Origin of the sequence: Candidatus Competibacter denitrificans Run_A_D11, assembly GCF_001051235.1 — a bacterium.
GTDB classification, from domain to species: domain Bacteria; phylum Pseudomonadota; class Gammaproteobacteria; order Competibacterales; family Competibacteraceae; genus Competibacter_A; species Competibacter_A denitrificans.
On record NZ_CBTJ020000111.1, the window covers coordinates 56,951 to 112,499 of the forward strand.

A 55,549-nucleotide genomic window follows, 5' to 3' on the forward strand; every position below is an offset into this window, starting at 1 on the left:
GCGGCGGCATCATCCGCCACGGCGCGAAGATGCTGTATACCTACGCATCCGCTACGGTGCCGAAAATCACTATCATCTTGCGCAAGGCTTACGGCGGTTCGTATCTCGCCATGTGTGCGCAAGAAATGGGCGCGGATGCGGTTTACGCCTGGCCGACTGCGGAAATTGCGGTGATGGGCGCGGAAGGGGCGGTCGGTATTCTGTATCGCAGTGAACTGAAAGACATCAAGGACGCCAAGGAACGCAAGGCCAAGACCAAGGAATTGGTGGAGGAATACCGCACCAAGTTCGCCTCGCCCTACATGTCCGCCTCACGCGGCTACATCACCGACGTGATCGAACCCGCCGATACCCGCGCCACTATTGCCCTGGAATTGCGCAAGCTGCTGAACAAGCGCGAATTGCGCCCGGCCAAGAAGCATGGCTGTATCCCGCTGTAAGCGCTGCGCGACCTTCAACCCAACGGAACTGCACGTATGAAGACTTACACCACTTGGGACGCCATCGGCGACATGTTCATCATCTACGGCATCGTGATTGTGATCTCGATGCTGGTAGCCACCATCATTCGCGGCATCGTGATCGTGCTGTCGCGGCGAGCGGGCGAGGCCGAAGCCAAAGCCCCCGCCAAACCGGCCACTGTCGGGGCAAGACCGGCGGTCGTCGGCATCCCGCAAGAGCATATCGCTGCCATCAGCGCCGCTGTGGCCATGATGATGGGCGCACACCGCATCGTTCGCATCGAGATGGCCCATCACGGTTTTGGCTGGACCTCCGAAGCGCGGGCCGCCCATCACACCTCGCATCTGCCGCGCGGACCCCATTGAATATTGAATATTGACATCCCTATCCATTCCACCTTTTGACGAGAGAAACACACCATGGAGAAGAAATTCCGTATCACTGTCGAGGGCAAGCAGTACATCGTGGCGGTCGAGGATATTTCCACCGATGACTCCCAAAACCTGTATCCGACACCGGGCAGTATGAATGTAGCAGCCGCCATTGCCACCCCGGTAGCCCCCGCCACGCCCGCCGCCATTTCCGCCCCTGCCGCGCCTGCCGCCGCCGGTGCGGGTGATGAAGTCGCGCCGCTCGGTGGCGTGGTGCAGGAAATCCACGTCAGCGTTGGCCAGGTCGTCAACGAAGGTGACAAGCTGGTGTCTCTGGAAGCCATGAAGATGGTCACACCGGTCATGGCCAAACGCGGCGGCACCGTGAGTAGCATCGCGGTCAAAGCGGGTGATCCCGTGGATGCCGGACAGGTGTTGCTGACTATCGGCTAACGCGGGAGTATTCCCTATGCAATCCCTGAACTTTCTTGACCTGTTCCAGGGAATCAACACGCTTGTTCATGAGTTCTCTGCCGATCCCAAACTGGCTTTCGGTCGCGTGTTTTTGATTCTTCTGGGATTTTTGTTGTTTTATCTGGGCCGTAAGGGCGTATTGGAAGCCCTGTTGATGATCCCGATGGGCCTGGGCATGGCGACCGTGAATGCGGGCGTGATGTTCTTCTACAACATGGACCCGGCCAGCGGCATGACCTTCGAGGCGCTCAAGGCCGCCGGTCAGGCGATTCCCACGCAAGTGGCGGGCACCCTACACGTCGCGCCGCTGGCGCAGGACACTAATGCGCTAATGAACATCTTGCAGATCGACTGGCTCCAGCCGATCTACACCTTCATGTTCAGTAATGGCCTGATCGCCTGCTTTGTGTTCATGGGTATCGGCACGCTACTAGATGTGGGCTTTGTGATGGCGCGGCCTTATCAAAGCATGATCATAGCTTTGTTTGCCGAGCTGGGTACTGCGCTCACCTATCCGATTGCGGTGGCAATGGGATTGAATGCTGGAGAATCGGCATCGGTTGCCATCATCGGTGGCGCGGATGGCCCGATGGTGCTGTTTACTTCGCTGATGCTGGCCAAACCGCTGTTCGTACCGATCACGGTGGTGGCTTATCTCTATCTTGGCCTGGCTTACGGGGGTTATCCCTATCTCATCAAGCTGATGGTGCCTGAACATCTGCGGGCGCTGCCGATGCCAATGGAGAAAACCCGCGCCATCACCTCCAATGAAAAGCTGGTGTTTGCGGTGATTGCCTGTGTGTTGCTCAGCTTGCTGTTCCCGGTGGCTTCACCCTTGCTTCTCTCGCTGTTTCTGGGTGTGGTCGTCCGTGAAAGTGATTTACCCAATTTCTATGAGCTGTTCTCCAACACGGTGCTCTATGGTTCGACCTTCTTCCTGGGATTGTTGTTAGGCATCCTGTGCGAGGCAGGCACCATCCTGAATCCGGTGGTGTTGAAGCTGCTGATTCTGGGCATGTTGTCGCTGCTGATTTCCGGTATCGGCGGACTGCTGGGCGGCTATGTGCTGTATTACTGGTCGGGCAAGAAATACAACCCGGTCATCGGTATTGCTGGCGTCAGTTGCGTACCGACGACCGCCAAGGTCGCGCAGAAGTCGGTAGCGCCGGGCGTGATCGTCCTGCCCCACGCGCTGGGCGCCAACATCAGCGGCGTCATCACCACTGCGATTTTTGCGGCAGTATACGTGGCGCTGCTCCTGCCAAAAGGTTAGTTTTAACCCGGCGGGCTGCGGGATTGCGGCCTGCCGGTTTCTGACTCTTTCCCGCATGGAACTCTTCATCATCGGGGTCGTAGCGCTACTGGCATCGACCCTCACCTTGTTTTCCGGGTTCGGGTTGGGTACGGTGCTGACACCGGTGTTCGTGCTGTTTTTCCCGGTGCCGCTGGCCGTTGCCGCCACCGCTATCGTCCATTTTGCCAACAATCTGTTTAAATTCGCCCTGCTGGCGAAGCAGGCCGACTGGACCGTCGTCATCCGTTTTGGGATACCGGCGGCGGTTGCGGCGCTGGTCGGCGCGCTGCTGCTCGACCGCTTCGACCGGTTGCCGCCGCTACTGGTTTATCAGTGGGGCGCTAGCAGCCATGAAATCACCGTCCTCAAAATGCTCATGGGCCTGCTGATGATCGGTTTCGCCTTGCTGGAACTGTGGCCACGCTTTCAAGCTCTGGCATTTCCGGCGCGTTATCTGCCGCTCGGTGGGGTGTTATCGGGTTTCTTCGGCGGCTTGTCCGGCAATCAAGGCCCGTTTCGCGCGGCCTTTCTGATCAAGCTGGGTTTATCGAAAGAAGCCTTCGTGGCAACCGGCGTTGTGCTGGCGATCATCGTCGATATTACGCGGCTGCTGGTCTACGGCAGCGGCTTCCTGGCCGATCACTTCAGCCGGTCACAGGAGCTGGTTTTGCCGGTCGCGGTAGGTACGCTGTGCGCGTTTGCGGGGGTGATGATTGGAACGCGCCTGCTGAAAAAGATCACGCTGCGCACCGTGCAACGGGTGGTGGCGGGAATGATGCTGTTGATCGGCTTCGGCCTGATGACGGGTCTAGTCTGAACACAAGGCAGCGAGAAAGAGCATCTGCTCAAGCCGATTTTGCTTCGGCAGGCAACGATTGCAACAAGCGGTGATAAATTTGCCCCACACCCGCCAGATTGACGCCCAGCCAGGCGCCGGTCACCCCTAAAGCCAGCGCGGCGGGATAAGTAAAAATCGCCGGATCAACGGCGGCCGCCAGCAGCAACAGGAATGCGGCCAGATAAGCCCAGCCCTGCCGCCGAATCGCTGCGTCCGGCAACAGGTGTTTCATGTTGGGAATCCTGGCCCGCCCCAAAAGCTGTGCCTGCAAATGAAACCAGGCCAGAAACGGCACGATCTTGCACAACATGCCGTTGATGACGGCGACCGCAAAGCCAAAAATCAGCAGAATGCCCAACAAGAGATCAGTCTGCGGCGCTTGCGCCCAGGTCGGAATCAGCCGCGATGACAGCCATAACAGCGCCGTCACCGCTAAACTCGCCATGCTGACTCGCCAGTAACTCAAGGTGGGATCGCCGATTTTGCGGCGGCGCTGCCCCAATAAGCGCCCGGTCGTTGCGGCAAAGACCGCCAAGCCAACGGCTAGCACCGTACCAGTTACCCTCATCGCTGTCGACCATTGCTCCACCCTACAGACCGACCACAGCGCCAGCCCCCCGCCTACCAATGCGGCAAAACCCCGGACGAACTGCGGCGGATACGGCGGGGTGATCTGGAACATGGGCACCACCTGATAGGCCACGCCCGCCACCAGCAACACCACCCAACCGATCAAGCCCCAGACAGCGTGCAAATCGGTTGCGATCACCACCGATACACGCCAACCCCAACCAAAAAAACCCGCCAACAACAACCCCAAACTGACTGTCACCAGTAACGCCAGCAACGCCCAACGCATGGCGATGACGGTGCCGTTGGCGACCGGCGCCCGCCACAGCGCGACGTGGATAGCGAGCAACGCCACGCCGAACGCCACGCCTAACAAACCGAACGCGATTTGGAAGCCAAAGGGGCTGCTGGCTAAAAACGCGAGCGCCAGCGCCAACGTCCCCAAGGTCAGCAGAATGTGAATCAACGCCGCGATCAGTCGCGGGCGCGGCACCACCACGCCGACCACCACCGGCAGCATCTGCATCAAAGCGCCCAGCATCACCTGGGCCATAAAACCGAGGGTCAGCAGATGGGTCAGCGCCAAGGTGGCGGGCAGCCAGCGGCTGGCGAAAATGCCCGGTCCCTGCCACAGCATCAACAGCGCCGCCAACACCAAAAACCAGGGCGCGGTCAGGAAAAAGCGCAGCGGTACGCTAAACGGCGGCGCTTGTTCGAGGGAGAGTCCGGCAGAGGGAATCATGGCCCGGAAATCAGAATTTCAAAGTTGCCATCGGCCAGCGCCGTGGTTTCGTACTGGTAGCGGTAGCGGCGCAAAATATCGTAGAGCGGGTAAGGCTGGCGATGGATCAGGAAACGGATGCGCTGGCCCGGTTGCAAGCCATCCAGTGCCGCCAACACCAATTCCATCGGCTCCGGCGGTTCCAATCCCCGCCCGTCCACCACCAGATCCGGCGGTGCGCTCATGCGGGCGGATGGGCCGACACGGCTTGCATGGCCGCAATGACCGCTGCCGCATTGCTCGCTAAAAACCGATCACACATCGGGTAGAGAATCTGCTCCTCCTTGATGTTGTGCTGCTGCATCAGGATCAGCAGCGTCTCGGACTGACCCAGAAACTCATCCAGATCGCCCTGGCCGAGCGCGCCCTGCATCTCGGCCAGGGCTTCCCGCATTTGCTGGTGTTCCAGCCGCATCACCCGGGTCGGCCCCATCGTGTTGCCGGTGGTCTGCTCGAAGGTGGGGAAAAGTTCTTCTTCTTCCTTTTGGAAATGCCACTCCATCGCGGCCTGGAACTGTTGGAACTCCCGCTGGCAGCGGGCGGTATCACCCGCCTGGGCCGCTTCTTCGACAACAGCAAAATTTTCATCGCAACAACGGTGTTCGGCTGTGAGAAATTCAGCGATAGCCACGACGTTTTCCCCCATTCAATGCAAAAAATTCAAAAAATTAGCAACTATTTTGTAAGTTCCGAGACCCCGGTTCCTTGATCTTCATCAAGGAAGAACAGTTCCGTTTTCCAGAGAATGGCGACTGTTTCCGCCCGTTCGCGGTGAGCGCGGGCGGTTTGCATCATCGCCGGATCACGAGGTGCTCATGAGCCAATTTTTCACCAAATCGATGGCGCGCAATATCTTCTACGGCGGCACGCTGTTTTCGGTGCTACTGTTTCTCGCGCTCACTTTTCACACTACCTGGAAAGTCCCACAACGGTCCAACGCCGCCAACCTGACCGAACAGGTCGCGCGCGGTAAGCATTTGTGGGAAACCCGCAATTGCATCGGCTGCCATACCTTGCTGGGCGAGGGCGCTTACTTCGCGCCGGAATTGGGCAACGTCTACAAACGCCGGGGCGATGCCTTCATCAAAGTCTGGATCAAAGCCCAACCGACCAAGGTGCCAGGCCGTCGCCAGATGCCGCAATTCAACTTCACCGACGCCCAACTGGACGATCTGGTGGCGTTTCTGAAATGGACTTCAGAAATCAATACCGAAAACTGGCCGCCAAACGTCGAAGGTTGAACCTCGGCTCACCACAGAGGAAAAAATCATCATGCAATTATTGCAATACAAATCCCAGGCGGTGGCCAAGCCTTATTTCATCGCCGCGATTGGCTTGTTCGTGGGGCAGATTCTGTTCGGTCTGATCATGGGCCTGCAATACGTGATCGGCGATTTCATGTTTCCGGCCATTCCGTTCAACATCGCCCGCATGGTGCACACCAACCTGTTGATCGTTTGGTTGCTGTTCGGCTTCATGGGCGCGGCCTATTACCTGGTGCCGGAAGAATCGGAAACCGAGCTACACAGCCCTTTGTTGGCGCATCTGATGTTCTGGATTTTTCTGATCGCCGGGGCGCTGACCATCGTTGGTTATCTCTCCGTGCCGTATGCGTCGCTGGCCGAGATGACCGGCAATAACCTGCTGGCGACGATGGGCCGCGAGTTTCTGGAGCAACCCTTACCCACCAAGCTCGGCATTGTCGTGGTGGCGCTGGCGTTTCTGTACAACATCGGCATGACGATTCTTAAAGGCCGTAAGACCGCCATCACCATCATCCTGTTGACCGGTCTGATCGGTCTGGCGGGGTTCTTCCTGTTTGCGTTCTACAACCCGTCCAACCTGGTGAAAGACAAGTATTTCTGGTGGTGGGTGGTGCATCTGTGGGTTGAGGGCGTGTGGGAACTCATCATGGGCGCGATTCTCGGTTTCGTGCTGATCAAGATTACCGGCGTGGATCGGGAAGTGATCGAGAAATGGCTGTACGTCATCATCACCCTGGCGCTGGTGACCGGGCTGGTCGGCACCGGCCACCATTATTACTGGATCGGTGCGCCAGGCTATTGGCAATGGTGGGGCGGCTTCTTCTCGGCATTGGAACCGTTGCCGTTCTTTGCGATGGTGGTGTTCTGCTTCAACATGGTCAACCGTCGCCGCCGCCAGCATCCCAACAAGGCTGCGACGCTGTGGGCGCTGGGTACGGCGGTGATGGCTTTCCTCGGCGCCGGTGTGTGGGGCTTTCTACACACGCTGGCCCCGGTCAACTACTACACCCACGGTACCCAGATCACCGCCGCGCACGGTCACATGGCCTTTTATGGCGCGTATGTGATGGTAGTGCTGACCATCATTTCTTACGCCATGCCGATTCTGCGGGGCCGCGAGGTGAACCCGGAGCGGGCGCAGGTGCTGGAAATGTGGGCGTTCTGGCTGATGACGGTTTCGATGGTGTTTATCACGCTGTTTTTGACCGCCGCCGGTATCCTGCAATCCTGGCTGCAACGAATCATTCCAAATCCGCAATCGTTTATGCAGGTGCAGGATCAGTTGCATATCTTTTACTGGCTGCGCGAACTGGCCGGGCTGGTGTTCCTGATCGGGCTGGGCGTGTATCTGTATAGCTTCTTTGCCAAAGACAAACCGCAGACGGTCGAGGTCAGCGAACCGGCTCCGACGGCCACAGTGGCCAGCCAACCCGCCACCACTTGATTTGCGGCCACGCCCCAGCGTCGCGGTTCTCCTTCGCGGCGCTGGTTTTTTTGATGGTGCTGTTTGGTCGCTAAACCCATGCCAAGCTCTGCCAAATCCCCAGCCGCTGCTGCCGTCCCTTACTACCAACCATTCGGGGATGAGTGCGCGATTTTCGAAGCGGCCTGGCGTAACCGCTTGCCGCTGTTGATCAAGGGGCCGACCGGCTGCGGCAAGACCCGCTTCATCGCCCACATGGCCGCGCAGCTGGGTTTGCCGCTGCATACCGTGGCCTGTCACGATGATCTATCCGCTGCTGATCTGGTCGGGCGGCACTTATTGCAGGGTGGCGCAACGGTCTGGTGCGATGGGCCGCTGACCCGTGCGGTGCGCGAGGGCGGTATCTGCTATCTGGATGAGGTGGTGGAAGCGCGCAAGGATACCACCGTGGTGCTGCATCCCCTGGCTGACGACCGGCGGGTATTGCCCATCGAGCGCACTGGCGAACTGTTAGCGGCGCCACCCGCTTTCATGCTGGTGGTGTCTTACAACCCCGGCTATCAGAACCTACTAAAAAGTCTGAAACCTTCGACCCGGCAACGCTTTCTGGCGCTGCGTTTCGATTTCCCCAGCCCGGAACGGGAACGGGCCATCGTCATCGGCGAAACCGGCTGCGATCCGGCTATTGCCAGCCAACTGGTCAAACTCGCCCATTCCTTCCGCGCCTTGAAGGACCACGATCTGGACGAGGTACCCAGCACCCGCCTGCTGGTTTATGCCGCCCAACTGATTCACGGCGGCATGGATCAAATCACCGCCTGCCGCGTGGCGCTGGTGGAGGCGCTGACCGACGACGAACCGACCGCCGCCGCGCTGCTCGAAGTGGTCAACGCCAGCTTTGTTGGATAAGACACCTTCATGACCTCCTTTCAGCGCAAGCGGATTTTTTATCAGGGCGGATTCTTTATCTTGTTCATATTCGCCCCGATTTTCGATCTGCTGCGCTTTGATCTGATCGCGGGCCATTTAATCGTGTTCGGGCAGCCGTGGACGCTAGGCCTGGACGACTATCTAGCCGGAAAAATTGATAACGCCCAGATGAGTCTCAATATTCTGTTGCGGGTCATCGTGCCGGCCTTGTTGGTGGCCGCGACAGTGCTGGGTGTGGCTTGGCGCTGGGGGCGTTTGTATTGTGGCTGGCTGTGCCCGCATTTTTCGGTGGTGGAAACCATCAACCAATTGGTGCGCAAAGCCAGCGGCAAGCAAAGCATTTGGGATAAAAAACCGGGGCCAGCCTGGCATCCCGACGGTACCCCGGCTCCCACCGACCGCCGCTATTGGCTGTTAAGCCTACCGTTCGCTCTGGCCTTTGCCTTCCTGTGGGCGGTGGCGCTGCTGACGTATCTGCTTCCCCCAGCGGAGGTCTACGGCAACTTGTTCAATGGCACGTTGACCCGTAATCAAGGATTATTCATCGGTGTCGGTACGGCGGCACTTTTTGCCGAATTCACCTTGGCCCGGCACTTGTTCTGCCGCTATGCCTGTGCGGTGGGAATGTTTCAAAGCCTGGCGTGGATGAGCAATCGTCGGGCGATGGTGGTGGGCTATCAACGCGAACGCGCCCGCGATTGCGCCAGTTGTCCGTCGTTTTGCGATCATGTCTGCCCGATGCGCCTCAAGCCACGCACCATCAAGCGGCTGATGTTCGCCTGTACCCAATGCGGCCAGTGCATCGACGCCTGTCACAGCGTGCAGCGTAACAATCCAAACGGTAGCCTGCTCACCTGGATCGACGGTCAGAAAGCGTTACAGGCGGATGGCTCACAAGGTTTGCTGGCGAGTGAATCCGCCGCTCAGAAATCCAGGGCAATCCCCCTGTGAATCAGATTGCTTTGGATGTACGCCTCTGCTGGTTTGCTGAAATCCGATGAGGCCATTGCTCTCTTTACCATCCAGAAGGACTTACAACATGTTCAAGAAACTTTTATTCCCAGCCATGATTTTGTCGGTGTCCCTGGCGCAAGTCTCTTTCGCAGAAGATCAATGCAAAGAAGATAAGGATTGCAAAAATGGCGAGGTGTGCATATTGGCTTTGACCCCGCCGGTCTGCAAGCCGCCCCAGGCGGCGGGCGCGCCGTGCAAGCGCGATGTCGTGTGCGTTTCCAAGAAATGCGATATTCCCACTGGCAAGGAGGCCGGCATTTGCAAGTAACAGCGGGCTTTTGAGTTTTTAAGATCGAGCACGCTTTGCCTGCTCAACGGGACGCCGGGGTTTTCAGCCCCGGCGTCCGTGATCCATCATGCTGACTGCATTGCGGCCAGCCCTGCCAGGGGCCGATTCACTTGGAAGAGCACGTCGGCGCACTGTGGCACCGCTTCATCACCCGCGCCGCGCAACAGCAGTATGCCGATGCGGCGGTTGCCCTGGCCGACATCGAGAAAACCGCTGGCCTGCTGTTTCGCGCCTTTGGCGGCGATCCTGGCTTGCGAGTGGCGGCAACCACCGCCCGGCGGCATGGCGCACGGCGTGGCTGGCTGGCGCGGATCGCCGGATCAGGCGAAAAAGCCGATTTTGCCAGCCGTGACGCAGAAACCTTGCAGTTGCCCGCCAGAATCGCGCTTTTCCCGTCGCGTGAATTGAATCGTGATCTCTATTTCTGGCTGATCGCCCTGGCGGCCACTCACGACGAGCTTGATCCTGATGCGCCCTGGTGGCAACAGAACCAGCAGGGAACGCTGATCGTTTTAGCAGACTATCCCGGCCTGCAAGTCCGCTACCGGCGGTTAGTCGCTGCCGCGCTGGCGTTGCGGATGGTGCCTGAACGGCTGCCAGCGGACGAAGCCGCGCAGGAAAACCTGTTGCGCCAGGCCCTGCATAAACCGGGCAGCGTACTGGAAATGCCCACCGCCCGGCGTCCGCCGCCACCGGTGCCGCTCTGGCTCTATCCAGTTCCCACTGTGGCCCCCGGACAAACGCCGCGTCGGGACAGCGAGGCGCACGCCGGGGCTGGTGCGCCGGCCGAACGCGACCGCCAGCGTCGTCGCGCCGAACGCAGCACGCTACCGGAACGGCAAAACAGCTTTCTGTCGCCGTTTCGCTCGGAAAGCCTGTTGTCCTGGGCCGAATACGTGCGGGTCAATCGCCCGACCGATGACGACCCGGCAGCGGATGCAGCCCGAACGGCGGATGAAATGGACGTTTTAAGCATCACCCAGGACAGTTCCACCACCGCTTCACGGGTGCGCTTCGATCTCGATTTGCCCTCCGCCAGCCACGACGATTTACCGTTAGGGCCAGGCATTCAATGGCCGGAATGGGATTACCGTAAACAGACCTTGCTGGCGGATTACTGTTGCGTACAGGAAATGTTGGCTCGCCATGCCGCGCCGTGTGAGCTACCGCTGAGTTTGCACCGCGACGCGCGCCGGTTACGGCGGCAATTTGAAATTTTACGCCCCAGTCGCGGCTGGCGACGCGCGCAACCGGATGGTGAGGAATTGGACTTGGATGCCTGCGTCCGCCATGCCGCCGATTGCGCGGGTCATGGCCAGCAGCACGAACAGGGCTGCTATCGGCAACTGGCCCGCCAGGAACGCGACCTGGCTTGTCTGCTGCTGGCCGATTTGTCGATGTCTACCGATGCCTGGGTCAACAACAAGGGCCGGGTCATTGAGGTGATCCGCGACAGCTTGTTTCTGTTTGCCGAAGCGCTGGCCGTCACCGGCGACCGCTTTGCTTTATACGGTTTTTCTTCGCGTAAGCGCCAGCATGTGCGCTTGCATCGCATCAAGACCTTCGGGGAACGCTACACCTCTTCGATTCGCGGCCGCATCAACGCCATCAAGCCGGGCTATTACACCCGCATGGGTGCCGCTGTGCGCCATGCGACGGCCCTGCTGGGGCAACAAATCGCCAGCCGTCGCCTGTTGTTGCTACTCACCGACGGTAAACCGAACGACCTGGATCATTACGAGGGGCGTTATGGGATCGAGGATACGCGAATGGCATTGTTGGAAGCCCGCCGCAAGGGGCTGCATCCATTTTGCGTGACCATTGATCAGGAGGCCGACGATTATCTGCCGTATTTGTTTGGTAAAGATGGCTTCGTGTTGATCCGCCATCCCGAAGATTTACCGCGTCAGTTGGTGCGGCTGTATAACCGCCTGACCGTTTAAGCCAGGCTGGTAGATTTTGGCCAGCTTTTTTAGCCCCCATAAAGCGAAACCGGCCGTCCCAAGAGATTAAATTTTAAGGTCTCTTGGTACGGTCGGTCATTACCAAACCCATAATTTTCATACCCCGTTTCGCTATCGTAAATACATCCTTGTAGTGCCGTGATAGGCTCTTGGAGGGATATCGCTATCCGATTATTGCCATAAGCACACCGAGCCTATTGAAAGGAACAGGTGAGGCTATCCGTTTCCATTCTCCCTTTACCTCACCCCGTCGTCTGATGCCTATCCCGGCACTATAGACTGAGCGAAAATCATGCCAATGGAGTGGATAAGTCTAAGTTTTATAAAACCTTATTAAAATCATGCTATAAATTTTTATGGGGGTATTTTTTCTGGTAAAAACCGTGTAACTAAAGCAGTAATTGTTTCAGAATGAAACGAAGCGAGCTTTAATGCTATTCATTTTGAAACATTTTAATAACTTTGCGTTTTAGTAGGTCAATATTTTCTATTGTTACATCCGTTCGTCATGCAGAACGCCACCATCAAGTGTCACTGTTTCAGGTCGTACTTGATCAAAACGTAACATTTGACCACCGTACTGCTTGATGAATTCCCTGGCATCTTCTTCTCTGGCAAATGATCCCAACGTTGGCCCCATCGAACCGGCGCGTCGGCTTCCCGTCACATAGAACGCGGTTTTAGCATCGATCCAATAGCCTTGCGGCCTGGTCCAGTCGGCCTTACCCATATCCTGCGTGTAGAGCGCTACTACCCGTTTTTTTTGTTCCGGCTCCAGGTAGATCGCAAACATTTCCATGGTGTCGCAGAAAAAATCCGGCTCACCCTGATCGTAATGAATCTGCGCCTTTGGCCCCGGATAATCCTGCAACAGCATTCCATCCAGTGAGCAAAAAGTCCCTGCGGTGATTTCCTGTGCGTTGGGTTTGATGTCCTCACCGCAACCCGCCAGCCCCAGGATACCGCTGATCAGCACCACAGACAGCGACCGGTGAGTCAGGCAAGTCAGGCGCCACGCGAGGCTTTCACGCTTCATTTGAACCTCCACACCGCTACGCCGAGTGGCGCGACAATCCACAACACCATCGCGCTGCCCAGCATCCAGGGACTCGCCAGCGCCGCCGGCAGCACGGTCGCCAATCCATATAAATCCCGCACTTCCTTGAAACCGAACACATTGAGAATGCGGAAAATATCGGCTGGATTCAGGTAGAGCAGAACGGGAAAGAAGCTCAGGCTAAAGCGCTTTTCAGCCAGAACGAGGAGACCGAGCAGCAGCAGGTCATAGACCAGCACCAGGAAAAACCACAGGCCGATAGCGACCCCGCTGGCGCGCATCCGGTCGCTGGCCATGACCGACACCAGAATGGCGATGCTCAGAAACGCCATCCCCAGCAACAGGGCGCTCAGCATGAAGCCGGCGTAGTGATAGAGCGCGGTCGCGCCGAGTTGATAGGACAGCAGCACACCGGCCAGGCCAAAGCCCGCCAGGGTGGAAAAGGACAACGCGCCCGCCAGCCCCAGAAATTTGCCGATCAGCAGTTCAAAGCGGGTGATCGGCAAGGACAGCAGCAGTTCCAGTGAGCCGCGCTCCCGCTCGCCGACGATGGCGTCATAGCCCAGAATCAGGGCAATCAGCGGCACCAGATAAATCACCAGGCTGACCAGACTGGCGATGGTGACATCCATGCCGCGAAAGCCGACTGCGCCCTGTTGGGCCGCGCCAAAATAGGCAATCACCAGCGCGAACACGGTAAAAATCACCGCCACCGCCAACACCCAGCGATTGCGGATGCGATCCCAGAATTCCTTGCCCGCGATCACGCTGATTGGTTTGAATTCGATAGCAATTTTTTTCATCAGGCGGCGTCGCTGTAGCCGAGAAAGACATCTTCCAGCGAGGGTTCCCGGATCTGCAAATCCACAACGGAATCCTCCAGATTTGTCAGCAGGTGCAAGAGCGCCATTTTGTGTTCACGCGGACAGCGGACGTGCGCCGTATCCTTATCAAGCTGCACGCTGGCTGCCGGTTGCCCGGCCAGCGCCCGCTGCAATGACTCACCCGCGCCGGGCGCTAGCGTCAGTTGGAAATCCAGCGGCAGATTGAGCGCTTCGCGCAATTCCGCCACCGTGCCCAACGCCTGCATCTTGCCGGTTTTCATCAAGGCCAGCCGGTCTACCCGCAATTGAATTTCGGCCAGAATGTGCGAAGACAGCAGCGCGGTCACGCCCTGTTCCCGTAACTCACGCAGCAGTTGGTAGAACTCACGGATGCCTTGCGGGTCGAGGCCGTTGGTCGGTTCGTCGAGAAACAGCAGACGCGGCGAGCCAAGCAGGGCTTGAGCGAAACCGAGCCGCTGGCGCATTCCTTTGGAATAGCCGCGCACCCGTCGCCGCGCCGCATCGGCCAATCCGACCTTCTCCAGCAAGGGCAGGCAGGACGCGAGGTCGGCGTTTTTCAGCCGGGCGAAAAACTGCATGATTTCCAGCCCGGACAGGTTGTCGTACAACGCCAGGCTTTCCGGCAGATAACCGATGCGGCGGCGCACCTCGCGGAAAGCGTCGCCGCGCACCGGCTGGCCGTCGATGCGAATGTCGCCCCGGGTCGGCGGTAACAAGCCCAGCATCATTTTGAATAGGGTGGTTTTACCTGCGCCGTTATGGCCGATGAGGCCGAACAGTTCACCGGTGCGCACCGTCAAATCCACCCCGTCCACCGCACGAGTCGGGCCGAAGTGTTTGACCGCGCCCTGGATTTCAATCGCGTTGTATGCCAAGCCAATCGCTCCAGTTGGGCCGAAAAGGGTGGATTCGCGGGTGCTTGTCCACCACGCTGGGTCCGCGCAACAGCGGGAATTGGCGGGCAATCAGTCGCAAGCTCTGCACCGCCGGGCTGTTCAGCAGCAGCTTGACCAGCGGGTATTTCCAGTTCAGCCGATCCACCACATCGTTGGCTTCATACCGGGTATCGCCCACGCCGTCGCCGTTGGCGTCCCAGCCGACGTAATTGCTCCAGTAATTGCCGCGCTCCTTGCCCCATTCCTCGCTGCGGGTGGCGACATAGCGAATCTGGTCACGGTTGTGGATGAAATCATTGCTGTCCACGTCGTTATGAATGGAACCAGCCCATAAATGGACACCAATGCGATTGCCCATCACCAGATTATTTTTTAGGGTGTTGTATTCGGCGTCGTAGATAAAAAAACCTTTGCTGTTGCCGACTACGATGTTGTTTTCCACCACTGAATCCTGAATGGTGCGCAACATGATACCGTGGTCGGAATTGTCCCAGGCGCGGTTATTGCGGACGATTTGCCGCCGCACTTCCATTAGCGCCAATCCACCACGATTTTTATAGGTGTCGTTGTCCTCCCAGATATTATCGTGGGAGTTCATGTAGTGGGTGCCATAGCGAACGTGATGCATTTTGTTAGCACGAAACAGCGAATTAAACGACACGTCTACATAAATGCCATCGCGGACAAAACTGACGTTGTTGCCAATAATCTTGGCCCGATAACAGTTGTAAAGTTGAATGCCGTTACCGCGCTGGGCTGAGGCTAAATCACGCTTGCCGGTAATCAGATTATTGGTGATTTCCAAATCGTTGGCCTTTTCCAGCCACAGCCCAAACAGGGTATAAGCGAAATCGTTGTTGCGAATGATGGCCCGATGCGATCCCGGTTCGACATAAATCCCGGCGTTCTGCTCGGTGAGATTGTCCCCGCTATCGCGGATGATGAAGCCGTCAGTCACCACATCGGGCGACTTGATGCGGATGACATCGCCCTGATTGTCGCCGCTGAGGGTGGGGCGGTTGACGCCTTGCAGCCGCAGCGGTTTGTCGATGAGCACATGGTCGATATAAGCGCCGCGCTCGACCTGCACCGTATCGCCCGCCGCCGCCGCTTGCACGGCGGCGCTGATCGATTCACCGGGATGAACGGTCCATTCCGCTGCGGCAGCGTAGAGCGTTGCCAAAAACAAGGCGATAGCTAACAGGCCCGGTAATCCGATCACCCTGCCCCGAAACGCCGATCTTCCATCCGATTGCGAGTCAGGAAAATCATTTTTTGAATCAATAACCGGACGCAGGCTGTCAACGAAAAACTGGTGATCAACAGATACAACAATGGCGCAATCAGCTACGTTCCAGCTATGCGGCGGCATCGCTCTTTCCAGACATCCAGACTAGGTTCGAGGCAGGTTGATCGGTAGAAATCGCAGGCGCACCTGCCCTTCAGCGACACTCAGGATGACGCCCTGGTTTAGCTCATCCGAATAGCGTTTCAAAATCCGCAAAAGCACCTCATGAACATGGTCAGGCCGCATGTTCCGCAGACGAAAAATCACCATACTGGGCAAACAATCGCCACTGGCGGCGACCAGATCACCGAAATTCCAGATCGTGGGTCAGCAAAATACGCCCTTCCTCCAGCGCTTTGTACAAAATGTCCGGGTCTGACAAGTGTTCCAGTCCCTGCTCCCGAAGATGGATAGCGTCATGACCCAGAGAATTCAAAAACGTGACCGTCCTGGGCGAGATGCCCATATCCGCCAGAAATTTCATGCGGACAGCAACGGTTCTGCTGGGTGGATGCTTTCTTCCGCCAGCCATGCCGCATAGTGCAGAGCCTGCCGAAGATCTTCTTCCTCAAGATCAGGATAATCCTTCAAAATCTCAGTGACACTCATGCCATTGGCGATTAAATTCACGACCAGGGCGACAGTAATTCGTAAGCCGCGAATACACGCACGACCACCCATTTGGTTCAGATCGAAGGTAATACGATCAAAGGTGAACATAGACCCATTCTCCTGTTTTGAGCCACCACATTAACAATCTTCTGCAACAAATCTCGATCTTCAGAAAGCTGTGGGGCTACCGTATCAAATGCCTTCAACTTTGCCCACTGGCCGCCGCTGTAGGAGTCGGCTCGGAAACGATGAGAATGAAATAACCCTTGGCGGAAATCGGCGTCAGCGGCAGGCCGGCTCGCTCGCGGCGCTTGCGTTCCTTGGACAGGGGCGGACAGGCGTGGGTGTCGTAATACAGCACCATGCAGTCCAGGCAGAGCAGGCATTCTCGCTGGTCGATGCGGCCTTGCGCGTCAATCGCCAGCGAACCACAACCCGCCGCACAGGCTTTGCAGGTTTGGCATTCGGTTTTGCGCTTCAAGCCGAACAGGCGGAACTGCGAGGGAATCGCCAGCCCCGCGCCGAGCGGACAGAGGTATTTGCAAAACGGCCGCTCGGTCAACATTGACGCGCCAAACAGCACCAGCCAGAACAGCACGAATGGCCACGAGCGATTCAGCACGCCGACCAAAAAGGTGGTTTTGAACGGCTCGATTTCCGCCATCTTTTCCGCCAGTCCCATCGAATAGAACGACACCAGCAGCAACACGACGAATACGCCGTATTTAAGCCATTTCAGTTTGTCGTGCAGCGGTTTGGGCAGAAAGAACTGAAAGCGTTTGAAACCCGAAGCACGGGTGATCTTGTAGGCCAGTTCAGTCAATGAGCCGTAAGGACACAACCAGCCGCAGAACAAGCCCCGTCCCCAAATTAGCGTGGTGATGATGATGAACCACCAGAAAATAAAGATCAGCGGATCGGACAGAAACAACTCCCATTTCCATTGGAAAATGATCGAGTGAAACCAGGTCAGCACATGGGTGATGCTCGGTTGGGCCATGGCGTAATAGCCCACGAACAGCACACTCACCGTCCAAAAGAAATACTTGGGATACGCCACCCAGCGCTTGTCTTTATGAGTCGAGCGGCGGGTTAAATCATCACGCCGGACATGCGCCACAGTCACGCCGATCAATAGCAGCACGAATAGGAGAATTTCCAGCCATTTGGCTTTCCACACTTTTAACCAGGTCGGGTCTGGTTTTACCAATTTGGGATGGCCGCCTTGCAGATAGCGCGGGGCCAGCCAGTATTCCCGGTCGAAATTGATGAAGGTCTTGGCGCCGGTTTCCTTATCCTGTTTATTGGCCAGAAACACCAGGCTCCACGGATAGGCAGCGCTGAAACTCGGACTGCGAATGATGAAGATGCCGGATTCGCGGAAACGCGGCGCACCGGCGGCGCTAATCCCGTACAAATTCAGATAATCGGTATCGCGGAAGGTGAAGGTATCCATTTCCTGCGAAACCTGAATCCGGTCATAAATGCCGCCGCGCACGAAACCAGAACCTTTGAAGGAACTGCTGCCGTTGGCGATAATAAAAATCGCATGTTCGCCGGGTTTGAGATCGGCCATAAGCCGCTGATAGTTGCGCTCACCGAGAACATTAGGCCCGACATTCGGCGCATTGAGATAGCCGAAATACAAATCGATATACGGTTCCTTACCCTCGCCCAATTCCAGATCCTTCGGCATCACCCGCAAATGCTGAACACTGCCTTCCTTGAGCAAGGCATCCCAATTCAATTTTTCCTGAATAGTGGTGAATTGCGCCTGCGGTTTGGGAATGGGTTGAACAATGCCGGTTTGCTTGGCGATTTCGTAGGCGCTACGCATGACGACTTGATTTTGAGCAATGACTGTCACGGTCGCGCCGGTAATGGCGTCAATGCCGACGAAGCCTTCACCGCTGCGGGCTTTACCAATTTCCACCTTATCCCAGGCGAAACGCCCGACGAATTGCTTAATAAATTTGGTCAATTCCGATTCGGGAATACCGACCAATAAAATCGGTTCGCTGTGTTTAAGAATCTTCACCCCGATGATTTTACCCGCTGCATCCATCCCCAATAGCGTGACCACTGGCTTGCCGGAATAGGCCGGAATATCCACGATGTCGGTGGACAGAAAGACGTAGCCGATCAATTGCCGGTTGTGGTACGCCTCGACATAGGCCGGTTTACCTTTGCGGGTTGAAAAGCTGTCGGCCTCCGGCATGATGTCCTTGCAGGGCGCATAAGCGCATAAATCGGGGTCAGTCGATAATTGCGCTGGCAGCGGTGCTTCGTAGGATGAGGCGGCGGCAAGGAGCGGGAACAGCAGCAGCACCAAGAAAATGAAGCCGATGGCAGGCGTTCTATGCGCTTTAGGATAAGGCAATACCGAGTGGACGTTCATGAAAGGCGGCTTAACAGCGGCGGGACGGGGATTGCCCATCCCGCGCCTAATGAAAAGAATTAAGCTTCAACAAACATGGTGCTACGCATTTCCAAATGCAGCGCATGGCAGAAATGGCTGCAATAACACCAATACACACCCGGCTTGTCAGCAATAAAGGTCACCGAGGCTGTTTGCTGGGGATTGACAATGAAATTAATATCGTATTTGGGAATGGCGAAGCCGTGAGTCAAATCCTCAACCTTATCGTGATTGGTCAGGATGATGGTGACTTCATCGCCTTTCTTGACCTTGAAATTGGTCATGCTGTATTGCGGCGCAACCGAGGCCAGATAGACTGTGACTTTATTCCCGTTGCGTTCCACTTTGCTGTCAGTAAAGTTCTTTACCGCATTCGGGAACTCATCCATGCTGTAAATCTGCTTGGTTTTGACCAAATCGCGGCGGACGATGATGGCATCGTGCGGTTCAGGATAAGCGGTGTGGTCATGAATCAGCTTCATCTTGTCGCCGCTAATGTCGATTAACTGCTCGGTTTCGACGTGCAGCGGCCCCACCGGCAAAAAGCGATCCTTGGAGAATTTATTGCCGGAGTTGAAGAATTTGCCGTCAGCTTCTTTGGTTTCACCCATTGAGCTATAGCCGTGGCCGGGCTGGTAATGCACATCAACCCGATCCAGTACTGGCTGGATTTTCTTATCACCTTTGAATTGTGCAATAGCCTTGTCGATATTCCATTTTACGATTTGGCTGTCGAGAAATAGCGTGGTATAGGCGTTGCCTTTATCATCGAACGCGGTATGCAGCGGGCCGAGACCGATTTCCGGTTCCGCCACCACAGTATCGCGGGCTTCTTTCAATTCACCCGCAAACCATTTATGCACCAGCGCGGTTTCAGTCACACTGGCGGTCGGCGATAGTTTGCCGGATGAGATAAAGTATTTGCCGTCGGGGGTGATATTGACGCCGTGCGGGTTTTTCGGCACCGGCACATAACACACCAGCGCGGTTTTTGGGTCGGGGTTGGCGTCTTTGGTGCCATCAACCACCGGCACTTTGGAATCGCCGATAGTGATAAATTTCCCCGCTTTAATCGCCGCTTCGATGCGCTCGATATTGAAAAACACCACCGCGTCGCGCTCGGCGGACATCATGTCGGTGTAAATCGCGCCACCTTCGGTGTTGTACTGATTGGCCGCCGCCAGCTTGCCGTCGTAAGAGGTAGCGACCAAATCCATGTTGCCGGTCACTTTGCACTGCCAGCGGACTTCCATGCTGTCGGCATCCACGCAGCTAAACAGGCAGGCCCATTTCTTGGAATCGTCCATATCCCGGCCATCGTTGGGCAGCGGTACATGGAACTCGCCGCCGCAGAACACGCGGGTGGTACGGTTGATTTTAGGATCGACCGGATCGCGTTTGTCGGGGAACAGCCCATGAAAGCCCTGCATGTTGGGCAACTCAGTAATCTTGTCGCATTCCATATAGTCCATGCGGATGCGCGCCAGCCGCCCATGAATCTTGTCGTTTACCCAAAGGTATCTGCTGTCATAGGTGCCGTCGGTGTAAGAACCATGAACATGGTGGGTATCGCCGGTGATGTATTTAAGCGAGCCGTCCGGCTTGGTGCCGATGACTTTCTTGGATTCGTTGGTGATGCCCCAGCCGACCATCGGGTCGATGTTGAACACTGGAATCCGCTTGATGGTGCGCCCGGACGGCAGGCCGTAAATCCGCACTTCACCGGAATGGCCGCCGCTGGAGAAGATGTAGTAATCGTCCAGTTGGCCCGGCGGGACTTCAAATTTATCCGCTTCCCTTTCACCTTCTTCTTCCTTTTCCGCCTTGGCCTCGCCGGAACCGAGTGCGGCCAAACCGGTCGCCAAGCCCGCGCCAGTGAGGCCGGTCAGCGCTGCCGCGCCCAGAAATTTACGGCGACTGGTGCTTTCCGGGGTTTCGTCAGCGGGGTATGAGGAGTGTTCGTTGTCGTTCATGGGGGGATCTCCGTGAGGGGGTTTGCGATGATTACCAGCGTTTGGCTTCAACCAAACTGGCCGTCCACTCTCGGTTTAACGAGCATGGGTAAATAGCTGATGAGAAAGATTAAAAATGCGATAATCCACAGCAGTTGCGAAATCGCCACCCACATCGGGTAAACGCTGCTGGTCAGCAACGGCACGATGACCCTGAACATCGCACCCGCTATCAGGAGGAATAAAGCAACCGGTACGGTTTTAGGTGGCTGCTGAATGTTCCGACCGGTATGCCCCAGCGTCACCCGCGCCATCATGCTGAGGATGATGAGGCCGATACCGCCGACGCTAAACGCATGAAGCACCACCAGCGGCGGCAGCTTCAGCACCGGCGTTAACGCCATCAGCAAAAAGCCGAAATTGATGGCGGCGAAGGCAATAAACAGACTCCACAGCAGCGGTTTTTTCCAAATGCCGGGCGTATACCAGCCCGCCAGCCGGATAGAATTGCTGATCAGCAGACCCAGCGCCAGCAACGCAACCAGCCATTCCTTGCCGATGCCCACTTCCGCAATCAGGAACAGGCCGTAGAGAACAATGATCGCTTGATCCAGGCGCTGGGAATTTTTGACTTTTATCGGATAGCCGACGCCCGCTTCGATAAAAAACGGAATCACCCGGCGGCCCATAAAAAGAATCAGCCCAATGACCAGAAACAGTCCGCCGCGCAGACTGACGAAGACACCGCCCTCAATAATTCCCGCCGCACCGAGATAAAACAGGGCATTTCCCAGCAGCAATAAAACCAAAATAGCCAGAATGCCCGCTTGCTTCCATTGCTTGACCTGGTTAATCGGCTGGAAGATGGCAGCGGTCAGGCCGACCATAAACAGCAGGTCAAAAAACCCGGCAATGAAAATCAAAGACGTTCCGAATAAAAGCAACAGGCGCGGAATCACCCACAACGCAAACAAAGCCATCAATCCAGCGCCGTGCAGGGTTTGAACACCCGTCCAGTTTTTAACGGCAGTCAGCAGAAAACCGGCAATGACAGCAACCGCAAAGCCGTAAATCATTTCATGGGCGTGCCATTGAAAAATCGAAATACCGGTGACGGCAAGCGGCCAATGATGGATATAAACCCCCATCCACAGCAGCATGGACACCACAGAAAAAATTGCCGCGCCGAGAAAAAACGGGCGGAATCCCAGATTCCAGATTGCCGCTTGTGGGTTAATGGCTAGTACCCTCAGAACGAGTGATTTTGTTGTAGACGTTGTATTTGCCGACCGGCTTGCGCATCGGCAACCGTTTGACTTCCTTCAGGGTGGCAGCGTCGTACACCACCAGCGCGCCATCGTTTTCCCAGATCGACACCAGCGCGTATTTGCCATCGCGGGTAAATTCGGTATGGGCAGCGGTCTTGCCCGGCTCCGGACGTAATGTTTTGACAATTTCCAGCGTGTTCTTATCCAGTAATTGCATCGTATCCTTGTCCTTGCTCATCATCGCGTCCACCCACGCATAGGGCGTATTTTCGTGGCTGCGCATGAAGAAGGCTGGGCCAGCGGTCTTGATGTCCTTGATGATTTTCCAATCTTTCATGTCGATGACGCTGACGGTGCCTTCCTTAAGGTTCGGCGTCGCCATCACCGGACGGCCCAGATAGCTCCAGGAAATGCCGGAACCGAGATGCGGCAAGCCAGTCAGCGGCAAGTCAGCGACTTTGCGCCGGATGTCGAGATTGACCACCTGACCGCCGGGCGCGGGCTTATCGCTGCCGTCAGCGGGTCGGGCCGCACCCAGCACATAGGCGTAATCCTGACTGAAGAAGAAATCGTCCAAAATGGCGTCCAGCTTGGTTACGCGCGGTGTCCACTGGCCGGGGGCGGCAATGGCTTCACCCATCTTGTAGTCGTGGACGTAGCCCTTGAATACCGGCTCGGCCTTGGGGTCATAGCTCAACTCCCACAGTTCGGGAATATCCTTGAGCGCGGCGACGAAGCTTTTGCGCGGCGCGGCGTCGTACACCGCCGACACCCGCGAACCCTTGCCCGCTTCATTCACCACCGGAATGACGCGCTCCAGACTCAAATCCGCCGCCTTTAGTAAAACGAGGGTCTGCGGTAAATAGTTGGCCACCATCACCCATTGGCCATCGCCAGATACCGCGATATTGCGGGTATTGATACCGGCGCGAATTTCGGCGACGACTTTCAGGTTGTAAATGTCGAACTTGCTGATCCAGCCATCGCGCGAGGCGAAAAACACGTAGCGGCCGTCCGGGGTGAATTTCGGCCCACCGTGCAGGGCAAAGCGGCTGGGAAAGCGGTGAATCGGCTCGAATTTATCGCCATCCAGAATGGTGACGTGATGGTCACCCGCTTCCACCACCACGAACAGATTGAGCGGGTCGGCACTGAACACCGGCTTATCGGGCAGGCTGCCGGGTTTGACCGGCTCGTAGCGCGAAGCGCGGATTTCGGCCTCACCCCATTGCGGCGTCACGGCGGGCGGGGTGTAGATGAAATCAGCCAGCGCCTGAAGTTCTTCCGGCTTGAGCTTGTCCTTGAAGCCCTGCATTTGGGTGGCTTCACGCCCGGCGGTGATGACGGTGAGCGCTTCAGCTTTCTTCAGCCGCTCCAGATTTTGCGGCAGCAAGGCTGGCCCCAGGCCGCCCAAGCGGTCTACGCCGTGACAGGCGATGCAGTGTTGTTGGAAGAGTGGCGCGGGATCGGGCGCGGCGTGTGCCGTCCCAGCCAAGCCCAGCAAGGCCGCAAATAGGAACCGTTTTTTCATGAAGCGACCCTCCGGCGCGGCGTGTGATAAGGCGTGACGGTTAGGCGTTCCGCACCCGCCGCGACGCCAATTTCCTCGTCATTGAGATAACAGGCCGGGTCTTCGGCCCACGGGTCGCCGGTGAGTTGCTGGGCGCGGACGCGGGTATTGCCACCGCAAATATCGAAATAGGCGCACTGGCTACAGCGGCCTTTGATGGTGCGCGGCTTGGCTTTCAATCCGGCCATCAGCGGGTCGGAGACATCTGGCCAGATGTGCGAAAACGGCCGCTCGCGGACATTGCCCAGCGGGTAATGCCACCACATGGTGTCGGGATGGACGTTGCCCAGATTGTCGATATTGGCGACATTCACCCCGGAGGCATTGCCGCCCCATTGCGCGAGTTTGGCGCGGAGGTGATGTTCCAAATGCGGGAAATGGCGGCGCACCCAAAATAGCAGATACACGCCGTCGGCGTCGTTATTGCCGGTGACGAACTCCCGCGATTCACCCGCCTGCACCGAGCGCCAGCAGGTATCAAACAATACATCCATCGCCTGCCGGGTGGTGCGATGGTGGGCATCGTCCTTGCGGTTGCGGTTGCCGCGTCCGGCGTAATTGAGATGAGAAAAATAGAACTTGTCGATCTGCTCGGTTTCCAGCAAGTCCAGCAAACGCGGCAAATCGTGGGCGTTGTCCTCGGTCATGGTGTAGCGAATCCCGACCTTGACCCCGCGTTCCCGACACAGCCGGATGCCGTTGAGCGAGGCGGCAAAGGCGCCGGTTTGGCGGCGAAAGCGGTCATGGGTTTCAGCGATACCGTCCAGACTGACGCCGACATAATCGAAGCCGACTTCGGCAATGCGGTCGATGTTGGTCGAGTCGATCAACGTGCCGTTGCTGGACAACGCGACGTAAAAGCCCATTGCCTTGGCCCGCTGGGCGATGGGGTAAATATCCGGTCGTAACAGCGGCTCGCCGCCGGACAGAATCAGCACCGGTACCCGGAAGGCTTTTAGATCGTCCATGACGGTAAAGACTTCCTCGGTGCTCAGCTCACCGGGGAAATCGGTATCGGCGGAAATCGAATAGCAATGCTTGCAGGCCAGATTGCAGCGCCGCACCAGATTCCAAATCACCACCGGGCCGGGCGGGTTGCGCTTGGGCAGTAGCGGCGTCGGCTGGGCGATTTCCTGCATAAACTGGGTAATGCGGAACATGGTGGCTTCCTTCAGCGATGGTGCTCTGGCGGTGACCACTGACCATTGCCGATCATATCTTTCTGTATTACGATTTGTATTCTGATGATACCAAAGGGGCGAATCTCATGGGCACAAGAACTGTCCGGCTGGATGAAGACGCCGAGCGCACTCTGGATCGGGTGAGAACCATGACCGGTTTGTCCATTTCGGAGGCGTTGAAACAAGGTCTGAGCGCCTACGAAAACGACATCCTGGAACAGGCGCAGCGCAAACCCTACGCGATTTTCCGTCAGCTCGATTTGGGTGCTGGCGGTTACGCCCTTGCGCCCGCGCGGGACGCCAAGTCGGCGATAGCGGAGGTCATGCGCCGGAAACATGCGCGATGATTCTTGTGGATACCGGGCCATTGGTCGCGCTATTTGATCCGAGGGATGGCGACCACGACCGGTGCGTCAAGCGCCTGGCCGTCATCGAAGAACCGCTGTGTACGACGATCCCGGTGCTGACCGAAGCGTTCCATCTCCTCAATCCCGGTAGCATCGGCTCTCAGCGGTTGATGGACTTCATCGCCGCTGGCGGGCTGGGGGTGCGCGATCTCGACTCGGCAGGATTGCAGCGGGCTTTTACGCTGATGGTTCGTTACGCTGATCATCCGATGGATTTGGCTGATGCCAGCCTGGTGGTTCTGGCCGAAACGCTCAAGCTCCGCAAGGTGTTTACCCTCGACCGTAACGATTTCACCACCTATCGCATTCAGCATGGACACCGCCAGGTGATGTTTGATCTCATCACCCCCAACCCGGTAGGCTGAGCCGGAACCCCGATCATCGAACATACCTCACCCCCGAAGTGTCGCCGATTCCGTGCCGCTCAGGCGTAAACCGGTTTTCTTGAGAATCTGGGTGCTGTAGAGGATGGCGCGGTGGCGGCAGGCATCGCCTAAAACGTCGGCGATGCAATCCGCTTTGGCAGCGACTTCCTCGCGGCTGGCCCCGTGCGCCATCGCAAACAGGTTATACGGCCAATCCGGCAGATGGCGCGGGCGGCGATAACAATGGGTGACGAACTCCAGCGCCCCAATCTGTTCGCCCAGCGCGTCCACCGCATCATCCGGCACATCCCAAACGGTCATGCCGTTGGCGGCGTAGCCGATGCGGTAATGGTTCGGCACGACGCCAATGCGGCGAATCGCCCCGGCATCCAGCAAGCTTTGCAACCCAGCAATCACCGTCGCCGCATCGCTGCCCAATTGCGCAGCCAGCGCGTGATAGGGTTGCAAAGTGAGCGGTAATCCGGCCTGGGTGGCGAGAATCAGCGGGCGCAGTTTTGCCATAACAACTCCCCTCATCCCTTGGGGGAGAGGGGTTGGGGGTGAGGGCGTTTGCACAGCCACCGACCGCGCCCCAACCGTAAACCGCGCTTCAATAAAATACTCCCGCTCCTTGGGAAAGTTGAACACCGGCAAGCCGGTCGCCGCCGCAATGCGCTCGACGGTTTCCTGCATCTGGGCGGGGGTTTCGGTCGCCAGCACGAACCACATATTGAAAGCATGGTTGCGGCGGTAATTGTGAGCGACTTCCGGGAAGGCATTGACGAGGGTAGTAATGCGCTCGAAATCCGCTTCCGGCGCTTGCACCGCCGCCAGCGAAAAGGCGCCGCCCAGCCGTTCGATTTGATACAGCGGCCCGAAGCGGGTCAGGGTGCCGTCTGCCAGCAAATCCCGTAGCGCGGCCAGCACCGCCTCCTCGTCAGAATCCAGCCGTTCGGCCACCACGGCAAACGGCCGCCCGACCAGCGGAAAACCGCCTTGCCATTCATCGATCAGGCGGCGCTTCAGCTCGTTCATGCCACGGCCTCAAAGCGAGCGGCCCGCCGGTTCTCCGTCTGGTTGGGCAAAGTAACCGCAGGCAGATACCAGGCTCCGCGCTGGCGGAAACACCGGCTGCTGAATAGCGCGGCGTGCGGGTAATTTTGCAAACGATGTTCGGCGCACAGGGTGTCAATCCGCGCCAGCACCTCGTCCCGCTCGCGGCCGTGCATCATACAAAACAGGTTATAGGGCCAATCCGGCAGCCGTCGGGGACGGCGATAACAGAGATTAACCCCGGATTCCGCTGCTAATAGCCTACCGACCGTGCTCACTCCCGTATCGGGAATGTCCCACACCACCATCGCGTTGGCGCGGTAGCCCAGTTCCCGATGGCGAACGATGACGCCCAGCCGCTTGACCAGACCGTGCTCCAGCCAACCGCGCAGCGTGTCGATCACCCGTCGCTCGCTCAAACCCACCGCATCCGCCAGCGCCTGATACGGTCGGCTGAGCAGCGGCAAACCCGGTTGCAGCGCGGTCAGCAGGCTTCGGTCGAGAGCGCTTAATTCGAGGGTCGGCAGCCGGTCGGTCGCTGCGGTGGGGGAGATTGAGCGCTTATGTCCGCCGCCATGCCGCAAATCAAACGCGAGGTCGATATGGAATGCTTCCAGCAGCGGTAAATCGAGCAGCGGCAAGCCGGTTTGTTCCTCAATGTCGCTCAGGATTTCCTGCAAGCGGGCCGAGGATACCGCAGTCAACACGAACCAGAGATTGAAGTCATGGTCGCGCTGATAGTTATGATTGACTTCGGGATAGTCGTTGACCCGTCGCGCCACCGCTTCTAACTGCGTCGGCGGAACCGCCAGCGCCGCCAGTGTGCTGACGCCGAGCTTGCGCGTGGCGAACACCGCGCCGACCCGACTGATTTTGCCGTCTTCCTGCCAGCGCCGCAGGGCCGCCAACACCTCGGTTTCGCTCCGTCCCAACTGCCCGGCGATAATGCGAAACGGCTCCGGCGTCAGCGGAAAATCGCGCTGGAAACCGTTGAGCAAGTCGAGATCGGCGGCGTCCATCTCAAAAGCCGATGCGCTGGGCGCGGGCGGTGAAGAAAATCCCGCTGGGACTTTCTACGGCTAATTCAGCGATTTTGGCGAAGCTGGCGGTATCGTAGATCACCACCTTGTTATCGTCGCGGGCCGAAATCCACACCGCTTCGCCGCGCGGGGTAAATTCCAGATGCAACACCGCTTTACCCGGCTCCAGGGTCTGGACGATTTGGCCGGTAAAAGTGTCGATCACCTGCACATAGCCGTTATCGGGAAAAGCGAAATTGACCCACACCTGCCGACCGTCGGGCCGAGCGACCACGAACACCGGCTGACCCCGCACCGCAATCCGGCCAGTTTCCTTCCAGTTGATCGTGTCCGTGACCAGCACTTCATGCCGACCGATAGCGGGCAGATACGCCTGATGGCCCGCCACCGCCCAGCCGCGCAGATGCGGCATTTTGTAAACCGGCAGCTTTTCCTCGCCCTTGCCATAGTGAGCGAGGATGCGCTGGACGCCCTGCTGTGGCTGCCAGGTGTCCAGCAGTGCAATACCGTCTTCACCGAATAAACCGGCGAGATAGTGGCGACCGTTCGGCGTCACCAGGGCATCGTAGGGGGATTTACCGATGTGGCTGAATTTCTCAACCTTCGGCGCTTTCGAATCGCGGACATCGGCAATCCATATTTGATCGGCGTCGAACAGCGAATAGATGAAGCGGTCGCCCGGTAAATCGGCAATACCGACCACTTTCGACAGCTTGCCATCGCCATACGCGGCGGGAATATCGGCCACCAAGTCCAGCGTATCGGCGGCGAATACCTTGAGGCCGCCCGGCTCGTAATTGGCCACCGCCACCAGTCGCCCATCCTGGGAAATCGCTCCACCGATGCTGTTGCCGCCCTGCACGATGCGCTTGTCCAGTGTGCCGCGCAAAATATCCACCTTGCTCAAGCCGCCGTCGCGCCCGAACACGTAGGCGTAACGCTGGTCGCGGGAGAACACCACCGAGGCGTGGGACAAATCGCCCAAGCCTTCCACCCGCTGCACGATGCTGTTACCGCTGGTGCTGACGATGACAACGCGCCCCGCGCCCCGCTCGACGATGACGCCGAGATCACCCGTGCCGCGCAAAACCGGTTCAGCACTCCAGGCCAGCAGCGGCCAGACCAGGAAGAACCAGCCCCAGTCTGAGAATCTTGGTAGCGTCATTTGGCTTCCTCCGGGAAACCGCGCAACAGTTGCGCCACAATCCAATCGGCTTCGGCCTCGCTCATAAACGGCTGCCACGGCGGCATGGCGGTGCCGGGCCGACCCAGCAGAATGGTGTATTTCAAACTGGCGGCAGGCTTATCGCGCAACGTGTCGGGGAGCAGCGCCGGACCTAAACCGCCGCGCAGGGTGAGACCATGACAGGAACCGCAATCCTGCCGCACCATGCGGATGAGTTCGCGGCTACGTTTCGGCGCAGGGGTGGGCGAGTCCTGGGCGATGGCCGCTGTGCTGAAGCCCAGACTTGTCAGCCACAGAATCAGCAGATGAATTTTCACGGTCTATAGCGGGTGCTTAGTTGTGCTCTCACCCTGACCCTCTCCCAGCGGGAGAGGGAATGAGGGCACACGTTGCGGTAACTTACTTGGCCATCCCTAGAATCCACGTCACCAAGGCCGTCATATCCGCATCCGGCACCGTGGGATTCGGTGGCATCGGCACCTGTCCCCACACGCCCACACCACCGGCTTTCACTTTAGCCGCCAGCTTGGCGGGCGCATCGGCCTGACCTTTGTACTTGGCGGCCACTTCCTGATAGGCTGGGCCAATCACCTTTTTATCGGTCTGATGACAGGCCAGGCAATTGTATTTCTTGGCTAATTCTTCGCTCGCCTGGGCGGCGGGCGCGACCAACAACGCAAGCGTAAGCGCACTTAAGCATCTAAGTTTCACGAGGATTCCCCTTCTTGCTCAATAAACGTCATGTTGGGTGTTATAAACATTGAACTTGCCGGTCGGCGTGATCAGCTTCGGGTCTTTGATGACTGTTTTCAGTTTGCGGGTCTTGTCGTCCACCACCACGATGGCCGATTCCTTATCCTTGGCGCTCCACACCGAGAACCAGACCTCATCACCCGCCTTGTTGTATTCCGGCTGCACTACCCGCTTGGCGCCTTCACCCAGACCGGCCCACTCAGCAATCGGGATCACTTCGTAAGGTTTGTCGATATCCTTGATATTCCACACCGCGACCGATTGGCTGATTTTCGGATCGGGATTGAGCGCGGTATCGACCCACAGATTGCCGGACTTTGAATGGGTCTTGATGAACAGTGAGCCACCGCCTTGCCCTTTCAAGGTGCGCACGACTTTCCAGGCGTTGTCCTTGTGCTTCTCCGGGTCGGTGCCGATCAGCGAAATCGATTCATCGCCCAGATGGCCAGTCGCCCACACTGGGCCGAATTGCGGATCGACAAAGTTGGCACCGCGTCCCGGATGCGGGGTCTTGCCGACATCGACCAGGGCCGCCAGTTTATTTTCCTTGGTGTCCACCACCGCGATCTTGTTGGAGGCATTGGCGGCCACCAGGAAATAACGGCCGGTGCTATCGAAACCGCCATCATGTAGGAACTTGGCGCCTTCAATGGTCGTGGTTTTGAGATTATTCAGGTCTTCGTAATTGACCATCATGATCTTGCCAGTTTCCTTGGCGTTGACCACGAACTCAGGGTGGAAATGGGAGGCGACAATCGAGGCTACCCGCGGCTCCGGGTGGTACTCATTATCAACGGTGGTGCCGCGGGTCGAGACGATTTTCAGCGGTTTGAGGGTGTCGCCTTCCATGATCACGTACTGCGGCGGCCAGTAAGAACCGGCGATGGCGTACTTGTCCTCATAGCCCTTGTACTTGGAGGTTTCCACCGAGCGGGCTTCCAGACCAATCTTGATTTCCGCGACCGTCTCCGGTTTTTCCATCCACAGGTCGATCAGGTTGATGCGGGCGTCCCGACCGATCACGTACAGATAGCGGCCGGAGGCGGACAGGCGGGAGATATGTACCGCGTAGCCGGTCGGAATGATGTTGATGATTTTCTTGGTATCGCCGTCGATCAGCGCAATCTGACCCGAATCGCGCAAGGTCACGGAGACTACATTCTCAATGTTATAGTGATTCATCTTCTTGGTGGGGCGCTTATCGGCCGGAACCACCAGCTTCCAGGTCGCTTCCATTTCCTTGAGGCCAAATTCTGGCGGTGTGGGCGGTTCCTGTTGAATGTAACGCGCCATCAAATCGACTTCTTCGTCAGTCAGCTCCCCGGAGGTTCCCCAATTGGGCATCCCAGCGGGTGAGCCATATTTGATGAAGGTCTTGAGATATTCAGTACCGGTAGCGAGCGTTTTGTCGGTGGTCAGCGGCTTGCCGGTCGCACCCTTACGCAGCACCCCGTGGCAACCGGCGCAGCGCTGGAAGTAGATTTGCTTGCCCCTGTCAAACTCCACTTCCTTCATGGCGGGCGCTTTAGGGTCCACATTCTGATGCATCGGCTCGTTGGCCATGGGTGAGCCACCCGCCTGATACTTCACTTCAGCTTCAGAAACGCCTTTTTTGGCGGCGGGGGTTTCCGCCAACGCGAGGCTGATGGCGAATGGTAAGGCAGACAGCACAACGACAGCGTGTTTTAGTTTTCTATGCATTTTTGGCATGGTTCGCTCTCCAGGCGACCTCGGATCAGCCGAGTGGCAGTGGTTGTTTACATACCGTTTAAGTACGACAATCGGGCCTGCCATACCTTGATTTACATCAAGCTTTCGATAATAGCTTTAAATAAAGTGTGGCAATAAAGGGCTATTGAGTGCTAAGACACGAAGTGGAAAATTTGTGAGCAAGCAACTGAATATCACAAGACTACTTGCTGATCTGCCGCTGTTTCAGCAGTTACGCGATAGCGAAATCGCTCAACTGGCGATGGAGAGTCGCGAGATCAAACTGAGCAAAGGGCAGATTTTGTTTCAGAAGGGTGATTTGTTAGAGGGGTTTTACGTGGTGGTCGAAGGCCAGATCAAGCTGGCTTTCTCTTCACCCCAGGGACAGGAAAAGGTGGTCTCCATCGTCGGCCCCGGCGGCAGTTTCGGCGAGGCGGTCATGTTCATGGAAAAACCGTGTCCGGTCTTTACCCAGGCGCTGGAGGATTCTCATCTGCTGTACATTGCCAAAAGAGGTATTTTTACAGCCATCGAACATGACAGCGTTTTTGCCCGCCGCATGTTGGCCGGGCTGAGTATGCGCTTGCATGGGCTGATCCAGGACGTGGAGGATTATTCCCTGCATTCCTCCACCCAGCGCGTGATCGGTTTTCTGCTCCAGTTGGCGGATAAGCCAACCAAGGGCCATGCAACGTTTGAATTGCCCGCCAGTAAGCAGGTGATCGCCTCGCGGTTGAATTTGACGCCGGAAACCTTTTCGAGAATCCTGCACAGCCTGAGTCAAGCCGGGTTGATCACGGTAAAAGGCAAGCGGATTACCGTACCGGATATCACCCGACTGAGCCGCTTTGATCACGCGCCGCCGCCGTGCGCCAAAAATGCCCAGGCACCGCTTAGCGAGGCTCAAACGCCTCTCGAATAAGCTGCTGCATGATCTGATCCCAGCGCTGACGCGGTTGTCGCTGCCAGTATCTGGCATCCGACCGACAATCGAATTTTTGCTGGTAAATCGCCAGGGCGGCCACGATTGTCGCCAGGCCTAGCGCCAACTCCGCCCGTGGAATGCCCGCGAACGGCAGCACCAGGAGCGACAAAAACACCAAGGCAATGATCCAGCCCCAGGGAATGAATAGGAAATAACGGATATCGAACTGCCTGCCGTTGCGCTGAACAATGACGCGCATCGGCCAGTCATCCTGGGTGATATAAGCGCGCCGCCGTGCTTCCAGACGGGTTCCGTTCTCGGCGACAATAAAAAAATTGTTGACTAAGAGAGCGTTGCGGAATTTCTTGAGTTGAGCGTCGCCACCTTGCACGGTCGCCTGCGTCATACGTCCCAAATGCTGGATCGTCGGTTCAATCGTCATCGTTCAGTCGCCCACCGTAATGACCACCTTGCCGGTGGATTTGCGGGAGACGACTTGATGCAACGCATCGACTGCTTCCTCCAGCGGATAAATCTCCGACACATAAGGCTGGATGGCGCCGGCTAAATACCAGTCCAGCAAAATCCGAAAGCTTTCCGTCATCACTGTTGGATGACGTTCCGCGTAAGCGGGCCAGTTGAGGCCGATCACATCCACGTTCTTGACCAGCAAATGGTTGGCAGGAATTTGCGGCACCGTGCCACCGGCGAAGCCGATCACCAGTATCCGCCCCTCGAAAGCGATAGCACGCAAGGAAGCGTTGAACAACTCACCGCCGACCGGATCGTAAATCACATCGGCACCGCGTTCTTCGGTCAGTTCCTTGATGCGCAAACGAATATCGTCATGGCTGGTGTTAATGAGATGATCGGCACCGTGCTGGCGGGCGATGTCCAGTTTTTCCGGGCTGCTGGCGGTGGCGATGACCGTCGCGCCCAGTTGCTTGCCGATGGCGACCGCCGTCAGGCCAACGCCGCCGGATGCGCCATGCACGACCAGCGTTTCCCCAGCTTGGAGCCGCGCCCGATGCCATAAGGCAATGTGGGACGTACCAAACACCACCGGAAACGCTGCGCCGTGCTGGTAAGGCATGGCTGGCGGGATGGCGACGCAACGATTGACATTGACAACAGCCTGCTCCGCGTAACCGCCGTGCAGAGTCAGTGCGATGACCCGATCACCCACCGCAAACTCGGTGACGCCCTCGCCGAGTTCTAAAACGTCGCCAGCCACCTCAAAGCCGGGGCTGAAGGGCGGTTCTGGTTGGACTTGATATTGTCCGCGTGTGATCAGGCTATCGGCGAAGTTGACGCCGCAGGCCCGCACCCGTAGCCGTACTTGGCCGGCTGCCGGGCTTGGCTCTGGAATATCTTCCAACCGCAAGGCGGCCGGGCCGTTCAGTTCATGGCAAACGATGGCTTTCATCGAACATCAACTCTGGTTTGAAACATCCCATTTCTTTCATGCCGTTTCGCCCGGTCATGGGCGTGGATCGAAACATTGAGCATTGTAGCTGAGGGTAGGTTAGGGCGGGAAATCGCAAGCTGGTTCGCCAATTTTTTGACTCGTATGACTGGTTACTGGCTTGTCCCTGCCTGATTTCGCTCATTAATTTCATTTAAGAGAATGATAAATATCGTAAATTTTTATTGTCTTTGAAATGGTACGTTTTTTGAAAAGCCTCGGTTATGAGACGGTGGTCGGTCCTCGAAAAGACCGAAGTATAGCTGCCGACATTGATAAACCATCCGCCACCCAGGGATTAACTCATCACCATGGCGCTTTTGTCGGTCTACTCGACACGAGGAAACTATCGCTTTGAGGTTGCCGAGGGCCGTTCTGTGCGTGAGGCCCTTGATCTCACCGATGTGCGGGTGCGCGCCGCGTGTGGCGGGACCGGTGTGTGCGGTGCGTGCGTGATCCGTCTCATTGGTGGAGACGTTTCGTCGCCGACGCCCGCTGAGTATCTCAAGTTAGGCCCGGAACAGCGGACGGCCGGTCATCGGCTTGCCTGTCAGTTACGGATCAAGGGGGATGCCGCCATTCGGCTTGAACGGCCCGCACGCTTTTCACCGTGGAAAAGTATCCCACCCGAAAATCTCCAGCCGCTCGTCGGTTGTCATCCCGATGTGCAATCTCAGCCCTTGGGCGTCGCGGTCGATCTGGGTACTACTCATATCCGCATCGCTGTCTTGGATCGTCAGCAAGGCCGATGTATCGCAACCCGTTACGGCCGTAACCCGCAAGGGGATTTCGGTGCTGATGTATTGAATCGGTTGGAAGCCGCGCGCGCGTGTCCCAAGCGGGCCGCGGAGCTGGCCAAGCTGGCACGCGGCGCCATCGTCCGCGCCGTGAGGGATATTCTGGCGCGTGATATCGGTGAGGTGACACCGATGCTGGCAGAGATCGGCCAGGTGTTGATCGTCGGCAATACCGCCATGCTCGCGCTGTTGACCGGTCACGGCAGCGACTTGTTACTTGACCCCGCGAATTGGCAGCAATCCATCGATTGCCGCCCGCATGATCTGGCCGCATGGCGCGCTCATTGGCCGTTTCCGCACGCGGAGATTTTGCCGGTCCAGCCGATAGGCGGCTTCGTCGGCTCCGATCTGCTGGCCGACGTGCGGGCCACCGGCTTGAGCGACGGGCCGGGCGGGGCACTGCTGCTCGATATCGGCACCAACACTGAGATTGCGTTGTGGGATGGCAAGATCTTGCACGTCACCTCGGTGGCCGGTGGGCCGGCGTTCGAAGGCACCGGCATCCGCCACGGAATGCCTGCCGAACCGGGGGCGATCTTTCGCATTCGGCAGGAAGCCGCAAGTTACCGCTGTGAAACCATCGCAGGTGAGCCAGCCAAGGGATTTTGTGGGTCAGGGTTGGTCGATGCGGTCGCTTTATTACTTGACCAGGGTGTGTTGAAACCTTCTGGGCGGTTCGCTGCGCCGGTGGCGACCGAAGGCTATCGGTTCGATCCGACAAATGGGCGCAGCGCGATCACCAGTGCCGATATCGATGCGTTTCAGCGTGCCAAAGCGGCGACCGCCGCTGCCATGAACCAACTGCTGGCACAGGCTGGGATGGGGTGGGGGGAGGTGCATCGACTGTGTGTCTGCGGGGCGTTTGGCCGGACGCTGGACATTGAACACGCCCAGTCGGTTGGTCTGCTGCCGTCGCTGCCGCATGGAGCCATCGAACTCCATGCCGATGCCGGTTTGGCCGGTTGTGAGCAGGCGTTACTTTCCCTCCAGGGTGCTGACTATTTCAATGAATTAATCGCAAAAACCCGGCTGGTCAACCTGTCGCGGGTCGCGGATTACGAAGATCGCTATATCGAACAGCTCCGCTTGCGGCCGATGGTTTCCGGGTCAACCGTGCTCTTATAGAAGCAATTAAGGATTTATCATGCTGAATTCATTTATTAAAGCTTACAACGAAGCGGTATTCGAAACCGATAAGGACGCGGCTTTTAGCGCAGTAAACGCCGCACTGACGGCCGGAATCAAGGCGGAGGATGTCGTCTTCAAAATCGTCATTCCAGCCGTTGAAGAGATGATGTCGAACATCAGTCAAGACCCGGACGCCAATTTAGCCCAGCATTTCATGACCGCGCAAATTGCGGCGGAAGTGACCGAGAAGATGCTGGAGAAATTCGACCATCCGCCGGACATCATCGGTCGGGTGGTCATCGGCACCGCGTATGGCGACCTGCATTCGCTCGGCAAGCGGATCGTCATGGGTTGCCTAAAAGCGCTGATGGTCGAAGCCACCGATCTGGGCGCCAATGTGTCGGCGGAACGCTTCGTCGACGAAGCCATTGCCCGCGATGCCCAGGTGATCGCGGTATCCGCCATGATGGTGCATACCGCCATCGGCGACAACGGAGCACGCAAGGTGCGCCGGATTCTCAAGGAACGCGGCCTTGAAGAGCGCATAAAGCTGATTGTCGGTGGAGCACCTTACCGCTATGACGCCGAACTTTTCCAGACGGTCGGCGCCGATGCCTGGGCACCGGATGGCGTCAATGCCGCGCGCACGATCATTCATCTTATCGAACAGGTAAAACACCATGAAGCCGTTGCAGATCTTTGAAGCCGCCCTCAACGGCACACCGGCGCCGCGTATTCCGATTTTTTGCAACCTCTTCGATCAGGGTGCGCGTGAGTTGGGTATGAGCCAAAAGAAGTATTACGCCAAGGGCGAACATGTCGCGGTTGGCCAACTGAAACTGCGGGCGCGCTACGGCTATGACAATGTTTGGAGTTTGTTCTACGTCGGTCGGGAAGCGGAGCTGCTCGGCTGCCGGGAAATCCTCTACACCGAAGATGGCCCGCCCAATGTGGCCGATTTCCCGATCACCTCTTACGACGACATCGCCAAGTTTGAAATCCCCGCTGATATCACCGCGCATCCGCTGTGGGCGGAAACCGCTCAATGCCTGAAAATCCTCCGACAAGAAGTGGGTGCGACGCATCCGATTTGCGCCTATATCACCGCATCGACCACATTGCCCGCGATGTTGATGGGCATGGACAAATGGTTGGAGCTGCTCTTGGCTGGACCGGTGGATGTGCGCGATGAGTTATTGCGCAAATGCAGCCTGTTCGTGCAGCAGCAGATCGCCGCCTATCGGGCAGCCGGCGCCAACGTCCTGGTTTATTCGACACCTTTTGGCACGACTGCATTTCTCGACCGCAAACGCTTTAACGCGATTGCACTGCCGTGGATGAAAACCGATCTGGCACCGGGCGGTGTCAGTAACATCGTCTATCTGTGCGGGATGGCGCCTTTCAATAACGTCATCACCCAAGTCATGAATGAATTGGCAATCCCCGTTTATTACATCAGCCCGATGGCCGATCTCGCCGAGGCTAAAGCCCTGATCGGTGAGCGGGCGCTCACTTGTGGGGTAATTGACGATATCAAAATGATCCGCTGGCGGCCCGATCAGGTTCGGGCCGAAGTGCGGCGCCTGTGCGAGATCGGGATGGCCGGGCAGCATTTTTTGTTCGGCACGGCCCTGATGCCCCTGGTCGTGCCGGAGGCAGCGATTCGGGCGATGCTGGACGCCGCTTTCGAGCACGGGACCTATCGATGAAAACCGGCGATAACAGACCTATAACGGTCGCGGCTCAGCCGAGGCAGCCCCTGGTCATGGTGGGTTGCGGTATTCTCCATAAGGAAGTGAATTATCTGATCGAGCAAAACGGTTGGTTTGTTGAAACCCAATTTCTCGATTCGGCCCTGCACAATTACTTGAACAAACTCTCGGAACGGTTACATGAGGCGTTGGTCGCCAACAGGGAACAGGGCCGTGAAACCGTGGTGTTTTACGGCTGCTGCCATCCGCGCATGGAGGCTATTCTCAAGCATCATCATACCCTGCGGACTCGAGGCCAGAACTGCATCGCCATGCTGCTGGGCTACGAGCGGTTCATGGCGGCGCTCGAACAAGGTGCGTATTTTCTGCTGGAGGATTGGGCGCTGACCTGGGAGCCGATGATCACCCAGTGTTTTGGACATAACCTGAGTGTGGTGCGCGAAATCTTTCATACCAGTCATAAGTCGATGATCGCTATCCGCACGCCGTGCTCCGGGGATTTTACTGCCGCCGCCAGGGCCGCCGCCGCTTTTGTCGATCTGCCGCTGATTTGGATGGATGTGGACCTCTCTCACCTTGAAGCGGTGTTGGCCAGCGCGATCTTCCTCAAACAGAACCCGGCGGAGCGGTGCCGTGAATGCGACTCCTACTGAGCTTGTCAACCTGCAAACGGAGCGTTTGCAAAGTCGGGTGCGGCATCTTGCCGAGGAGAAAGCCTATCTGCAATTGATCATGCGCCTGATTGAGCAGCTCAATCCGCGTCCCGGCCTGCCGGATATGATCAGGAACATGCTTCACAGCATCATGGAAGCGCTTGGCGGTACCGACATCAAACTCTGGTACTGGATTGAGCACGAGGTGCGTCACGCCAGTTTTCTTGGCGAAAGCGGCTTCGTGGCGGAAATCAATGACCCACTGGCCGTTCAGGTGGTTAGCCAGCGGGTTTTCATTGAGCGGCGCGGTACTCCCGGTCAGACGTTGCTGCGTGATGGCGGGACGCCGGATTCCTGGACCTGGTGCTTTCCGTTGCTGGTCGAGCCGGATTTGATCGGTGTTATTAAGCTGGAAAATATTTATCTCAGCAGCCGACCATTGCGCAATTATTTGCCGATTTTTTTCAGTCATGCCGCTCTACTGCTGAGCAATGAAATTCGCAATTACCTGCGTCAGCGGGCGCAAGCCGCCTTACGGGAAAAAACCGAGGAACTCAACAATTATTTCAACGGCGCGCTTGATCTGTTTTGTATCGCGGATACCGATGGGTATTTCCACAAGCTAAACCCTGCCTGGGAAGAAATACTGGGTTATCAGGTCGCTGATTTGGAGGGTAAACGGTTCCTTGATTTGGTCCACCCGGAAGACCTGGCCGCGACACTGGGTACCCTGGCAACGCTAGCGGCTCAGCAGCCCGTGTTGAATTTCGTCAATCGATATCGCCACCGCAACGGCGCGTGGCGTTGGATTGAATGGCGTTCGCAAGCCAAAGGGCCGCTGATCTTTGCCGCCGCGCGCGATATCACCGAAAAAAAATTCGCCGAAGACGCGCTGCGCCTTGCCGCGAGCGTGTTTGCCAACAGCCAGGAAGGGATTGTCATTACCGATAACACCAACCGGATTCTCGACGTTAACGCCGCATTCTGTCGGATTACCGGCTATGCCCGCGAGGAAGCGCTTGGCCGTAATCCCAAACTGCTTGGCTCTGGTCGCCAGGATGCGGCGTTCTACGAGACGATGTGGCACGCCATACGCGAGAAGGGCGCCTGGCGCGGGGAAATCTGGGATCGGCGCAAATCAGGCGAAATCTATCCAGAAATGCTGTCCATCGCGGCGGTGCCGAATGAGAAGGGCACTATAGAACATTACGTCGGCACATTCTTCGACATCAGCCACATCAAGGCGCACGAGGCCGAACTGGAGCGGATCGCCCATTACGATACCCTCACCGGCCTGCCCAATCGCCGCTTATTGGCCGACCGATTACAGCAGCAATTGGCTCATGCACGCCGCAGCGGCCACTCGCTGGCGATCTGCTATCTGGATCTGGACGGCTTCAAACCGGTCAATGATCGGCTGGGTCATGAAGCCGGTGATCAGTTGCTGATTGAAATCGGCCAGCGGCTGAAAAGCGCCTTACGGGTCGGTGATACGGTAGCCCGGCTTGGCGGGGATGAGTTTGTTTTGCTGTTGTGTGATCTGGCGCTGGAGGAGGAGTGCGTGCCCGTGCTGGAGCGGGTGTTGGCCGCCATCGCCATGCCGCTCTACCTGCAAGGGCAACAGGTGGCGGTATCCGCTAGTATCGGTGTCACCCTGTTTCCGCGTGATGATGCCAATCCAGATTTCCTGATGCGCCATGCCGATCACGCGATGTACCAGGCCAAGGGAGCCGGCAAGGGTCGGTTTCATCTGTTTGGCCCCACCGACAGCGAACCGGCAGAGAGCTAACTCACCAGTCGTTATCGGTTGCCGGGGAGCGCGGCACCGACGTCTTCGCATAGCAGACGTCGGTACCGAGGGAGACGCTAGATTCGCACGGGAGCCGTCGCTGCTGGATTCTGCGCTTCCTTATCGTGCTCGATTAGGGCATACGCGGAGTGGTTGTGAATGGATTCGAAATTTTCCGATTCCACCGAGTAAGCCGCCACCCGTTCATCTTCATTCAGCTTGGCGGCGACATCGCGCACCATGTCCTCGACAAATTTTGGGTTCTCGTAGGCGTGTTCGGTGACGTATTTCTCGTCCGGTCGCTTGAGCAGGCCGTAAAGCTGGCAAGAGGCTTCATTCTCAGCCAGATCAATCAGATCTTCGATCCAGATAAAGCCGCGCGTGCGCACGGTCAGGGTGACGTGGGAGCGTTGGTTATGCGCGCCGTACTTGGAGATTTTCTTCGAGCAAGGGCACAGGCTGGTGACCGGAACCACCACTTTCAGGTTCATCGCCGGCTTGCCGTCACGGATTTCCCCGATGAAAGTGACCTCGTAATCCATCAAGCTCTCAACGCCCGAAACAGGGGCCGCTTTGCTGATGAAGTAGGTGAAGGTCATTTCGATATGACCGGCTTCAGCTTCCAGGCGGCCGGTCATTTCAGACAGCATGTCCTGGAAAGAATCCACCGAAATTTCGCGGCCGGGAATATTAAGGATCTCCACGAAGCGCGACATGTGCGTGCCCTTGAAATTGTGGGGCAGATTAACGTACATGTTGAAGGTGGCGATGGTGTGCTGCTCGCCGCCGTTGCGGTCGCGGACTTTAACCGGGTGGCGAATCTCCTTGATGCCCACCTTGTTGATCGCCAATTGGCGAGTGTCGGCGCTGTTCTGTACATCGGGAATATGAACCACCGAGCACAGAGCGGCGGAATTCATTGTTGATGGTTTCATGCAATCCTCTCAGCAGCGCGCGGGGCGCGCCTTTGCTCAAGATCGGTTTCTTCACGCCGTTCCAGGCAGGCGCGACTCGTTCAAATCCACGGTTGGGATCAGTGATTGGACCGCTAATTCCCGATAATATCACTCGGATATTAAGTTTGGACAGCGGTTGACTGGATCAGCCCCCAGGTGGCGAGTTGGCGTAACACCGCCGCCGCATCTAAGCCGCATTCCGCCAACAATTCAGCGCGTTCACCCTGTTCAATAAACTGATCCGGCAGCCCGATGTTGCGCACCGGCGTATTGATGCCACGAGCCGCCAAGCACTCATTGACCGCGCTGCCAGCGCCGCCGGCTACCACATTTTCTTCCAGAGTCACCAAACAGCCATGCTCGGCCGCCAACGCCACGACGGTGGCTTCGTCGAGCGGCTTGATAAAGCGCATGTTGACGACGGTGGCATCCACTCGCTGCGCCACCGTTTCGGCGACTGACACCATGCTACCGAAGGCCAACAAGGCCAGATTTCGGCCGCGTCGCCGAATGTCAGCTTTGCCGACTGGCAGCGCCCGTAGCGTCTGCTCCAGCGGCACGCCCGGCCCTTTGCCGCGTGGATAGCGCACGGCGGCGGGTTGGGATAATTGGAAGCCGGTATAGAGCATCTGGCGGCATTCATTCTCATCGGCTGGCGCCATGACCACCAGGTTGGGAATGCAGCGTAGGAAGCTGTAATCGAAATTACCGGCGTGTGTCGGCCCGTCCGGCCCGACCAGCCCCGCTCGGTCAATGGCGAACAGTACCGGCAAATTTTGCAGGGCGACATCATGGATCAACTGATCGTAGGCGCGTTGCAGGAAGGTGGAGTAGATCGCCACCACCGGTTTAAGCCCGTCACAAGCCAGACCGGCAGCCAGCGTTACCGCGTGCTGCTCGGCGATGGCGACATCATAGTAGCGGTCGGGGAACCGATCCGAAAATTCCACCAGCCCAGAGCCTTCACGCATCGCCGGGGTAATGCCGATCAGCCGCTCGTCCTGTTCGGCCATGTCACACAGCCATTCGCCAAACACTTGGGTATAGGTCGGCCCGCCACTGGGAGAGGCCGGTTTGAGGCCGCAAATCGGATCGAACACGCCGACGCCGTGATAGCCGACCGGTTCATCTTCCGCCAATTTGTAGCCTTTACCCTTGCGGGTGACGACATGCAACAAACGGGGTCCGGTAAGCGCCCGCAGATTGCGCAGTGTCTGGACTAAAGTCGGCAAGTCATGGCCATCCACCGGGCCAAAATAGTTAAAGCCCAGTTCCTCGAAAAGGGTACCGACCGGTGCGAACATCCCCTTGACGTGTTCCTCGGCGCGGCGGGCGACTTCCAGTACCGGTGGTACATGGCTTAAGACCTTCTTGCCGCCTTCGCGCACGCTGGAAAAAAACCGGCTTGATAACAGAGTGGTGAGATGGGCCGACAGCGCGCCGACATTCGGTGAAATCGACATTTCGTTGTCGTTCAGCACCACCAAAAGATCGGTTTTCAGATGGCCCGCATGGTTGAGCGCCTCAAACGCCATACCGGCTGTCATGGCACCATCGCCAATGACAGCAACGACTTTGCGGTCTACTCCCGCCCGCTCGGCCGCGATGGCCATGCCCAGCGCCGCGCTCAGCGAGGTGCTGGAGTGCCCTACGCCGAACGTGTCATAGGTACTTTCCATCCGGCGGGGAAATCCGGCAATACCGTTTTTGCAGCGCAGAGTCCCCATGCGCATACGGCGTTCGGTCAGAATCTTATGCGGATAGGTCTGATGGCCTACATCCCAGACCAGCCGATCTTCCGGCGTGTTGAAGGCATAGTGCAAGGCGATAGTCAGTTCCACCGTGCCGAGGTTGGCGGCGAAATGGCCACCGGTTTTAGCGACACTCTGAATCAGGAATTCACGCAACTCATGCGCCAGTCCCGGCAGGCGGTTCTCAGGTAACGCCCGCAGGTCGTGGGGGTTGTTGATCTGTTCGAGCAACGGAAAAGCGGTTCCGGTCGTCATCGCGGCAAGGTCCGTACCGCCAAGCGGTATGAGCAGTGGGTGAGTAAGGGATTGCATGGACTCGTGGCCGGCACGGGAGCAGCCGGTTTCAATAAGCCCGCTCGACGATGTAATGGGCCAACCAGCGCAACGCCCCGGCTTCAGCGCCGAAGGATGCCAGGGAGGCCAGCGCGTCCTGACCGAGTGAACGGGCATGTTCGCGGGCGCCGTCCAGTCCCAGCAGCGCCGGATACGTCGGTTTGTCGAGTGCCCGATCTGCGCCGGTAGCCTTACCCAGGGTCGTGGGATCACCGATCACATCGAGAATGTCGTCGCGGATTTGAAAGGCCAAGCCAATACATTTGGCGTAGTGATCAAGCGGTTCTAGCTGCGTGGACTCCACTGTTGGGTGGCTAAGCGCCCCAAGCAGCACGCTGGCCCGGATCAAGGCACCGGTCTTGTGGATGTGCATGTTTTCCAGTTCGGCCAAGCTCAGTTCTCGCCCGACCGCGCCCAGATCGATGGCCTGACCGCCGACCATGCCTCTGGAGCCGGCTGCTTGCGCCAAGATGCCAAGCATCCGCAGACGGATTGTAGGGCTTTGGTTCATGGCCGCATCTTGGCAGAGGACCTGGAAGGCCAGCGCCTGTAAGGCATCACCGGCCAAAATTGCCAGTGCTTCACCGCACGCCTTGTGGCAGGTGGGTTGGCCATGGCGAAGATCGTCATTATCCATCGCCGGCAGGTCATCGTGAATCAGCGAATAGGCGTGGATGAACTCCACCGCGCAGGCGGGTCCGTCCAACGCTTCGAGTGTGGCGCCGACCGCCGTGCCAGCCGCATAGACGAGAATCGGCCGGATGCGCTTGCCGCCGCCCAGCACTGCGTAGCGCATGGCCTGGTGCAGATCGCCGGGATGGAGATCAGCGGCCGGTAATCGCTGGTCGAGCGCCTGCGCAACACGAACTCGGTACTGCTCGATCATAGTCTCGATCATGGGGCGCTAGACCGCCGTCTCGCCGAACGGAACGATGTGCGCCTGCCCGTTCCGTTCAATGAGTTGGTTCACTTTCTGCTCAGCGGCTTGCAGTGCGGTTTGACACGTTCGTACCAGGCTGATGCCTTGCTCGAATCGCTCCAGCGCTTCCTCCAGAGTCAGCTCGCCCTGTTCGAGTTGTCCGACCAGCGTTTCCAGTTCGGCCAGGGCGGCTTCGAAGGCAATGGGGGGACGTTTCTTAACGGTCATTCCTATGGGTCCGTTTTTAGAGGATGAGCTACGTTACCGCGTGGCCGGCAAACGGTCAATTTGCTGGTGGGAATCAGCTTCAATGGGATGCTGTTGTCGGGTGAGTGATGATTGTTGATGTTCAGGCCGGACCCGATAAACTGTCTAATGGCAGAATATTCTGCTTCACGTTGCCTAAAGCGAAGTCGATTCCGATGGTTATGTTTAGGGCGAGGCGCGATGCTGTGGGTTGAACTGCAACTCTTGTTGCTTCTGCTCGTCGCCAACGGTACGCCGATCTTGGCGGCTTCTGTTTTTCGAGGCTGGGGCGCCCACCCGCTGGATGGCGGTCGGCGGCTAGCCGATGGTCGGCGTTTACTGGGGGATTCGAAGACCTGGCGGGGGTTCGTTCTGGCCCCAGTGGTCACCGGCTTGGTTGCCCTGCCGCTGCCGTTACCGGTGAGCGTTGGCGCGACGGTGGGTGCTGGGGCAATGCTGGGCGATCTATTATCGAGCTTTTGCAAGCGGCGGTTGCACATGGCCTCCAGCAGCATGGCGCCAGGCTTGGATCAAATTCCAGAAGCTTTGTTGCCACTGTTACTGGTGGCTGATCGTTTAGCCTTGAGTTGGTCCGCCATCGGTTGGACCGTGGTCGGTTTCATCGTGCTCGAACTGATCTTGTCACCCATCTTCTTTTGGCTCGGTATTCGCAACCGGCCTTACTGAGTCGGTGCAACCCGTAGATGGTGCAAGGTGATTTCTGGAGGGCAGTTGAAGCGCACGCCAACCACCGAAGCGCCAGAACCGGTGGAGGTATAGCCCTGCATGGTGTGATAGCGCCAAGCGCCGCGACAGAACGCGCGTGGACAGTCAGCATTTGTCATCAGCGCGATGCCGCCGGGCAGACAGATTTGTCCACCATGGGTGTGGCCGCTCAGCATCAGATCAAAGCCGGCATGGGCTGCCAGGCGGTAGGTTTCCGGCGAATGCGACAGCAGGATGGAGACTTCTTCCGGTGGAATGTTCGCGGCGGCTTTATCGAAATTATCGACCTGATAATAATGCGGGTCATCGATCCCGGCCAGATGAATCCGTGCGCCGCCATGCTCCAAGGTGACCGCTTCATTGAGCAAGGTCGCAATCCCCAGCCTCTCAATCGCCGGCACCATCTGGATTGAGTCATGGTTACCGAGAATTGTGTAAATCGGGGCGCGCAAATGTGGCCGCACTTTTGCTAGCGCCGCGATGGCGGCATCGAACGGGCCGTAAGTCTTGGCCCGAAAATCACCGGTCATTACACACGCATCGTAATGGATCTGGCGCAAGCGCTCGATCAGCGCGGCGGGGTAGTCCTCATCCATATCCAGATGTAAGTCACTCAACTGCAACAACGTAAACCCATCAAACGCTTTGGGCAGATGAGGCAGGAAAACATCGTTGTGACGAATTTGAATAGCGGCGGCGTTGCGCAAGCCACGGCCATAGAGTCCCAAGGCTTTTAACGTCAGGCGGATGACGGTGTGGATCGAGTACCAGTTCTCGATATGAAAAAAGGTTCGACCGCGCCCGAAGATCTGGGTGGCGTGATCGGCTTCGATGCCAACCCGTTGCTGCCAGTGAACACGCCCCACCCGTTTTTCCAACCGTTTTAGATCGACGGTTTGTCGGTCCACCACGACCCCAATTTGCGAACGCGGAGTGCCTAATGTGGACGCAGAGGGTCCATGTTGAACGGGTATATGTGCCATGATGAGTCTCCATAAGGTCACATTTCATTTTGTTTGGCGAAAGCTGACTGTTCGCTGAACCAAATCAGCCAACCACTATCCTTATTCAAGATGCGTACCATTGGAGAGATTTGCAGGCTTAGAGTTGCATCAGACACACTGAAATGCTGCGCTTTACAAGCGTTGCTGCAATATCTCCGTGATTTCGACGTCATTTAAGAGTAATGGATTGGTTTTCATGCTGCCGCCGCGCGAGTTGGCGACGATGCGGGCGAAGTCGCCTTCCTCAATGCCATAACGGTTCAGACGGGGGAGCGCTAAGCGTTCGGTCCAATCATCCAGCAGGACCAGCAATGCAGCATGAGATTCCTCGGCAGTGGGGAAATGGCGTCCATACAGAAGGTCGCCGGCGCGGGCGTATTTGTGCCACGCTGGATGGTGAGGCTCTCGCTCTGTTAATGCGGCTAGATTGATCCGGGTGGCGGCGCCGACCAAAGTCCCGCAGACCACACCATGTGGGATCGGAAAAAAGGCACCGAGCGGTGAGGCCAGCCCATGCACCGATCCCAGTCCGGTTTGCGCCAGACAGATGCCGGACAGTAAGGCGGCATAAGCCATGTGCGCCCGGCCAGCCGGGGCGCCAGCGCCGCCGTCGTACCAGGCAAACAAGCCCTCACGCACGGCTCTCAATCCGCTTTCCGCCAGCGCGTCGGTCAGCGGATTGGCTTTGCTGGACACATAAGATTCTAGTAATTGGGTGAGGGCATCCATCGCGTTGGCGGCGATTTGCGCGGGTGGGCACGTCGCCAGCAAATCTGGATCGAGGAGGGCAACTTCCGGCACCAACAGATCGTGGCGGAACGATTTCTTAAAACCGTTGGCACCACGCACGCTCAGGACAGCATTTTTAGTCGCTTCGCTGCCAGTTCCGGCCGTGGTGGGCACCGCGATAAACGGCGTGGCGGGGCCGTGGTAGGGTTTTTCCGGCCCGACCCCTTCCAGATAGTCCAGTACTGAATCGCCGCTCGGCAACAGCCCTGCAATGGCTTTGGCGGCATCCAGCACGCTGCCACCGCCGATGCCGACGACGATCTGAATATCGTTACTGCTGTATTGTTGGACGGTTTGATCGACCTGTTGTGGCGAGGGTTCGTCGTCGATATGGGTGTGTTCCCAACCGATCCCCGCCTTGGCCAGTGCCGCTAGCAGGGTTGGCCAATGTGCTGAGCTGACGAAGGAATGTCGGCCGGTCACCAGTAAGACGCGGTTACCATATTGGGCGACCAGGCCGGGGAGTTTGGCAATCGAGCCGGCGCCAAATTCAATGCGTGGCAGGCGGGCGATGGCGAAGGTTGAGATCATGAAGCGCTCCGTAGCGATAGGGCGATCACGGGTTAGACCACAGTTCGGGATGGCCTATGGCGAAACCTTGCCCGTAGTTGACGCCAATTTGTTGGAGAATATGGACAATATCGGGAGTTTCCACGTACTCGCCCACCGTTTTGATCTCCATCAGGTGGCCGAGACGGTTGATCATTTCCACCATCGCCCGATCAATGGGGTCACGCTCGATGTCCTTGATCAGCTTGCCGTCGATTTTTAAGTAATCGACAGGCAAGTGCTTGAGATAGAGAAATGACGACATGCCAGCGCCGAAATCATCCAGAGCGAATGAGCAACCCAGGGCACGCATCTCGTTGATAAAGCGCACGACTTCCGGTAAATGGGTCACGGCTTGGGTCTCAGTGATCTCAAAGCACACTTGCCGGTAAGCAACCTGATGGCGTACAAAGATTTGTTTGATTTCGTTAAGAAAATGTGGATCGTTCAGCGAGGAACCGGAGAGGTTGATGGCAAAGAGCGTGTGCGGCTGGGAGGTTCCCGCTTTTAAGCGGTGGGCGATCAGAGTCAGGGCATGTTCGACCACCCAGCGATCAATCAGCGCCATCATCCCAAAGCGCTCGGCGGCGGGAATGAAAACGCCCGGTGGCACCAGGGTGCCGTCCTCATCCCGCAAGCGGATTAGCAACTCGTAATGTGAGTACGCTAGTTCGCTGGTTTGCAGCGCCCCGACCGGTTGCGCGTACAAGCAAAAACGGTTTTCTTGCAATGCGGATTGTAAGCGCTGTACCCAAGCCATTTCCCCATAGCGGGCGAGCAGATGCGGGTCGTCAGCCTGGTAAATCTCAACGCGGTTGCGACCCTGATCCTTAGCCTTATAGCAGGCCATATCAGCGGCGGTTAACACCGTGGCCAGCGTGTTTTGGGAGTGATCCAAATGCACCAGACCGATGCTGGCGCCAAGCCCAAAGCGGCGCATGCCCCAGTTAAAATTCACCTGGCTAATCGCCTGGCGGATGATTTCCGCTTTCTCCTTGCCCGCTTCGAGGGGACAGTTCAGCAGCAGCAGCCCGAATTCATCGCCCCCCAGCCGTGCCAAGCTATCGTGGTGGCGTACATGTGCCAGCATCGCCTGAGTCACCAACCGCAATACCTGATCGCCCGCCGCATGGCCGCAGGTATCGTTAATGATCTTGAATTGATCGAGATCAATGAACATCAAGACGTGCTGATGGTTATCTTGAACTCGCAAACCTTGGGAGTCGCTACGCTGTTGCAGGGTATCGAGAGCGTGTTGTAGCCGCGACTCAAATTCGCGTCGGTTGATCAGTTGGGTGAGGGGGTCATAGGCGGCAAGCCAGGAGAGATGATCAATCAGCTGTTGTTCGCGCGTGGTGTCGTGCAGCACCAGGACGACGCCATGAGTACCATCGCCATCCTGTATCGGCGAGGCCACCCATGAGACGGGCACTGAAGTTCCGTCCGGCCGCGCCACTACATAACCGATTTCGCTTTTTAACCAAGCGGCGTTACCGCTTAGTAAATCGGCGGTCAATGAGGAGCGCTCCACTCCGCTGTCTTTCTCGATCAGATGAACGAGTTCTGGCAGCGAGGTGCGGGGTTGATGAGGGACTTCCTCTGGCGAAAAATCTTGTTGAGTGAGAAATTGAGCCACTGGGTTCATGTAGGTGACTCGACCTTGCTCATCGGTGCTGATCACCGCTTCGCCCAGGCAAGCCAGCGTCACAGCGGCGCGTTTCCGTTCAGCGGCCAGGGTCTGTTCCATGCGTCGCCGTTCCCGCAAAACGCGGAATGTACTCCAAACGATGGCATTCAGTAGGAAAAACCCCAATATCACCTCAGTGAGCACTAGCCCCCGATAAATTTGATTGGTGGTTTGATCGAGTTTTAGGGCGAACTCAAGCGCTTTGGGTTCTAGCTGTCGGTCGATCTCATCAATTTCGGCAGAGATAGCGGTGAGCCGTTCTGGTGCCTGACGGTTGTGGGCATAATAGTCCACCAGTTCAGTACGCAAGGGTTCGATTCGGCTTATGGTGTCATCGGCCTCTGCCCATAAACTGAAGATTTGGCGGAAGAAGTCAATGCTACGGAAATAGTGAAACATCCACAGACCCCTATAGATGTTCCTATGCGGCAGGCCGGTCTGACTAATTTCATCGAAAACGGTTTGCTCCTGATAAGGGTCGCTGAGAAGTACTACACGCGCATCGCGGAAGTGGCGGTAAATGCGCATCGCAGCATCGTGCCGCTGCAACGCGAGCGGATCGCCCGTCTGTGCGTAACGCAATAATTGTAGCGAAGCACTTTTTCGGCTCTTTACCCACAAATTCTCGCCATAGCTGTAACTGTGTAATGCCATGATTGATTCGATGCTGATAATGCCTAACACCATCATCAGTAGCAGGCCAAGAACAAAGGGCCAGGTGACTTTGAAGAGTTCAGGCCCTAGAGCAGCGGTGGGTTTATTGGGTTTGAGCATGAAGAGCTTACGAGGGAACGGGTGAGGAGGGAGTCTGCCTCACCCGGGTGTTCTGAGACAACAGAGGAAAATTAGAAGCCGTACAACGCCTTATATTCCGCATCACGGCTGGCGATCAACTGCGCCAGATTGAGCACCACCTTGCACTGTTTCCAGGTGGCATCATCCTGCATTTTGCCGTCGATCATCACCGCGCCGCTGCCATCCGGCATGGCTTCCACCACGCGCTTGGCCCAGGCGACTTCTTCCGCTTTCGGGCTGAACACCCGCTTGGCGATCGCGATTTGATTGGGGTGCAGGGTCCAGGTGCCGACGCAGCCCATCAGATAAGCGTTGCGGAACTGGTCCTCACAGGCCGTCAGGTCGGCGATGTCGCCGAACGGGCCGTAAAAGGCCAGCGCGCCGACGCTGGTGCAGGCATCCACCATCTTGCCGATGGTGTAGTGCCACAGATCCTGCTGGGCGGTAGGGCGGGGGGCGTCGGGATTCTTCGGGTCGGGATCGGTGCGCACCAGATAATCGGGATGACCGCCGCCGACGCGGGTGGTCTTCATCCGCCGGGAAGCGGCGAGGTCGGCCGGGCCGAGGCTCATGCCCTGCATCCGGGGGCTGGCGTTGGCGATGTCATCGACATTGGCCACGCCGAGCGCGGTTTCCAAAATCGCGTGCAGCATCAACGGCTTCTTGACGTTGTACTTGGCTTCCAACTGGGCCAGCAGTTGATCGGCGAAGTAAATATCCCACGGCCCCTGCACCTTGGGCAGCATGATGACATCCAGCTTATTGCCGATTTCACCGACCAACCGGATCAGATCGTCCAGAAACCACGGGCTGTCGAGGCTGTTGACCCGCGTCCACAATTGGGTATCGCCGAAATTGACGTTCTTGCCAATTTTGACCAAGCCTTCGCGGGCGGCTTCCTTGCGATCAATCGGCACGGCGTCTTCCAGATTGCCGAGCATGATGTCCACGTTTTTGGCGATGTCGGGCACCTTGACCGCCATCTTTTCATTACTGGGATCAAAAAAGTGAATCATCCGCGAGGGTCGTACCGGAATTTCGCGCAGCGGTTCGGGTGCGCCGACGACCTTGGCTTTAAAAAAGTCGCGGGGACTACGCATAGGTTTTCTCCTTTGGTTAAATCGTAATCAGGTTAGGGAATGAGCTGACAAGCTCGCTACGGTCGAGTGCGCCCGTATTTTTGTGGAACAGCATGTTCCCATGTTTATCGCAAATCCAAAATTCTCTAGCGCCACGGGCGAAATATAATTCTTTTTTTTCGTCCATTTCGGTGAGCGTATTGGAAGGCGACAGGATTTCCACGCAGAGTTCCGGCGCTTCCTGAAAGGGGGTTGTACCGCGATTTCGGCGCATGAAGTCGTCTGAGGCCCAGGCTACATCAGCCACTTTGACTCCTTCATGCGTCTGAACCGAGCATTCGCTGATGACCGTGCCCGTCGCCAGCAACCGACTCAGCAGCGCCACGATTTTGGCCTGGTACATCCCGTGTTCGTTGGTGGCCGGACTCATCACGATGTGGCCCCATTTGTCGGTTTGGATCTTGAAGGGAAGATCCTTGAGAACGGGATCGTTACAGATTTCAGCCCAACTCACCGGTTTTCCCCCTGCTGTCGAGGTTGGCTATCGCTCTTTTCAGCCCTCGTACTTCTTGAGCAGCATTTGCGCCGCCACCGTGGGCGGGATGTGGCCTTGCAGCACGCCATTCTCCACTTCGGCGCGAATGCCACCGACGCCTTTGTGATTGAAGAAGCTGGCGCGCAAATGCTCCTCGACCATGGAGTATACCCAATCCAGCGTTTGCCGTTGCCGCCGCTTGTCGAACACGCCACTTTCGGTGACCTGTTGGCGGAACTCGCTGATCACTTTCCAGATGGCGTCGATCCCTTCGCCGGTTAGCGCCGAGCAGGTATAGGCTTTGGTGTACCAGCCCTCGGTGGCGGGGGCGAGGTAATGCAGCGCCCGGTTGTAATCGGCGCGGGCGGCATTGGCCTTGATCTTGTTATCGCCGTCGGCCTTGTTGACCAACAGGGAATCGGCCAATTCCATGATGCCCTTCTTGATGCCCTGCAATTCGTCACCGGCTCCGGCGATCATCAGCAGCAGGAAGAAATCGACCATTGAGCGGACGGTGGTTTCGCTCTGACCGACGCCGACGGTTTCCACCAGAATCACATCGAACCCGGCAGCCTCGCAGACCAGGATGGTCTCCCGGCTCTTTCGGGTCACACCGCCCAGGGTGCCGCTGGAGGGTGAGGGGCGGATAAAAGCCCGCAAATCCCGCGAGAGCAGTTCCATCCGGGTTTTATCACCGAGGATGCTGCCACGGGTGACCGTGCTGCTGGGATCGACCGCCAGCACCGCGACTTTGTGGCCCTGTTCGCACAGGTGCAGGCCAAGGGCTTCGATGAAGGTGCTTTTGCCCGCGCCGGGCACACCGGTGATGCCGATGCGGATCGACTTGCCGGTGTGGGGCAGCAGTTGCCGCAGCACGTTCTGGCCCATCTCGAAGTGGCTGTGGGCGTTGCTTTCCACCAGGGTGATGGCCTGGCCCAGCACGTTGCGGTCGCCCGCCAACACCCCTGCGACATATTCATCCACCGTCAGGCGGCGACGGCGCGGGGTGTGCGGGCGTGGCACCGCCACGCTGGCCTGGCCAGGAATACCATCATGGCCGCCCTCCACGCCATCCATGACCGAGGTGGTGAATTCTTTACCGGCATTTTCAGGAACCCAGTCGGGTTTATGGTGTTTTTTGGTCATGGCGCTAATCTTGAGTTGGATTGTTCAAATGCTGGTTTAATCGGTATTGTTGAATTTTGTGATTTTAATTGAGGATCATCTTGTCGCTCGTAGTACGCTTCCGATATTTCTGCGAAGGCTTTTTCGCATCTAAAAAACGCATCGACGATATCTGGGTCGAAATGTATTCCCTGTTCTTTCATAAAGACGCGGCAACAGATTTCGTGTGATACCTTTTTTTTATAATAGGACTCAGTTCTTAGCGCATCATAAACATCAGCAACTGCCATGATTCGTGCTGATAATGGGATTTTATTTCCCTTCAACCCCCTGGGGTAACCTTCTCCATTCCACTTCTCATGATGGCTAAAGGTGATCTGGATAGCTATCCTAAGAAAAGACTGAAAACCAAGTTTTTTTTCTGCTGTCCTAAGAATATCTGCTCCATACTCACAGTGAAGTTTGATAATTTCAAATTCTTCGCTAGTCAGTTTTCCGGGTTTGCTTAGTATTGAGTCAGGTACACGTATTTTTCCAATATCATGGAGTGGTGCTGATTTTACAATATCCTTAATGTAGCGCTCAGTAAGATAACCTTTGTATTCAGGTAATTTCTGAAGTTCTCTTGCCAATAAGCTAACGTAATTTGAAGTTCTTTCTATATGGTGGCTAGTTTCTGGATGCTTAATTTCAGCTAAATAGGCGAGTGTAAAAATAGCTGCATCTTCAGTTTTATTTAGTTGCTCATTTCGTTCGATAATGCTTTGGTGTTTTTTTTGTATTGAGGAAAATAGCTTGATTTGTAACGTTATATCAAGAAATACAAAGATAGATCCAAATAGAAATATGATTGCGACTAATAAATCACTCATAATCGATCTATCATTTAATAATAAAAAAAATATAACGAAATAGCCTATGCAAAAAAAGCAAATAAGTAAATGATGGACCCTGGATGCTTTATTGAGCAGAGGTTCTTTTTTTTCTAAAAGATTATTTGTTAATAGATAGATAGAACGATATTTTAAAATGTTATAAATCATTAACACTGCGCTTACCGCAATGAGCGACAATGTTAATGATTTATAAGATAACATACTGAAATCCTAGAGGGTGAAGGGTAGGGCGGCGCCTTGCATATGCGAGGTCGCATAATTTTGGTGGGTTAAGTTGCGTTAATCCACCCTACGGGTGAATCACACTGGGCTTATGGTGCCCAGTCGCTGCGAGAATAGCGCCAAAATCAAGACCGTGGGTAAATACAATATAGTTATGCTCTCCAGCCCAAGCAAAAATAGCCTTATCCAGTGCCTTGGGTTCCCCAACCATCGACCAGTGGATTGCCTCGAAGCCCTGTGCTTGTAAAATGGCTTCCCAAGCAGGCGATAAATTCATTTCAATCAATAGTTTCATCCGGTAGTCAGAAGGACTTCGATTTCTTGGGATCGCCAAGCGGCGTAAGACAGCGCTGCTCGAATGTCTTCTAGCTCAAGGTATGGATAAGACTGAATAATCTGTTGATCCGAATAACTGGATGCTACTAAACCGACGATGGTTCCCACAGTAAGACGTAAGCCTTGAATGCAGGGCTTTCCGCCCATGGCTTGCGAGTTGGTGGTAATTCGGGATATGAGAGTCATAAATATATCTCACAGATTTGTAGGGTGGGTATTGGCCACCCTGCTGGATCGCCTACGTGTTATGTGTTAATTCGGTTACATTTTGCATTTCATAATTTTCAATTAGTACACCCAGTATTTCCATCATGGATGGCCAAAGGATGCGCCTCATCTTCACCAACTTCGTCAACCAAATTATCCAAGAGGCGAACAAGCTGATCGTATTCTTTTTCGTTATGAGGGACATAGATCAAATTTGCCAGAGGAATCCACGCTTGTTCGGTTTGTTTTGCATTGAGAGTTGGTATTATTTAATTTCTCCATCTGTTTTGATCATATTCGGCATGAGTGAGAATAGCCCTGATGTAAATTTTTCTCCTGTTATAGTGAACAGCAGCGATGAGTCTGACCTTCCGGCGGGTTACGCTGCGCTAACCTGCCCTACAGACTGTTTATCGGCGGTTTGTTTTCTGATTTTTGCTCCTGCACTCGAATTGGCGAGTGAAAGACAAACTTTCCTTAATTGATTGACTGTTTTTAAGCGATTAGTAATCGCCTCTTTACTCATATCAATCTTCATTAATTAATCCTGTTAAGTACTTAATATCATCTTCATCCTGACCACTTCTTCTCAATAATTTCAGTTCAATCAAGCCTTTTGGAGATACAACTTTTAATGCTCCCCCCTCCCATTCAACAGTTATTCGACTGTCCCATGATAGTCTGGTCTCGGGCGTGACAATCAATAAATCTAGTGATAGATGTGCTCCGAGTTCATCATCAAATTTCGTCATTCGATGAATCTGAATAGCGCCTTCTTTGAATTTCATCGGAATGGCATGAATAACAAATCCAAGTGCTTCCACTTTTTTCTTGATTTCGTCAAGAAAGTCAGGCTGCACCATAATATCAATATCAAGCGTAGCCCTTGGTTTCGCGTATACAGCTAGCGCTAAACCACCGCATAGCGCATAATCTATCTCACTTTCATTAAAAGCTCTGATTATGTTAGCTAATTCAACTAGCAAATTCATATCAAGACATCAGTCCGTAACCCACCGATTTCGTCATCATTCAATTCCGGCGGTTTATGCTGCACTAATCCGCCCCACATGCTCAACTTTGCCCAATCTAACACGGCTGGCAGCTTTCAGAAGACTGTCAATATGTGGGGCAAGGTCGGCAATTCGATTAGAGCGGGCGCATAAGACTACAACACCAAAAGGCAATACTTTAATGTTTTGTTGGAATTCTAAATTACGATCCAGTGTGACAAATACTTCACAAACATTGGCTGCGCGACGAAGCAAATCACCATTTTTGACGCCAGACCAGCCCAAACTGTGAACATAAAGAACAGTCATTTTATCCGCAACGCACAGCTTAACGAAATCAAGCGGGAAATTCTCGTCAAGTAGAATGCGCATCTGCCGTAACCGCTTCATAAGCGGCATCTAGTACCGCGATAGCCTGCTCACGCTTAACCGAAGGGAATTGGTGAAGAAATTCCTCTAAAGAGTCTCCACCTTCCAAATAGTCAAATAGCGAACGAACTGGAATACGGGTACCTACGAATACGGGTACGCCACTCAGTATTTCAGGGTGACGGTGAGTAATACCGCTTAAGGTGGTCATAAATCTCGCCCCATTCTGATATTGTGGAATCTTTCAATTCCGACTGGTTACGCTA

59 protein-coding genes and 2 pseudogenes (1 of these 61 only partly in view) are annotated in these 55,549 nt (G+C 56.6%); 20 read left to right on the plus strand and 41 right to left on the minus strand.

The features are described 5' to 3' along the window. The 5 genes in view from BN873_RS17340 to BN873_RS17360 are tightly spaced (at most 55 nt apart) and all read left to right on the plus strand, a layout consistent with a single transcriptional unit that may run on beyond the window. Positions 1-440: the end of an acyl-CoA carboxylase subunit beta gene (locus BN873_RS17340; protein ID WP_048676801.1), read on the plus strand. It extends 1,120 nt beyond the left edge of the window; the window shows 440 of its 1,560 coding nt (coding positions 1,121-1,560); its start codon lies off the left edge, out of view; the stop codon is at positions 438-440. A gap of 36 nt (positions 441-476) precedes the next feature. Continuing rightward, positions 477-827 (plus strand): hypothetical protein, encoded by a 351-nt coding sequence (locus BN873_RS17345; RefSeq protein WP_048676691.1) that lies wholly within the window; start codon positions 477-479, stop codon positions 825-827. A gap of 54 nt (positions 828-881) precedes the next feature. Continuing rightward, entirely contained in the window at positions 882-1,286 is a 405-nt protein-coding gene (locus BN873_RS17350) for a biotin/lipoyl-containing protein (RefSeq protein WP_048676693.1), read from the plus strand. A 16-nt stretch (positions 1,287-1,302) separates the two neighbouring features. Further along, positions 1,303-2,580 carry a sodium ion-translocating decarboxylase subunit beta gene (locus tag BN873_RS17355; RefSeq protein ID WP_048676695.1) on the plus strand — a complete coding sequence of 426 codons (1,278 nt, stop codon included), beginning with the start codon at positions 1,303-1,305 and terminating at the stop codon, positions 2,578-2,580. 55 nt (positions 2,581-2,635) lie between these two features. Beyond that, positions 2,636-3,418 (plus strand): sulfite exporter TauE/SafE family protein, encoded by a 783-nt coding sequence (locus BN873_RS17360; RefSeq protein WP_048676697.1) that lies wholly within the window; start codon positions 2,636-2,638, stop codon positions 3,416-3,418. A gap of 28 nt (positions 3,419-3,446) precedes the next feature. Here BN873_RS17360 and BN873_RS17365 read toward each other — a convergent pair whose 3' ends face one another. The 3 genes from BN873_RS17365 to BN873_RS17375 are packed head-to-tail and all read right to left on the minus strand — an operon-like array spanning position 3,447 to position 5,421. Continuing rightward, positions 3,447-4,751 (minus strand): hypothetical protein, encoded by a 1,305-nt coding sequence (locus BN873_RS17365; protein ID WP_048676699.1) that lies wholly within the window; start codon positions 4,749-4,751, stop codon positions 3,447-3,449. After that, positions 4,748-4,975 (minus strand): DUF2249 domain-containing protein, encoded by a 228-nt coding sequence (locus BN873_RS17370; protein WP_048676701.1) that lies wholly within the window; start codon positions 4,973-4,975, stop codon positions 4,748-4,750. The genes BN873_RS17365 and BN873_RS17370 overlap by 4 nt, the downstream gene beginning before the upstream one ends. Then, complete coding sequence (locus BN873_RS17375) at positions 4,972-5,421, minus strand: hemerythrin domain-containing protein (protein ID WP_242434463.1); 450 nt, start codon at positions 5,419-5,421, stop codon at positions 4,972-4,974. The genes BN873_RS17370 and BN873_RS17375 overlap by 4 nt, the downstream gene beginning before the upstream one ends. 184 nt (positions 5,422-5,605) lie before the next feature. Here BN873_RS17375 and BN873_RS17380 point away from each other — a divergent pair, with 184 nt between their 5' ends. From BN873_RS17380 to BN873_RS17405, 6 genes are all read left to right on the plus strand, one after another. Beyond that, entirely contained in the window at positions 5,606-6,031 is a 426-nt protein-coding gene (locus BN873_RS17380) for a c-type cytochrome (protein ID WP_048676704.1), read from the plus strand. 40 nt (positions 6,032-6,071) lie between these two features. Continuing rightward, positions 6,072-7,499, plus strand: a complete 1,428-nt coding sequence (locus BN873_RS17385; RefSeq protein ID WP_048676802.1) for a cbb3-type cytochrome c oxidase subunit I — start codon at positions 6,072-6,074, stop codon at positions 7,497-7,499. Positions 7,500-7,577: 78 nt separating this feature from the next. Continuing rightward, complete coding sequence (locus tag BN873_RS17390) at positions 7,578-8,387, plus strand: CbbQ/NirQ/NorQ/GpvN family protein (RefSeq protein ID WP_048676706.1); 810 nt, start codon at positions 7,578-7,580, stop codon at positions 8,385-8,387. 9 nt (positions 8,388-8,396) lie between these two features. Next, entirely contained in the window at positions 8,397-9,359 is a 963-nt protein-coding gene (locus BN873_RS17395; protein ID WP_053085439.1) for a 4Fe-4S binding protein, read from the plus strand. A gap of 88 nt (positions 9,360-9,447) precedes the next feature. Beyond that, on the plus strand, positions 9,448-9,690 hold the full coding sequence (locus tag BN873_RS17400) for a dickkopf-related protein (protein WP_048676708.1): 243 nt from the start codon (positions 9,448-9,450) through the stop codon (positions 9,688-9,690). Between the two features lie 131 nt (positions 9,691-9,821). Then, the gene (locus tag BN873_RS17405) at positions 9,822-11,654 is read left to right on the plus strand and encodes a nitric oxide reductase activation protein NorD (protein ID WP_048676710.1); all 1,833 of its coding nucleotides are present in this window, start codon (positions 9,822-9,824) and stop codon (positions 11,652-11,654) included. 514 nt (positions 11,655-12,168) lie between these two features. On the opposite strand, the gene BN873_RS17410 is transcribed toward BN873_RS17405, so the two are convergent. From BN873_RS17410 to nirJ, 11 genes are all read right to left on the minus strand, one after another. Further along, a complete protein-coding gene (locus tag BN873_RS17410) occupies positions 12,169-12,711 on the minus strand; it encodes a nitrous oxide reductase accessory protein NosL (RefSeq protein ID WP_053085440.1) in 543 nt (180 codons plus the stop codon). Continuing rightward, complete coding sequence (locus BN873_RS17415) at positions 12,708-13,520, minus strand: ABC transporter permease (protein ID WP_048676809.1); 813 nt, start codon at positions 13,518-13,520, stop codon at positions 12,708-12,710. Before BN873_RS17415 ends, BN873_RS17410 begins: the two co-directional genes overlap by 4 nt. 14 nt (positions 13,521-13,534) lie before the next feature. Beyond that, positions 13,535-14,452: an ABC transporter ATP-binding protein gene (locus BN873_RS17420; RefSeq protein ID WP_242434464.1), complete on the minus strand. Its 918-nt coding sequence runs from the start codon at positions 14,450-14,452 to the stop codon at positions 13,535-13,537. Continuing rightward, positions 14,433-15,692, minus strand: a complete 1,260-nt coding sequence (locus BN873_RS17425) for a nitrous oxide reductase family maturation protein NosD (RefSeq protein ID WP_374727175.1) — start codon at positions 15,690-15,692, stop codon at positions 14,433-14,435. Before BN873_RS17425 ends, BN873_RS17420 begins: the two co-directional genes overlap by 20 nt. A gap of 373 nt (positions 15,693-16,065) precedes the next feature. Then, a complete protein-coding gene (locus tag BN873_RS21075; protein ID WP_242434465.1) occupies positions 16,066-16,245 on the minus strand; it encodes a DUF5615 family PIN-like protein in 180 nt (59 codons plus the stop codon). Next, positions 16,242-16,481, minus strand: coding sequence for a DUF433 domain-containing protein (locus BN873_RS17435; protein WP_048676712.1), 240 nt, complete (start codon positions 16,479-16,481; stop codon positions 16,242-16,244). Before BN873_RS17435 ends, BN873_RS21075 begins: the two co-directional genes overlap by 4 nt. Positions 16,482-16,575: 94 nt before the next feature. Beyond that, positions 16,576-18,771, minus strand: coding sequence for a 4Fe-4S binding protein (locus BN873_RS17440; protein ID WP_048676815.1), 2,196 nt, complete (start codon positions 18,769-18,771; stop codon positions 16,576-16,578). A gap of 59 nt (positions 18,772-18,830) precedes the next feature. After that, a complete protein-coding gene (nosZ, locus tag BN873_RS17445; protein WP_048676714.1) occupies positions 18,831-20,765 on the minus strand; it encodes a TAT-dependent nitrous-oxide reductase in 1,935 nt (644 codons plus the stop codon). Between the two features lie 47 nt (positions 20,766-20,812). Continuing rightward, positions 20,813-21,997, minus strand: a complete 1,185-nt coding sequence (locus tag BN873_RS17450) for an NnrS family protein (RefSeq protein ID WP_071244436.1) — start codon at positions 21,995-21,997, stop codon at positions 20,813-20,815. Continuing rightward, positions 21,978-23,543 (minus strand): nitrite reductase, encoded by a 1,566-nt coding sequence (locus BN873_RS17455; protein WP_048676718.1) that lies wholly within the window; start codon positions 23,541-23,543, stop codon positions 21,978-21,980. Before BN873_RS17455 ends, BN873_RS17450 begins: the two co-directional genes overlap by 20 nt. Next, complete coding sequence (gene nirJ / locus BN873_RS17460; RefSeq protein ID WP_048676816.1) at positions 23,540-24,742, minus strand: heme d1 biosynthesis radical SAM protein NirJ; 1,203 nt, start codon at positions 24,740-24,742, stop codon at positions 23,540-23,542. Before nirJ ends, BN873_RS17455 begins: the two co-directional genes overlap by 4 nt. Before the next feature lie 107 nt (positions 24,743-24,849). On the opposite strand from nirJ, the gene BN873_RS17465 reads away from it, so the two are divergent. Together BN873_RS17465 and BN873_RS17470 are read left to right on the plus strand one after the other, a co-directional pair. Then, positions 24,850-25,110 carry a ribbon-helix-helix protein, CopG family gene (locus BN873_RS17465; RefSeq protein ID WP_048676720.1) on the plus strand — a complete coding sequence of 87 codons (261 nt, stop codon included), beginning with the start codon at positions 24,850-24,852 and terminating at the stop codon, positions 25,108-25,110. Continuing rightward, a complete protein-coding gene (locus BN873_RS17470) occupies positions 25,107-25,535 on the plus strand; it encodes a type II toxin-antitoxin system VapC family toxin (RefSeq protein WP_048676721.1) in 429 nt (142 codons plus the stop codon). Before BN873_RS17465 ends, BN873_RS17470 begins: the two co-directional genes overlap by 4 nt. A 27-nt stretch (positions 25,536-25,562) precedes the next feature. Here BN873_RS17470 and ahbB (BN873_RS17475) read toward each other — a convergent pair whose 3' ends face one another. The 6 genes from ahbB (BN873_RS17475) to BN873_RS17500 all read right to left on the minus strand — a co-directional run bounded on the left by ahbB (BN873_RS17475) (position 25,563) and on the right by BN873_RS17500 (position 31,268). Beyond that, a complete protein-coding gene (gene ahbB, locus BN873_RS17475) occupies positions 25,563-26,570 on the minus strand; it encodes a siroheme decarboxylase subunit beta (protein ID WP_048676723.1) in 1,008 nt (335 codons plus the stop codon). Next, entirely contained in the window at positions 26,567-27,607 is a 1,041-nt protein-coding gene (ahbB, locus tag BN873_RS17480) for a siroheme decarboxylase subunit beta (RefSeq protein ID WP_048676724.1), read from the minus strand. The genes ahbB (BN873_RS17475) and ahbB (BN873_RS17480) overlap by 4 nt, the downstream gene beginning before the upstream one ends. A 1-nt stretch (position 27,608) precedes the next feature. Continuing rightward, entirely contained in the window at positions 27,609-28,793 is a 1,185-nt protein-coding gene (locus tag BN873_RS17485; RefSeq protein ID WP_048676726.1) for a cytochrome D1 domain-containing protein, read from the minus strand. Continuing rightward, complete coding sequence (locus tag BN873_RS17490; RefSeq protein ID WP_048676728.1) at positions 28,790-29,131, minus strand: c-type cytochrome; 342 nt, start codon at positions 29,129-29,131, stop codon at positions 28,790-28,792. The genes BN873_RS17485 and BN873_RS17490 overlap by 4 nt, the downstream gene beginning before the upstream one ends. An 82-nt stretch (positions 29,132-29,213) precedes the next feature. Next, on the minus strand, positions 29,214-29,525 hold the full coding sequence (locus tag BN873_RS17495) for a c-type cytochrome (protein WP_048676730.1): 312 nt from the start codon (positions 29,523-29,525) through the stop codon (positions 29,214-29,216). Between the two features lie 18 nt (positions 29,526-29,543). After that, positions 29,544-31,268, minus strand: a complete 1,725-nt coding sequence (locus BN873_RS17500; RefSeq protein WP_102047066.1) for a cytochrome D1 domain-containing protein — start codon at positions 31,266-31,268, stop codon at positions 29,544-29,546. Between the two features lie 184 nt (positions 31,269-31,452). On the opposite strand from BN873_RS17500, the gene BN873_RS17505 reads away from it, so the two are divergent. Continuing rightward, positions 31,453-32,199, plus strand: coding sequence for a Crp/Fnr family transcriptional regulator (locus BN873_RS17505; RefSeq protein ID WP_071244441.1), 747 nt, complete (start codon positions 31,453-31,455; stop codon positions 32,197-32,199). Here BN873_RS17505 and BN873_RS17510 read toward each other — a convergent pair. Both BN873_RS17510 and BN873_RS17515 read right to left on the minus strand, forming a co-directional pair. After that, positions 32,171-32,644, minus strand: coding sequence for a hypothetical protein (locus BN873_RS17510; protein ID WP_048676734.1), 474 nt, complete (start codon positions 32,642-32,644; stop codon positions 32,171-32,173). The genes BN873_RS17505 and BN873_RS17510 overlap by 29 nt on opposite strands. Positions 32,645-32,647: 3 nt before the next feature. Further along, positions 32,648-33,628: an NADPH:quinone oxidoreductase family protein gene (locus tag BN873_RS17515; protein ID WP_048676736.1), complete on the minus strand. Its 981-nt coding sequence runs from the start codon at positions 33,626-33,628 to the stop codon at positions 32,648-32,650. 350 nt (positions 33,629-33,978) lie between these two features. Between BN873_RS17515 and BN873_RS17520 the strand changes: the two genes are divergently transcribed. Genes BN873_RS17520 through BN873_RS18955 form a run of 5 tightly spaced genes read left to right on the plus strand, consistent with a single transcriptional unit; the run spans position 33,979 to position 39,746 of the window. Next, a complete protein-coding gene (locus BN873_RS17520; protein ID WP_053085441.1) occupies positions 33,979-35,589 on the plus strand; it encodes an ASKHA domain-containing protein in 1,611 nt (536 codons plus the stop codon). A 19-nt stretch (positions 35,590-35,608) separates the two neighbouring features. After that, the gene (locus tag BN873_RS17525) at positions 35,609-36,295 is read left to right on the plus strand and encodes a cobalamin B12-binding domain-containing protein (RefSeq protein ID WP_048676737.1); all 687 of its coding nucleotides are present in this window, start codon (positions 35,609-35,611) and stop codon (positions 36,293-36,295) included. Further along, a complete protein-coding gene (locus BN873_RS17530; RefSeq protein WP_048676739.1) occupies positions 36,273-37,301 on the plus strand; it encodes a uroporphyrinogen decarboxylase family protein in 1,029 nt (342 codons plus the stop codon). Before BN873_RS17525 ends, BN873_RS17530 begins: the two co-directional genes overlap by 23 nt. Next, positions 37,298-37,957, plus strand: coding sequence for a DUF1638 domain-containing protein (locus BN873_RS17535; protein ID WP_048676741.1), 660 nt, complete (start codon positions 37,298-37,300; stop codon positions 37,955-37,957). Before BN873_RS17530 ends, BN873_RS17535 begins: the two co-directional genes overlap by 4 nt. Then, a complete protein-coding gene (locus BN873_RS18955) occupies positions 37,938-39,746 on the plus strand; it encodes a GGDEF domain-containing protein (RefSeq protein ID WP_053085442.1) in 1,809 nt (602 codons plus the stop codon). The genes BN873_RS17535 and BN873_RS18955 overlap by 20 nt, the downstream gene beginning before the upstream one ends. 77 nt (positions 39,747-39,823) lie before the next feature. Here the strand turns inward: BN873_RS18955 and folE2 are convergent, their stop codons facing one another. From folE2 to BN873_RS17560, 4 genes are all read right to left on the minus strand, one after another. Further along, on the minus strand, positions 39,824-40,666 hold the full coding sequence (gene folE2 / locus BN873_RS17545; RefSeq protein ID WP_048676743.1) for a GTP cyclohydrolase FolE2: 843 nt from the start codon (positions 40,664-40,666) through the stop codon (positions 39,824-39,826). Between the two features lie 155 nt (positions 40,667-40,821). Continuing rightward, on the minus strand, positions 40,822-42,708 hold the full coding sequence (gene dxs / locus BN873_RS17550; RefSeq protein ID WP_048676745.1) for a 1-deoxy-D-xylulose-5-phosphate synthase: 1,887 nt from the start codon (positions 42,706-42,708) through the stop codon (positions 40,822-40,824). A gap of 88 nt (positions 42,709-42,796) precedes the next feature. Next, entirely contained in the window at positions 42,797-43,684 is an 888-nt protein-coding gene (ispA, locus tag BN873_RS17555; protein ID WP_048676747.1) for a (2E,6E)-farnesyl diphosphate synthase, read from the minus strand. Positions 43,685-43,690: 6 nt separating this feature from the next. Then, on the minus strand, positions 43,691-43,933 hold the full coding sequence (locus BN873_RS17560) for an exodeoxyribonuclease VII small subunit (RefSeq protein ID WP_048676749.1): 243 nt from the start codon (positions 43,931-43,933) through the stop codon (positions 43,691-43,693). Positions 43,934-44,152: 219 nt separating this feature from the next. Here BN873_RS17560 and BN873_RS17565 point away from each other — a divergent pair, with 219 nt between their 5' ends. Further along, a complete protein-coding gene (locus BN873_RS17565; RefSeq protein WP_171820517.1) occupies positions 44,153-44,638 on the plus strand; it encodes a CDP-archaeol synthase in 486 nt (161 codons plus the stop codon). Here BN873_RS17565 and BN873_RS17570 read toward each other — a convergent pair. The 15 genes and pseudogenes from BN873_RS17570 to BN873_RS19780 all read right to left on the minus strand — a co-directional run bounded on the left by BN873_RS17570 (position 44,632) and on the right by BN873_RS19780 (position 55,494). Continuing rightward, positions 44,632-45,660, minus strand: a complete 1,029-nt coding sequence (locus BN873_RS17570) for a metallophosphoesterase (protein ID WP_082161385.1) — start codon at positions 45,658-45,660, stop codon at positions 44,632-44,634. The two genes, BN873_RS17565 and BN873_RS17570, sit on opposite strands and share 7 nt — an antisense overlap. A 153-nt stretch (positions 45,661-45,813) precedes the next feature. Next, positions 45,814-47,001: an iron-containing alcohol dehydrogenase gene (locus BN873_RS17575; RefSeq protein ID WP_048676751.1), complete on the minus strand. Its 1,188-nt coding sequence runs from the start codon at positions 46,999-47,001 to the stop codon at positions 45,814-45,816. A 25-nt stretch (positions 47,002-47,026) separates the two neighbouring features. Further along, on the minus strand, positions 47,027-49,480 hold the full coding sequence (locus tag BN873_RS17580; RefSeq protein WP_048676753.1) for an EAL domain-containing protein: 2,454 nt from the start codon (positions 49,478-49,480) through the stop codon (positions 47,027-47,029). A gap of 71 nt (positions 49,481-49,551) precedes the next feature. Further along, the gene (locus tag BN873_RS17585; RefSeq protein ID WP_048676755.1) at positions 49,552-50,601 is read right to left on the minus strand and encodes an HpcH/HpaI aldolase/citrate lyase family protein; all 1,050 of its coding nucleotides are present in this window, start codon (positions 50,599-50,601) and stop codon (positions 49,552-49,554) included. Positions 50,602-50,617: 16 nt separating this feature from the next. Continuing rightward, positions 50,618-51,094: a Uma2 family endonuclease gene (locus BN873_RS17590; RefSeq protein WP_048676757.1), complete on the minus strand. Its 477-nt coding sequence runs from the start codon at positions 51,092-51,094 to the stop codon at positions 50,618-50,620. A gap of 39 nt (positions 51,095-51,133) precedes the next feature. Continuing rightward, positions 51,134-52,261, minus strand: coding sequence for a methylmalonyl Co-A mutase-associated GTPase MeaB (meaB, locus tag BN873_RS17595; protein WP_102047065.1), 1,128 nt, complete (start codon positions 52,259-52,261; stop codon positions 51,134-51,136). Next, entirely contained in the window at positions 52,258-53,337 is a 1,080-nt protein-coding gene (locus BN873_RS17600) for an HD-GYP domain-containing protein (RefSeq protein WP_082161386.1), read from the minus strand. Before BN873_RS17600 ends, meaB begins: the two co-directional genes overlap by 4 nt. 88 nt (positions 53,338-53,425) lie before the next feature. Beyond that, entirely contained in the window at positions 53,426-53,653 is a 228-nt protein-coding gene (locus tag BN873_RS17605) for a DUF5615 family PIN-like protein (RefSeq protein WP_053085444.1), read from the minus strand. Next, on the minus strand, positions 53,650-53,880 hold the full coding sequence (locus BN873_RS17610) for a DUF433 domain-containing protein (RefSeq protein WP_048676761.1): 231 nt from the start codon (positions 53,878-53,880) through the stop codon (positions 53,650-53,652). Before BN873_RS17610 ends, BN873_RS17605 begins: the two co-directional genes overlap by 4 nt. 52 nt (positions 53,881-53,932) lie before the next feature. Beyond that, a pseudogene (locus BN873_RS21080) lies at positions 53,933-54,167 on the minus strand (hypothetical protein). Between the two features lie 3 nt (positions 54,168-54,170). Then, a pseudogene (locus tag BN873_RS19775) lies at positions 54,171-54,272 on the minus strand (type II toxin-antitoxin system HigB family toxin); the annotation flags it as partial. An 8-nt stretch (positions 54,273-54,280) separates the two neighbouring features. Next, positions 54,281-54,439 carry a hypothetical protein gene (locus BN873_RS20585; protein ID WP_171820518.1) on the minus strand — a complete coding sequence of 53 codons (159 nt, stop codon included), beginning with the start codon at positions 54,437-54,439 and terminating at the stop codon, positions 54,281-54,283. After that, positions 54,429-54,893: a nucleotidyltransferase family protein gene (locus tag BN873_RS17620; RefSeq protein WP_048676765.1), complete on the minus strand. Its 465-nt coding sequence runs from the start codon at positions 54,891-54,893 to the stop codon at positions 54,429-54,431. The genes BN873_RS20585 and BN873_RS17620 overlap by 11 nt, the downstream gene beginning before the upstream one ends. A gap of 54 nt (positions 54,894-54,947) precedes the next feature. Further along, positions 54,948-55,286 (minus strand): DUF5615 family PIN-like protein, encoded by a 339-nt coding sequence (locus BN873_RS20205; RefSeq protein ID WP_071244448.1) that lies wholly within the window; start codon positions 55,284-55,286, stop codon positions 54,948-54,950. Next, on the minus strand, positions 55,270-55,494 hold the full coding sequence (locus BN873_RS19780) for a DUF433 domain-containing protein (RefSeq protein ID WP_082161387.1): 225 nt from the start codon (positions 55,492-55,494) through the stop codon (positions 55,270-55,272). Before BN873_RS19780 ends, BN873_RS20205 begins: the two co-directional genes overlap by 17 nt. Positions 55,495-55,549: the final 55 nt, after the last annotated feature.

What these genes read in the sequence shown, in the direction of transcription:
- BN873_RS17345 (WP_048676691.1), top strand. Translation starts at nt 477, where the DNA reads ATGAAGACTTACACCACTTGGGACGCCATCGGCGACATGTTCATCATC.
- BN873_RS17350 (WP_048676693.1), top strand. Translation starts at nt 882, where the DNA reads ATGGAGAAGAAATTCCGTATCACTGTCGAGGGCAAGCAGTACATCGTG.
- BN873_RS17355 (WP_048676695.1), top strand. Translation starts at nt 1,303, where the DNA reads ATGCAATCCCTGAACTTTCTTGACCTGTTCCAGGGAATCAACACGCTT.
- BN873_RS17360 (WP_048676697.1), top strand. Translation starts at nt 2,636, where the DNA reads ATGGAACTCTTCATCATCGGGGTCGTAGCGCTACTGGCATCGACCCTC.
- BN873_RS17365 (WP_048676699.1), bottom strand. Translation starts at nt 4,751, where the DNA reads ATGATTCCCTCTGCCGGACTCTCCCTCGAACAAGCGCCGCCGTTTAGC.
- BN873_RS17370 (WP_048676701.1), bottom strand. Translation starts at nt 4,975, where the DNA reads ATGAGCGCACCGCCGGATCTGGTGGTGGACGGGCGGGGATTGGAACCG.
- BN873_RS17380 (WP_048676704.1), top strand. Translation starts at nt 5,606, where the DNA reads ATGAGCCAATTTTTCACCAAATCGATGGCGCGCAATATCTTCTACGGC.
- BN873_RS17390 (WP_048676706.1), top strand. Translation starts at nt 7,578, where the DNA reads ATGCCAAGCTCTGCCAAATCCCCAGCCGCTGCTGCCGTCCCTTACTAC.
- BN873_RS17395 (WP_053085439.1), top strand. Translation starts at nt 8,397, where the DNA reads ATGACCTCCTTTCAGCGCAAGCGGATTTTTTATCAGGGCGGATTCTTT.
- BN873_RS17400 (WP_048676708.1), top strand. Translation starts at nt 9,448, where the DNA reads ATGTTCAAGAAACTTTTATTCCCAGCCATGATTTTGTCGGTGTCCCTG.
- BN873_RS17410 (WP_053085440.1), bottom strand. Translation starts at nt 12,711, where the DNA reads ATGAAGCGTGAAAGCCTCGCGTGGCGCCTGACTTGCCTGACTCACCGG.
- BN873_RS21075 (WP_242434465.1), bottom strand. Translation starts at nt 16,245, where the DNA reads ATGAAATTTCTGGCGGATATGGGCATCTCGCCCAGGACGGTCACGTTT.
- BN873_RS17435 (WP_048676712.1), bottom strand. Translation starts at nt 16,481, where the DNA reads ATGTTCACCTTTGATCGTATTACCTTCGATCTGAACCAAATGGGTGGT.
- BN873_RS17440 (WP_048676815.1), bottom strand. Translation starts at nt 18,771, where the DNA reads ATGAACGTCCACTCGGTATTGCCTTATCCTAAAGCGCATAGAACGCCT.
- nosZ (WP_048676714.1), bottom strand. Translation starts at nt 20,765, where the DNA reads ATGAACGACAACGAACACTCCTCATACCCCGCTGACGAAACCCCGGAA.
- BN873_RS17455 (WP_048676718.1), bottom strand. Translation starts at nt 23,543, where the DNA reads ATGAAAAAACGGTTCCTATTTGCGGCCTTGCTGGGCTTGGCTGGGACG.
- nirJ (WP_048676816.1), bottom strand. Translation starts at nt 24,742, where the DNA reads ATGTTCCGCATTACCCAGTTTATGCAGGAAATCGCCCAGCCGACGCCG.
- BN873_RS17465 (WP_048676720.1), top strand. Translation starts at nt 24,850, where the DNA reads ATGGGCACAAGAACTGTCCGGCTGGATGAAGACGCCGAGCGCACTCTG.
- BN873_RS17470 (WP_048676721.1), top strand. Translation starts at nt 25,107, where the DNA reads ATGATTCTTGTGGATACCGGGCCATTGGTCGCGCTATTTGATCCGAGG.
- ahbB (WP_048676723.1), bottom strand. Translation starts at nt 26,570, where the DNA reads ATGAACGAGCTGAAGCGCCGCCTGATCGATGAATGGCAAGGCGGTTTT.
- ahbB (WP_048676724.1), bottom strand. Translation starts at nt 27,607, where the DNA reads ATGGACGCCGCCGATCTCGACTTGCTCAACGGTTTCCAGCGCGATTTT.
- BN873_RS17485 (WP_048676726.1), bottom strand. Translation starts at nt 28,793, where the DNA reads ATGACGCTACCAAGATTCTCAGACTGGGGCTGGTTCTTCCTGGTCTGG.
- BN873_RS17500 (WP_102047066.1), bottom strand. Translation starts at nt 31,268, where the DNA reads ATGCATAGAAAACTAAAACACGCTGTCGTTGTGCTGTCTGCCTTACCA.
- BN873_RS17510 (WP_048676734.1), bottom strand. Translation starts at nt 32,644, where the DNA reads ATGACGATTGAACCGACGATCCAGCATTTGGGACGTATGACGCAGGCG.
- BN873_RS17515 (WP_048676736.1), bottom strand. Translation starts at nt 33,628, where the DNA reads ATGAAAGCCATCGTTTGCCATGAACTGAACGGCCCGGCCGCCTTGCGG.
- BN873_RS17520 (WP_053085441.1), top strand. Translation starts at nt 33,979, where the DNA reads ATGGCGCTTTTGTCGGTCTACTCGACACGAGGAAACTATCGCTTTGAG.
- BN873_RS17525 (WP_048676737.1), top strand. Translation starts at nt 35,609, where the DNA reads ATGCTGAATTCATTTATTAAAGCTTACAACGAAGCGGTATTCGAAACC.
- BN873_RS17530 (WP_048676739.1), top strand. Translation starts at nt 36,273, where the DNA reads ATGAAGCCGTTGCAGATCTTTGAAGCCGCCCTCAACGGCACACCGGCG.
- BN873_RS17535 (WP_048676741.1), top strand. Translation starts at nt 37,298, where the DNA reads ATGAAAACCGGCGATAACAGACCTATAACGGTCGCGGCTCAGCCGAGG.
- folE2 (WP_048676743.1), bottom strand. Translation starts at nt 40,666, where the DNA reads ATGAATTCCGCCGCTCTGTGCTCGGTGGTTCATATTCCCGATGTACAG.
- dxs (WP_048676745.1), bottom strand. Translation starts at nt 42,708, where the DNA reads ATGACGACCGGAACCGCTTTTCCGTTGCTCGAACAGATCAACAACCCC.
- ispA (WP_048676747.1), bottom strand. Translation starts at nt 43,684, where the DNA reads ATGATCGAGACTATGATCGAGCAGTACCGAGTTCGTGTTGCGCAGGCG.
- BN873_RS17560 (WP_048676749.1), bottom strand. Translation starts at nt 43,933, where the DNA reads ATGACCGTTAAGAAACGTCCCCCCATTGCCTTCGAAGCCGCCCTGGCC.
- BN873_RS17565 (WP_171820517.1), top strand. Translation starts at nt 44,153, where the DNA reads ATGCTGTGGGTTGAACTGCAACTCTTGTTGCTTCTGCTCGTCGCCAAC.
- BN873_RS17570 (WP_082161385.1), bottom strand. Translation starts at nt 45,660, where the DNA reads ATGGCACATATACCCGTTCAACATGGACCCTCTGCGTCCACATTAGGC.
- BN873_RS17575 (WP_048676751.1), bottom strand. Translation starts at nt 47,001, where the DNA reads ATGATCTCAACCTTCGCCATCGCCCGCCTGCCACGCATTGAATTTGGC.
- BN873_RS17580 (WP_048676753.1), bottom strand. Translation starts at nt 49,480, where the DNA reads ATGCTCAAACCCAATAAACCCACCGCTGCTCTAGGGCCTGAACTCTTC.
- BN873_RS17585 (WP_048676755.1), bottom strand. Translation starts at nt 50,601, where the DNA reads ATGCGTAGTCCCCGCGACTTTTTTAAAGCCAAGGTCGTCGGCGCACCC.
- meaB (WP_102047065.1), bottom strand. Translation starts at nt 52,261, where the DNA reads ATGACCAAAAAACACCATAAACCCGACTGGGTTCCTGAAAATGCCGGT.
- BN873_RS17600 (WP_082161386.1), bottom strand. Translation starts at nt 53,337, where the DNA reads ATGTTATCTTATAAATCATTAACATTGTCGCTCATTGCGGTAAGCGCA.
- BN873_RS17605 (WP_053085444.1), bottom strand. Translation starts at nt 53,653, where the DNA reads ATGAAACTATTGATTGAAATGAATTTATCGCCTGCTTGGGAAGCCATT.
- BN873_RS17610 (WP_048676761.1), bottom strand. Translation starts at nt 53,880, where the DNA reads ATGACTCTCATATCCCGAATTACCACCAACTCGCAAGCCATGGGCGGA.
- BN873_RS20585 (WP_171820518.1), bottom strand. Translation starts at nt 54,439, where the DNA reads ATGAAGATTGATATGAGTAAAGAGGCGATTACTAATCGCTTAAAAACA.
- BN873_RS17620 (WP_048676765.1), bottom strand. Translation starts at nt 54,893, where the DNA reads ATGAATTTGCTAGTTGAATTAGCTAACATAATCAGAGCTTTTAATGAA.
- BN873_RS20205 (WP_071244448.1), bottom strand. Translation starts at nt 55,286, where the DNA reads ATGCGCATTCTACTTGACGAGAATTTCCCGCTTGATTTCGTTAAGCTG.
- BN873_RS19780 (WP_082161387.1), bottom strand. Translation starts at nt 55,494, where the DNA reads ATGACCACCTTAAGCGGTATTACTCACCGTCACCCTGAAATACTGAGT.